This is a genomic window from Streptomyces sp. SAS_270, assembly GCF_052543295.1.
The window spans coordinates 1-55,808 of record NZ_JBMNDS010000018.1; the positions used below are offsets into that span (position 1 = coordinate 1).

Genomic DNA, 55,808 nt, shown 5'->3' on the forward strand with positions numbered 1-55,808 from the left:
CGTGGCCGTCGTCGGACGGCACACGCGCGCGTGCCCTGTGCGTGTTCTAGGTGTTCGGCGTCAGCGTCGGCGCAGCCGGGCCTGTCCGCAGACCACGCTCCAGCGGTTGCCGGAGGAGCTGAGCCGCGGCCGCTCGTCCTCGTCCCGGGCCGACTCCAGGGCGGCACGCGCGCGTGCCAGTGAATCCGCCGCCAGGGACCACTGCTCCTCGAACACGGACAGGGCAGGGGCACCGCCGTACCGCCACGCGCGGACGGCGAGCGCCAGGCCTTGCTGTCGCGCCCCGATCCCTCGGCCAGTCGCCGTGCAATTGCTTCCTGCGGCGGACGCGTCGACCTCCGGCGCGGGTGCCGCCTCGGTGTCCGGGTCGCGCTGTACTGCCGCCACCTGCGGAGCAGCTCGAACCTGGTCGCGCTGCGGCCTCAGGACACCGAGACCGGCCCTGAGTACCGCAGGCCTCAGCGCACGGCCGTTCGCGCGATCGTCGCTTGGCCGCCGACCCGGATTCGGTGCTCCAGGCCGTCGTGGTGAACGGTTGCTGTGATGGTCGACGGGCAGCCGAGGTGGTCGCCCATGTCGACGATGAGGCGGTCCGTACCGGATCCGGCCGCGTGCGCGGCCAGGCAGGCGGTGCTGTTGGCGTTGGCGATGTCCTCGGGGACTCCGATCGACGGCGCGAACATCCGGGCTGCCGCCCGGCCGTGCCGGTCCGGGAGCGAGTAGGCGTAGCAGCCCAGCAGACCGTGGCTGTCGCAGGCTGCGCGCAGCAGGGTGAAGTCCGGGGTGAGTTCGGCCAGCACGGCGCGGGACCGTACGGGCAGCAGAAGCCTCGGCCGCCCGTTCGACGCCACGCAGGCGTCCCCGGCGACTGCGTCCGCGGCCAGTCCGAGGCTGTGTGCGATTGCCTCCAGTTCGGGCCCTTGGGCGTCGTTCAGGCTGACCGGGCCTGGATCGAACGATGCTGTCAGGCTGTCACCGTTTCGGGTGACCCGGCCGTCGAAGCTGCGGTGGGTCGTCCGCAGGACGGCGCGGTAGTCGTCGCCGCCTTCACGTTCGGCGAGCAGCGCGAGGGCGGCGACGGTGCCGTGGCCGCAGGCGGGCAGTTCGCCTGCGGGGGTGAAGAACCGGAGGGTGTACGACGGATGGGTGCGCTCGGTTCCGGTCGCGCGGAGGAAGACGGCGTGCGACGTTCCCAACTCCGTGGGAATACGGCATCGTTCCTCGTCGGTCAACGGCGCGTCGTCCAGAACGGCGGTCGCGCTGCCACCCCTGCGCTGTCTCTGACACGCGTCGACGATCGCTACCTCGGGCATGGCGCCGGGCCTGTGGTCAGCAGCATCGACAGGTCGAGTGCGGGCGCGCTGTGTGTCAACGCTCCGACCGAGATGAGGTCGACGCCCGTTTCGGCGATGGCGCGGACACTGTCCAGGCGGACGGTACCCGAGGCCTCCAGCAGGATCCGGGGAGAGTCGGCTCGTTCGGCCCGGATCTTCACCACCTGCTCGATGTCGGCCAACGGCATGTTGTCGAGCATGATCCAGCGGGCCCCGGCATCGAGCGCCTCAGCAGCTTCTGCCACGGTCTGCACTTCGACATCGACCTCCACCGTCTGCCCGGTACGCGCCATCCCGCGGCGGACCGCCTCCATCGCTGCGGTCACCCCGCCCGCCGCGGCGATGTGGTTCTCCTTGAGCAGGACCATCGCCGCCAGGTCGAGCCGGTGGTTGCGGCCACCGCCGACGGCCACCGCGTACTTGTCGAGGGCACGCAGGCCCGGTGCCGTCTTGCGGGTGTCCAGAATGCGGGTCTCGGTCTCGGCCTGGACGTAGCGGTCGGTCAGTGTCGCGATGCCGCACAGGCGCTGCAGGAAGTTCAGCGCCGTGCGCTCGCCGGTGATCAGGCTGCGCGCCGGACCGGACAGGCGTAACAGGACGTCGCCGTCGGTCAGCCGGGCGCCGTCGGCGACGCTCGCCTCGATCTCGACCTCGGGATCGACCTGCGCGAAGACCTCGGCGACCGCGGGGAGGCCGGCGGCAATGCCGCTCTGCCGGGTGCGGACTTCGGCCGTGGCCGCCAGGTCTTCGGGAACACTCCACGCGGTGGTGATGTCGTTCCCCGAGGCGTCCTCGGCCAAAGCGGCGGCGACGGCGGTTCGTCCCGCAGCCGAGGGAAACTGTGTCGTGGCCATCTGGTCTCCATCTCCGAGTGGGCGTTGAGCCTGGCGGTCATCACCACTGACGCAGCTGCGGCGCAGGTAGTGCTCCCAGGCGGTGATCGTGGGATTCCGCAGCGCACGGTGCGGGGCGACGCGGGTGGGTGGTTGCCACGACGGTCCCCCTTCGTTTCGTTTTCCGAAGCGATCGCCGATGGTAGCGTTTCGGAATCCGAAGCATCAACCTTGGAGGCTGGACTCCACGCCATGCCAACCCCAAAACCCGGCAAGCCAGTTCGTGGTTCGGCCACCGGTCGCCCCCTCATGGCCGCACTCGACCTGTTCGGGCGGCGGTGGAGCCTGCGCATCCTTTGGGAGCTGCGCGAGGGGCCCCTTGGGTTCCGCCCCCTGCAGAAGCAGTGCGACGACATGTCCTCCAGCGTGATGCGACAGCGCCTGACCGAACTGCTGGATGCCCACGTGGTTCACCAACTACCCGACAGCCGGTACGAGCTCACTCCACTGGGGCGGGATGCCTGCCTCGCACTCGGCCCCCTCGTCCAGTGGTCGGAGCGCTGGGCGGCGATGCTCGACCCGCAAGCCGAGTGAGGTGATAGGCGTCGCCGTGCAGAGTGAGTACGCGGGCGCCGGTCAGCTCGCCCAGTCAGGTGCTGGGCACGCTCGATGGCATGTGTTCACAACGGCGCTGCAACTTCCGGAAGCCTGCCGGGGCTTGGCTCGGTTCCCGCAGGGTGCGCAGCGTCCAGCGCCGCCCGAGCAGATCGAGTGCAGCCATGACCCGGCGCCCTGAATCGGACCCTCGTGCCGGTGAGCCCGGCCGAGGCGTTCTGGCTTCCTTGCCCACTCCTTGCGCTTCGGGTTCCGAAGCATCATAGTGATTCGGAAACCGAAGCAGGAGGTGTCCATGCCCCGCGCCCATCGACCAGGCACTGCGCCGATGGATGCCTCCCGGCGTGACACACGAGCCGCTCACGTGAGCCCTTTGCGACTTCACGCTGAGCTGGCCAGATGTAGAGCGAGGACGGCTTGGGCGGGACATGTTCACGACTTCATCCAGACAGGGATGCCTGGTGAACTGAGCGATTGGCACGAGTTGTAGGCAGGGCTCCATCGCCCACTGAAACATCGCCTTATCTCAACAGCACACCACAATCAGCCAGTCCCTTGCGAACCGCCCTCTGAACTGCCCGGTGATCCGTCGCCGGGGCCGATCAATCTGAGTGTCGACTCGAAGGCCGGCACGCTTGTCCGAACACAGGAGGTTTCCATGGCCAAGGGCTACTGGGTCAGCGTCTACCGCACCATTTCCGACCCCGAGAAGCTGGCCGCCTACAACAAGCTGGCCGGTCTGGCCGTCCGGGCCGGGGGCGGGCGGACGCTCGCCCGCGGCGGTCGGGTCGTCGCCCACGACGCCGGAATCGCCGAGCGCACCGTCCTGGTCGAGTTCGACACCTTTGAACAGGCGGTCGCGGCACGCGAGAGCGCGGCATACCAGGAGGCGCTGGTCGTCCTTTCCGACGGCGTCGAGCGCGACTTCCGCATCATCGAAGGCGTCGACTGACCGGCGCACTGACGTTCAGGCCGACCTGGCGGCCCCGCCGGCAGAACTCAGGACATCAGGCTGAGCAGGGAGGCCAGGACTACACCAATGCCTACCAGGGCTGCACCAGTGCGTACATTGACGGCGCGTTGGGGCACTTGTGCGCCCGCGGCGACCACGCGGGCGCCGCGCCATCATGCGGGCTGGGTGGTGATGGTGCACAGGCGCTTGGTGGCCCGGGTCAGCGCCACGTACAGGTCCCTCTCCCCGCCGGGGTGGGCCGTGATGATCTCCTCGGGGTTCAGGACGACGACCCCGTCGAACTCGAGGCCACGTGCTTCGGACGCGGGCACGATGCGTGCGTGGTCGGCGATGCCGTGAGCCGTCAACTGGCTCACCCGGGTGTCCGCGCAGATCACTCCCAGGAGTTCGTCCGGCTGCGCGGTGCTCTGGGCGCGCAGTTCCTCCACGACGGCGGTGACCAACCCGTCCCCATGTGTGGTCACGGTGCGCGGGCTCTCACCGCTGCGCAGTGACCGTGTGGGCCGCTGGTCCGGAGCGATTCGCGCGAGCAGGTCCCGGACGCTATCCAGGATCTCCTGCGTGGTGCGGTAACTGACCGTCAGGTCGTGCAGTCTGAACCGCGTCCCGACATGCGGGCTCAGGGCTTCCTTCCAGTCGCGTGCCGTTGTGGCCGAGCCCGACTGGGCGAAGTCCCCCACGAGCGTCATCGCCCTCGCCGGGCAGCGGCGGACGATCATCCGCCACTGCATAGCGGTCAGTTCCTGCGCCTCGTCGACGACGACGTGCCCGTACGTCCGCTCGGGCGGGCCGTCGACCAGGCTCGCCGCCTCGTCGAGCAACGGCACGTCCGCATCGGTCCACGGGGCGTCCGGGGCGCGCAGGAGAAGGGACCGCTCCTGCGGGGTCAGGGTCGGCAGGTGCTCGGCCAGGGCGTCGGCATCCGTCAGCAGCGCCTTCACGAGGTCGCCGGGTACCAGCCTCGGCCACAGCGCCTCGACCGCCCGGTCGACACCGGCGTCGTCGAGGAGATCGGCCCCGATGGCGTCCAGGTCCAGCTCGTGGGCCGGACCCGGGTCGGCGGCGCCCTCGGCACGGAGCTGGGCGACGCCCGTGAACCGGTCGAGGTTCAGGCCCGTCATCTGCTCGGCATCGGCGTCGATCTGCTCCAGGAGGTCGCCCATGTCCCGTTGCATCGCGTCGGTGACGGCGTCGACCAGGAGTTCCTTGAACGCCTGGCGCGCGGGGTTGTGGCCGGATGCGGCCGCCAGGGCGGCGGCGCGTGCAGTGGCGACCTCCTTCTCGGACAGGTGGACCAGTTCCTGCCCGACCCGGACAGCGAAGTCACCGGCGGGGGCCTGGTGTTCTCGCAGCAGGCCGGCCAAGGCGTCGGCGAGGTCCAGGCCGCCCTTGAGGCGCGCTGCGTCGAACGCGTCCACCGAGTCGGGGGACACTCCGGCCAGTTCCTGACAGGTCGCCAGATCGACGTCGTTCTCCCCGAGCGAGGGAAGGACCTGGGAGATGTAGTCGAGGAAACGGGCGTTGGGGCCGACCACGAGGACGCCTTCCTCCGCGGCGCGCGGAAACGCGTACAGGACGTAGGCCGCCCGGTGCAGGGCCACCACCGTCTTGCCGGTGCCCGGCCCGCCCTGCACCACGGTCACCCCGCGGTGGGCGGAGCGGACGATCTCGTCCTGCTCGGCCTGCAGCGTCGCGACGGCCGCGTGCATCCTGCCCGTACGCCGTGCCGACAGAGCCTCGGTCAACGGGCCGTCCCCCACGACGTCTTCGTCGGTCGGGGCGGTCCCGTCGAGCAGTTCGTCGCTCACCGAGACGACCGTGCGCTCCTCGAGGCGCAGGTGCCGGCGCCGCCGCAGATCCATCGGGTGGACCGGTGTCGCCTCGTAGAAGGGCCGCGCCGCGTTCGCGCGCCAGTCAACGAGCAGCGGCAGTTCGTCCTCCTCCGTGTGCAGTCCGATCCGCCCGATGCGCAGGGCCGTGCCGTCCGTCCAGTCGATGCGCCCGAAGACCAGCCCCCTCTCGGCGCCTTCCAGTCGGCCGATCTCCTTGGTCAGGCGGTCGGCGGCGATCTCTCTTTCGTACGCCTCGCCGGCGCCGTCCGCCGGGGCCTTCAGCACACTCGCCCGGTTCGCTCGCGCCTCGGAAAGCCGCTCGGTGAGCAGCTCATACAATGAGGACACGTAACCTTGCTCCGATTCAACCGCACGCACGGCGGAATCATTTATGTCTGACAACAAGGGACTCCTTCGATTCGAGCCGCACCATACGGCCAAAGTTCCCTAAAGGTAAGTCTTGACTTACTTGTTGCGTCTATGTCCTTACGCCTGACCGCAGTTCGTGCCATGCATTCCGTCGGTGCCCTTGAATTCCGGTTGATACGTTCCGGCACTGGAAATGCAGTGAATCCACGGGAAGGTTCGTTGTCGCGTCGCAGGCCGGGACGGGGCTGGCCTGCATCCAAATTCGGACACCGGCGGCCGCCGTGATCCGGTTGTTTGACGCGGTGAGTCGGGTGATGTTCCGGCCGCCGTTTGCGGCCCGGATGCCGGACCTCAACGACTCAAATGCTGACTTGACTCGTCCGCAGGCAGCACGACGCTGAGTTCGTCCGGGGAACCGGACGCCACGGCGGGAGGCGCCTCGCCGTCGGGCCGCCAGAAGGCGACGCTGCTCGCGCGAGGCGGATCGTCGGGGACGAACGCGGCGCAGTGGTACACCAGTTCGGAGATCTCGGAGAGAGTGGCTGTGGGAATCCTCTGTTCAGGGATGACGCATTCCTCAAACTTGACTAGTCGGCCCGGGAATCGCCGAGGATACAGCACTGCACCCCGTGGACGGCGGCGGGCCGACTGTGAGCCGGCACACGTCGGAAGGGGGTGGGCTCAGCCCCCCGATGGTGCGGGGCAAGCCCCCGCAGGTACACGGGTGGTAGCGCCATGGTCGCCGAAGGTCAACGGTCCGTACGTTGCATCTGGTCGGCCAGTCCGTCAGGCGTCGGCCGGCCCGTTCCTCAAGAGACCGGAGACCCACCATGCCCCAGACCGCCGCAGCCGTCGCGGAACTCCCTCAAGGGGCCCCCGTGGCGCAGCCCCAGGGAAGCGAGTTCACGCCCCTGCTGCGTACCGTCAAGGACCGGGGTCTTCTCGGCCGCCGCCATGGCTGGTACGCGCTCACGATCGCGGTGAACACGCTGGCCCTCGCCGGTCTCGTGACGGGCATCGTCCTCATCGGCAACTCGTGGTGGGCTTTGCTCCTGGCCCCTCTGCTCGCGGTGTTCTCGGCCCGGACGGCTTTCATAGGCCACGACGCGGGTCACTCCCAGATCACCGGCAACAGGTCCGCCGGCCGTCTGATCGGCCTGATCCACGGCAACCTCCTGCTCGGAATGAGCTTCGCGTGGTGGAACGAGAAGCACACACGTCACCACGCGAACCCCAACGACATCGACAAAGATCCCGACGTCCTCGCCGACGTCCTGGTCTTCACCAGCGGGCAGGCCAGGGATCGGGTCGGCTTCCGGCGCTGGCTCACCCGCCACCAGGCCTGGCTCTTCTTCCCGCTCACCCTCCTCGAAGGCATCGCCCTGAAGGTCCACGGCTTCCAGGACCTGCGACGGCAGACGCCGCGGGAGCGGGCGGTGGAGGCTCTGCTCCTGGTGACCCATGTCGTCGCCTACGTCACCCTGCTGCTCACCTCCATGTCCCTGGGCAAGGCCCTCGCCTTCGCCGCCGTCCACCAGGCGCTCTTCGGCCTGCACCTGGGCCTGGCCTTCGCGCCCAACCACAAGGGCATGGAGATGCCCGACCCGAGCGGCGAACGCTGGGGTCACCTGCGCCGCCAGGTGCTCACCTCGCGCAACATCCGTGGCGCCGTCCTGACCGACTGGTTCCTCGGCGGCCTCAACTACCAGATCGAGCACCACCTGTTCCCGAGCATGCCCCGTCCGCATCTGCGGCTGGCGCAGCCCCTGGTGCGCGCCCACTGCGCGGAATTGGGTATCCCTTATGCGGAGACCGGGCTCGTCGACTCCTACCGGCAGGCCCTGGGCCACATGCACGAGGTGGGTGAGCCGCTCAGGACCCGGTAGCGGGGCACACTCTCAGGGATGACTAGGGGGCGTGCCTCAGGGACGTATCAGGGTCGCGATCCGGAACCGTGAAAGGCGCGGACCCGTTCTTCGGACAGAGAGCGGCAGCAGCCGCGAAGGAGGCGACGCATATGTCGATGAACGCGAAGATCGCCGCAGGAGGTGTGGCGGTCGGGCTCATCCTGTTGTTCTGGCTGCCCTGGTGGGCCTCCCTTCTGATCGTGCTGGGAGTCCCGGCGGCCGCGTACCTGACACTGGACCCCTCGCAGCGGCGCAGGCTGCGCCGTGTCACGCGCAAAGAGCTCGGCCGTTGACGCACTACTGACCCGTTGTGCCCGTGCCCACCGTGCACGAGTCGACCACGTCACCGCTCGCGGGCCTGCCGACGGCATGGTCCGCGGGCGGTCGGCTGCCGCGCTCCACCCAGGCGGTGAGCACGTCGAACGCCGACCGGTAGCAGGGCAGGATCGGCCGCAGCCGCTCCGGATATGTGTCGTACAGCCCGTCGACGTGCGTGCCGCCCACGACCGTGTAGGAGCGGTGCAGCCGCCCCCGGCCGCTCGCGTCGATCATCCGCGCGTACACATCGGAGTCAGCCGCCTTGGGCAGCAGCGCGTCCAGGTCGCCGTGCAGGGTGATCAGCGGCCTGCCGATCCGTCCGGTGAGGGCCACGCGGGCCACGGCCCGGTGGACGGACGCGGGGCGTGACGCGTAGTCGTACGCCGCGTCGGAGGCGCACGGAGCCAGGATCTGCTCGGTCGTGGACCCGGCGGACACACCGGGGCAGCCGGGATCGTAGGACGGGTCGAATTCGGCCCGGTAGATCTTCTGTGTGACGCCCCAGTAGGCCCTCTCGTGGTACGGCCACAGGAACTCCGAGCCCCGCGCGAAGCCCACCGCGTACATGTCCTCGTCCCCGGCCCGGCCGAGTGTTCGGGCCACCGTCGTGGGCAGCGAGGTGAGCAGGTTAGGGCCTTCCCGGGTCCACAGCGCGCCCTCCCAGTCCAGACCGCCGTCGTACAGCTCCGGATGGTTCTCCAACTGCCACCGTGTGAGATAGCCCCCGTTGGAGATGCCCGTCATGTATGTCCGCCGTGGTGCGTGTCCGTAGCGCTGTGCGACCGCCCGCCCGGCGGCGCGGGTGAGTTGGGTGGTCCGGCTGTTCCACTCGGCGACCGCGTCCCCGGGCCGGATTCCGTCGCGGTAGAAGTCGGGCCCGCTGTTGCCCTTGTCGGTGGCTGCGTAGGCGTATCCCTGAGCCAGCGCCTGGTCCGAGATCGCCGCGTCGGTGGCGTACTGCTTGCGCGTGCCCGGGGCGCCCGTGACGACCAGGCCACCGTTCCAGCGGTCCGGGAGCCGGATCACGAACTGCGCGTCGTGCCGCCAGCCGTGCGTCGCGTTGAAGTGCGAGCTGTCCGGGAAGTACCCGTCGAACTGCGTTCCGGGCACCCCTGACGGATGACGCGTGCCCTGCGCCGTCAACCCCGCCTGGTCGGCCATGTCCGTGTACGGCGTCCCGGCGAGCGCGGACGTGGTCAAGTCCCCCAGACAGGCGCTCTGCTGGAACGCGGCGCCGGGCACGTGCACCCGCTCCTGCCCCGCGCAGTGCCCGTCCCCGGCCGGCGTGGCCCAGGCCGGAGCCGGTCCTGGAACGGCCAACGCCACCAGGGCGAGAGCGATGAGGGGCATACCTCGGGACACACGCATGACCGGCCTCCATGACAGGGCGTGAAGCGACCAGGGGAGTGAGAGCGGTCTCATGGTCGGATGGCGCCCAGCGGTCGGCCATGTCTTGGGACCACATGGGACGGCGGCAGCGCATGGGGGTTCAAGACAGCCGGGACAGCGATGACGGACATGATGTCCAGTCAGGCCGAGCGCCGCCACGACGATCGCCGACGGTCCAAGACGAGGCGCCTCGGACGCACGGCACTGCCTGTCGCGACACAGAGCATGCGGACCACGAAATCCCTCCGCAGGCCCTCCCGGCCCGCACCACTGGCCGAGGCGCACCACTGGCCGGGGCGCACCACGGGAATCGCACGTGGTGCGGTCCGTCAGCTGGGCCGTACCGCCATCTTGTCGAGAGCCTCCAGGAGGCCGGGCAGCTCCGCCCCACGGCCCACGGGCAGGACCTCGCCCGGTTCCTCGTCGAGGAGCACGAACGCGATGTCGTCCGTCCTGGCCACCATGGACCAGCCGGGACCGTCGGCGCGCAGCGTCCGGGCGTCGCCGGTGGCGAAGGACGAGCGGACGCGGCCCAGGGGCGGTGGCGTGTCCACGTACGAACGGGCCTCGGCGAGCACCCGACGGACGCCGCTGGGGGATCCGCCCCGGCCCTCGCCGTCCTCCGCTTCGCTCCGGTCGCTCTCCTCCTCCTCGGCGGAGGCCTCATCCTGCCCCGATACGGCGAAGTCGCCGTCGTCGATCTGTTCCCGCCAGACCGCCCACTGGAGTGCGATCTCGTCGGCGCCGAGGCGCCGTTGAGCGGGCCCCCACGAGGCGGTGTCGGGCGGACACAGCGGAGGCCGCTCGGTGAGCTCGGGCGCCGGATCGTGCGGGGCGGGCACTCCCGGCGCCGCGACGGCGACCGCCAACGGCCAGCCGGGCAACGCGGCGACGACCGTGCGCTCGTCGGGCGAAAGGTCGTACTCCATGCCGCAGTCCCACGACGCGATGGCGACCGCTACCAGGGAGACGTCGTCGATCACGACCGTCCACCGCGCACCGTCGCTGTCCTGGCCGATCACGAGACCGTACCCGTCGGCCAGGGGTGCCAGATCCAGCGCCGCACACGCCTCGGGGTAGTCGTCCCCCAGCACGCTGGGGAACTTCGCAGGCGTCAGCAGCACAGCTGTCAGCACATACAGCGCATCGTCGTCCACGGTGGCGACGGCGTCATCGTCCGTCCCGGCCATCCCTGCCTCCCCTTCGCTTCATCCGTCGGCGCACCCTAATGCGACCGGAAGCCGGTTGTCACCAGCCGCCCGTACACGCGGAGCTGCAGTTATCCGGCTGGACAGGGGCGAATCGGCCGCCCGAGCCCGCGCCGGTCACGCGGCGGGCAGTCCGAGCAGCGTACGGGCCACCGCGTGAGGCGACTCATCGCGCTCCCGGGCCAGGGCGATCACCGCCCGGCAGGCCAGTTCGTTCACTCCGAACGACAGTGCCTCCGGCGACACCCACGCCGCGGCCTCGTCGATCTGATCCTGGTCGTCCTCCGCGCACGCGGACACATAGGCCGCGGCCGCCTCGAACACGTTGTGCGTACGCTTCTCCGGCCGTCGCTTCACAGGCCGCTGCGCATCCTGACCCTCGGCCGTTTCCGTGCGCCATATCTTGCGGAGTCTGTCGAACATGCCGGACATCGGGCCACCTTCCCCCTGTGCGACGGTCATCGCTGATCGTTCATCTGCTGCTACTCAACGTAGAGTTGAAGCTTCCACCGCAGAAGGGGGACGGCCCGGTGAAGCGCTACGAGCGGCTCGCACAGATCCGGCGACTGGATCCGGAAAAGGACGCTTCGGAGATCTACCGGCTCAGCGCCGCGTACGAATTCCCCTGGGACTTCACCCGGGCTCTGGAACTGGCGCTCTACCGCACCTACGCCGTCCCCAGCATCGGCCGCCTGCTCGCCGAGACGACGGAACTCACCGAGCGGACACAGAAGCGCTACGACGACACGGCCCTGCTCCTGGACACCGTCGTCGAGCACGGCTTCGACGCCGACCAGGGCCGCACCGCGATTTGCCGCATCAATCAGATGCACCGCAGCTACGACATCAGCAATGAAGACATGCGTTACGTGCTCTGCACCTTCGTGGTGATGCCCAAGCGGTGGATCGACGCCTACGGGTGGCGCAGGTTGTCACGGCACGAGACCGTCGCCTCCACCGTGCACTACCGCACCCTGGGGCGGCACATGGGCATCAAGGGCATCCCGGAGACCTACGAGGAGTTCGAGGCCTGTCTCGACGCCTACGAAGAGGCCCATTTCGGATGGGACGAAGCCGCGCGCCGCGTCTCCGACGCCACGCTGGACCTGATGGCCTCCTGGTATCCGCGCCCGCTCGCACCCGTGCTGCGCGCCTCGACCCTCGCCCTGCTCGACGAGCCGCTCCTCAGCGCTTTCCGGTACGAGCCGCCGGGTGCCGCCACGCGCGCGCTGGTCCGGCGGGCGGTACGCGCCCGCGGCCGCCTGGTGCGCCTGCTGCCACCGCGGCGGGCCCCGCACTTCGCCCGGCAGAACCGGGAGATCAAGGGCTACCCGGACGGCTATGGCGTCGCCGAGCTGGGCACCCGTCCGGTGCCCGGAGTACGGGGCTGCCCCGTCTCAACGGCCCGCGTCGAGTGAGTCGATCGTGTCGCGCAGCCAGGCCAGTTCGGCCCGGCTCGTGGCCCGAGCGATGGTGAGGACGCCGCGCCGGAACGGATCGTCCAGCTCCTCCGCGCTCAGCGGTTCGTCGCCGTCGTAGAAGAAGCTCGCGGGCTCCTCCAGGAAGGCGAGCCTGCGCCGCAACACCGCGGCCTGGGCCGCCGGATCGTCCAGGTGCCGCAGGAACGCGAGCACCGTGAACCAGCGGTTCTCGTCGGTGATGTCCCGCTGCACCGGCTGCGCCAGCCGGCGGCGCAGCTCCTGCCGGCCCTCCTCTGTGAGTGTCAGGACGTGCCGCGGAGCGGCCACGGCGCCTGGCTGCGTCGCCCGCGCCAGCAGATCCGCCTTCTCCAGCCGCTTGATCGCGGGATACAGCGTGCTCTCGGCGACGGGCTTCACGTGCCCCGTCAGCGCCGTGATGCGTTTGCGCAGCTCATAGCCGTGCAGTGGGGCGTCGAACAGGAAACCGAGGATGGTCAGCTCCAGCATGCCTCCATTCTGCCGCACTCGCGTTGTACATCCCTCCAGTTATATTCCTGTTCCGTAATACATCGGCGCCGATGTATTGTCTTCGGAGACGACAAGCGACGCGGAGTCACAGGGGAGAGCGCGATGAAGCAGGCCGAGTTCGACGGCAGGGGCAGTCTGATCCGCTGGACGGAGACGGAGGGCGCGGAACCCGCGCGGGTGTACGTGCACGGACTGGGCGCGGCCTCGACGGTCTACAACGCGCACATCGCGGCCCGGCCCGAACTGGCGGGTCGGCGCACCCTGTTCGTCGACCTGCCGGGGCACGGCATCAGCGACCGACCCGCGGACTTCGGCTACACGCTGGAGGATCACGCCGACGCCCTGGCGGCCGCGCTGGACGCGGCCCGCGCCACCCGGGCGGAACTCGTCGCGCACAGCATGGGCGGCGCCGTCGCGATCGTGCTCGCCCACCGGCGCCCCGACCTCGTCTCGCGCCTGGTCCTCGTCGAGGCGAACCTCGACCCGTACCCTCCGGCCACCGCGGGCAGCAGCGGCATCGCCTCGTACGAGGAGGACGACTACGTCGAAAACGGCGGCCACGCGCGCGTGCTGGAAAAGGTCGGCCCCTCTTGGGCGGCCACCATGCGGCTCGCCGACCCGCGCGCCCTGTACCGCACGGCGGCCGGGCTCAGGCGAGGCACCACCCCCACGATGCGCCACATGCTCCAGGAGTCCGCGGCGGACCGCGTCTACCTCCAGGGCGCGTTGACCGGCGAACTCTCCGGCAGGGAGGGCCTGGAGGAGGCCGGTGTACGAGTGGTGACGGTGCCTGCCGCGGGCCACAACATCATGTTCGACAACCCCGACGCCTTCGTGGCAGAGGTGGTCGGCAGGGGCTGAAGTCCCAGCCCCCGCGGTGAGTCGTCAGCTCCGGCGCACGGCGAGCGCGAGGAAGCGGGCGTCCTCGTCGACGTACGACGTCATGTCCCAGCAGGAGCCGGCCAGGAGAGGCCCGAGCCGGTCCTGCGCGCGCAGGTCGTCCGGGGTGATGCGGCGGCCCTGGCGTGCGGCGAGCGCCGCCCGGCCGATCGGATGGAACAGCGCCAGAGTGCCGCCGGGTCGCACGACCCGGGCCAACTCCCGCAGGTTCTCCACGGGATCGGGCAGATGCGAGACGAGGCCGGCGCCGAACACGGCGTCGAGCGACCCGGTGCGCAACGGCAGCCCGGCGACATCGGCGAGCAGCAGCCGCCCGTCGCGATCCCGTCCCGCCCGTACGGCGGCCTCCAGCATGGCCGGGGTCAGATCGGCACCGATGACGACCCCGGAAGGGCCTACGGCGGCACGCAGCGGCGGCAGGGCGCGTCCGGTGCCGCAGCCCGCGTCGAGGACGCGGTCGCCTTTCCGTAGGCCGAGTTCGGCGACCGCGGCCGCGTAGGCCGGTCCGTCGTCGGGGAAACGGGTGTCCCAGTCGGCCGCCCGCGCGGCGAAGAATTCCTGGACGTGTGTGTGGTCGTCGCTCATGTTCCGCATGATCCCTCACCGACACGAAGGACGACGCTGCGCGCATGTTCGAGCGGGACGCGATCGTTCAGGTGCATGTCTGCGTCATATTGCAATACCTTTCGAAATGCGCCCCCTCTGCGCGCCCCTGCCCCCGCTAGCGTCCCTGAGCCATGGGACACCTGGACCACGCAGCCTTCGGCTGGCTGACCCCCGCGCTGTCGTACGTCATGGCCTGCATAGGCGCCGCCCTGGGGCTGCGCTGCACCGTCCGTGCGCTCGGCACCACGGGGCGCTCGCGCCGCAACTGGCTTCTCACCGCCGCCTCCGCGATCGGCACGGGCATCTGGACGATGCACTTCGTGGCGATGCTGGGCTTCAGCGTCACCGGCACGGAAATGCGCTACAACGTGCCGCTGACCATCCTCAGCCTCATCGTCGCCATGGTCGTCGTGGGCGCCGGCGTCTTCGCCGTCGGCTACGGCCGAGACCGGGGCCGCGCGCTGTTCCTCGGCGGACTGACCACCGGGCTCGGTGTCGCGAGCATGCACTACCTGGGAATGGCCGCGCTGCGACTGCACGGCGCCGTGCACTACGACCCGATGCTCGTCGGACTCTCCGTCGTGATCGCCGTGGTGGCTGCCACCGCGGCCCTGTGGGCGGCACTCAACATCAAGTCGCCCGTGGCCGTCGCCGTCGCTTCCCTCGTCATGGGAGGGGCGGTGAGCAGCATGCATTACACCGGGATGATGGCGGTGAGCGTGAGCGTCAGCCCCTCCGGCGGGGCCCTGCCCGGGGCCACGGCGATGCAGTTCATCTTCCCCCTCGCCGTGGGCCTCGGCTCCTATCTCTTCCTGACATCGGCGTTCGTCGCGCTGTCCCCGACGGCCGGAGAACGCGAGGCTTCCGCATCGGCCCAACGGCCGGTCCAGAGCGTCGCCCGCTAGCCACGGGGCCGGAGCCGCGACGGCTCGCAAGGACGCCCGAACCACCCTGAGCGAGGAGGCCATGCGTACACCCCGTAGGACCCCCACAGGCAGCGCCGAGGCGCCGCCCCAGCCACCGGCGCGGGGCCGCCGCGCCCATGCCGGCCCTCCCGCCGACGAGCGCACCGACCCCGACGACTTCCCTGCCGGACCGTCGCCCGAGACGCCCACCCGCGCGGAACGGTGGCGGGTGCGCCCCCGCACCGTGCGCGCCAAGATCGTCTGTCTGCTGATGGTGCCGGTCGTCTCCCTGCTCGCTCTTTGGGCCTACGCCACCGTGACCACCGCTCAGGACGTCGCACGGCTGCGCCAGTTGCAGCGCGTGGACGAGACCGTACGGGCCCCGGTCGACGACGCCGTCGCCGCGCTCCAGAAGGAACGCGAGGCCGCCGTCCGCTACGCCACCGACCCCGCCGCCGAGCAGCAGAGCGACCTCAGGAAGCTGGCAGGACACACCGATCGCTCGGTGGCCAAGCTGCGCCTCGATGACGGCAGCACCGTCGCCGACGGCGCCGACCTGCCGACCGGCGTCGCCGGGCGCCTCGACGCCTTCGTCACCGGCGCCGAAAAGCTGCCCACCCTGCGCGCCGCCGTGCTGGAGCGTCGTGTCGGATGGGACGAGGCCTACGGGCAGTACACCAGGACCATCGCGACGGCGTTCTCCGTGGGGGGCGCGCTCACCGGCATCCAGGACGCCGATCTCGGCTCCGACGCGCGCGTGCTGCTCGAATTCTCCCGGGCGGGGGAGACGCTCGCCCAGGAGGACGCGGTGCTGTCCAGCGCCCGGCTCGCCGGAAGCCTGGACGGGGAACGGCTGCGGCTGTTCACCGGCGCCGTCGACACGCGCCGCACTCTGACCGATGCCGCAGTAACGGATCTGCGCGGTCCCGAACGCACCGCCTGGCACGACCTCGTGGAGGGGAGCGCGTACGCCCATGTGCGCGCCGCCGAGGACAAGGTGCTCGTGTCGCGACCCGGCGGCAAGGCGATCGACGCCGCGCCGGAAGCCGACTGGAACACCGCCCACGCGCGCGTGCAGGACGACATGCGAACGATCGCGGCGGACGCGGGCCGTGGCGTCGCGGACCGGGCCGACCCGTTCTCGCGCGGTCTGCTCACACCCGCCGGTGCCGCCGTTCTCTTCGGCCTGGCCGCCGTCGCCGCGTCGCTGGTGATCTCCGTACGCATCGGACGCGGTCTCGTCGTGGAATTGGTGAGCCTGCGAAACGGCGCCCTGGAGATCGCCCGGCGCAAACTCCCGGAAGCCATGCGCAAGCTGCGTGCGGGAGAGGAGATCGACGTCCGTGCGGAGGCTCCGCCCGGGCCGCCCGCAGAGGACGAGACCGGACAGGTCGCGGAGGCCTTGGGCACCGTGCACCGCGCCGCGCTGCGCGCCGCCGTCGAACGCGCGGAACTCGCCAGCGGAATCTCCGGCGTCTTCGTCAATCTCGCCCGGCGCAGTCAGGTCCTCGTACACCGCCAGCTGAGCCTGCTCGACAGCATGGAGCGCAGGTCCGACGACCCGAACGAGCTGAGCGACCTGTTCCGGCTCGACCACCTCACCACGAGGATGCGGCGCCACGCGGAGAGCCTGATCATCCTCTCCGGAGCCGCCCCCGGCCGGGCCTGGCGCATGCCGGTCTCCCTGACGAACGTGGTCCGTGCCGCCGTGTCCGAAGTCGAGGACTACGCGCGCGTGGAGGTACGACAGCTCTCCGAGGCATCCGTGGCCGGAGCCGCCGTCGCCGACCTCACGCACCTTCTCGCCGAGATCGTCGAGAACGCTGCACAGTTCTCGCCGCCGCACACCCGAGTACGCATCGTCGGAGAACCGGTCGGCAACGGGTATGCCGTCGAAGTCGAGGACCGCGGACTCGGCATGGGGACGGAAACACTCGCCGAGGCCAACCGCCGCATCGAACAGTCCGAGGCGCTCGACCTGTTCGACAGCGACCGGCTCGGTCTCTTCGTGGTCAGCAGGCTCGCCGCACGGCACGGCATCAAGGTGCACCTGAGAACGTCGCCCTACGGCGGAACGACGGCAGTCGTCCTGCTGCCCACGGCACTCCTGCACGGCGGCGCGGTGGAACGTTCCCCCAAGCGGGCCGACACCGAACGGCCCGCGGAACGCGAGTACGCGCGCGTGGCGGCCGCCCAGGAGCAGGACTCGCTCCAGGCGCTGACCGAACGGCCCGCACTGGCGGTACCCCTGCAGTCCGCCGGCAAGGCCTCGGCCAACGGTTCATCCGACACTCCGCCACCCGGAGTCACCACCCTGCGTCTGCACAGGCAGACGGAGGAACCCGAGGAACCTGAGGGATCCGAGGAATCCGACGACCTCCCGCGGCGCGTACGGCAGGCGCATCTCGCCCCTCAGCTGCGCGAACAGCGCCCCGAGAAGCACACGGACACCTCGGCTTCCCGTAACGACGACGAGCGCACCCCGGAAGTCGTACGGGACCGCATGGCGGCCTACCGCGACGGCTGGACGCGCGGCGGCGGCAGGATCCCCGGCCGCAGCGCCACCCCTGACTCCGAACCGGGCAGCGACAGCAGCGAAGGAGACCTCGCATGATCCAGGACCCGAGTATGAGGGCCGCCCAGCGGTCCGGCGAACTCGACTGGCTGCTGGACGACTTGGTACTGCGCGTCGCCGAAGTCCGGCACGCCGTGGTGTTGTCCAACGACGGACTCGCGGTGGGCGCGTCCAGCGACCTGCGGCGCGAGGACGCGGAGCACCTTGCCGCGGTCGCCTCCGGCTTCCACAGTCTCGCCAAGGGCGCCGGCCGCCACTTCGGCGCCGGGGGCGTGCGCCAGACGATGGTGGAGATGGACGACGGCTTCCTCTTCGTGGCGGCCGCGGGCGACGGCTCCTGCCTCGCCCTGCTCACCGCCGTCACGGCCGACATCGGACTGGTGGCGTACGAGATGGCACGGCTGGTCAAGCGCGTCGGAGAACACCTCTACACGCCGCCGCGCGTCGCAGCGCAGCCGCCCGCCGCCGGATGACCGAGGACGGTCGGTGCAGATGACCGAGGACAGGCCCGGCGCCCTGGAGCAGCCGGGCAGCCAGTGGTACGACAACGAGGCCGGACCTCTCGTCCGCCCCTACGCCATGACGGGCGGCCGCACCAAACCCGGCCCCACCGGGGTGCGGTTCGACCTGATAGCCCTTGTCACGCTCGACACGGGCGCGCCAGGCGTCGACGACGACACCTCGTTGGGTCCGGAACACCGGGCCCTGATCGAACTCTGCCGCATCGAGACGCAGTCCGTGGCCGAACTCGCCGCGGGAGCGGACCTGCCGGTGGGGGTCGTACGGGTGCTCCTGGGCGACCTTCTGGAACTGGGCTGCGTGACTGTCAGCCGCCCGGTGCCGCCCGCGCAACTGCCCGACGAACGAATCCTCCGCGAGGTCATCGCGGGATTGAGGGCGCTGTAGATGAACCACGTTGTCGCGGCCTGTGCCGACTTGCGCATACATTCGGGCACCGAACAGGCGAGAGTCGGTCACAACGGCCAAATAGCGGTCCAATCCCCCGTAGAGGAGTCGCAGTTGCCATGATGCAGACTCCGCACAGATGTACCGACGTCGAGCGTTGCCGGCACTCCCGAGAGAAGTGATCGATGGTCTCCGAGAACTCCGACGCCTCGGACGGCGAGATGACCGCCCTGGCGTTGAAGATACTGGTCGCCGGCGGATTCGGCGTGGGCAAGACCACCCTGGTGGGCGCGGTCAGTGAGATCAGGCCACTGCGCACCGAGGAACTGCTGAGCGAGGCGGGCCAGTCGGTCGACGACACCGACGGCGTGGACCAGAAGGTCACGACGACCGTCGCCATGGACTTCGGACGCATCACCATCAGGTCCGGACTCTCGCTCTACCTCTTCGGCACACCCGGCCAGGACCGGTTCTGGTTCCTGTGGGACGAGTTGTCGCAGGGTGCCCTCGGAGCCGTCGTCCTCGCGGACACCCGGCGCCTGGAGGACTGCTTCCCCGCGGTGGACTACTTCGAGCACCGGCACATCCCGTTCGTCGTGGCCGTCAACTGCTTCTCGGGTGCCCGCACTTACGGCGCCCAGGACGTCTCCCGCGCGCTCGACCTGGATCGGGGCACGCCCGTGGTGCTCTGTGACGCCCGTGACCGCGACTCCGGGAAGGAGGTGCTGATCCGGCTCGTCGAGTACGCCGGGCGGGTGCACACCGCCCGGCTGCTCGACTCCGTGGGTTGAGGGCCGACCGAGCCAAATGTCAGTCGGCTACGGCCGCCTGGGCCAGGACCTTCTCTATCCGTATGCGTACGAGGAGTTCACCGGGTACGCCGTTGCGCTTTCCGAACTCCTCGGCACGGTCCTCGCCCATGTACCGCGCGCCGATCCGTGCGGCCCAGTGCCGCAAATCGGCGAGATCCTCGGAGAGTTCGGCCCGCCCCTGCAGCACAACGAAGTCGAACGGCGGCCGGTCGTCGTCCACGCACAGGGCGACGCGGCCGTCGCGGGCGAGATTTCGCCCCTTCACGCTCTCCTGCGCGGTGTTGAAGACCACGTCGTCGCCGTCCAACAGGAACCAGATCGGCGTCACATGGGGACTCCCGTCCGCCCGGACGGTCGACAGCTTTCCGGTGCGGGTGCCGTGCGAGACGAACGCCCGCCATTGCTCATCAGTCATCTTATGTGCCATGCCGCTCATCCTCCTTGCTCGGACGGCAGCTGTGGGGAAGGCTGGCTGGTCGAATCCTCCGGCCAGGGAGGACGAGTGAACGGGGAGAGCGGACCATGGCACAGAACTCTGGACTTGGCTGGCTGCTGGACGACCTGACCGAACGGGTCGAGCACGTACGACACGCGCTGGTGCTGTCCAACGACGGACTGGTGACGGGCGCCAGCACGGGACTTCGACGCGAGGACGCAGAGCATCTCGCAGCCGTTTCGTCCGGCCTGCACAGTCTGGCCAAGGGCTCGGGCCGTCACTTCGGCGCGGGCCAGGTACGCCAGACCATGATCGAGTTCGATGACGCGGTCCTCTTCGTCACCGCGGCCGGCGCGGGAAGCTGTCTGTGCGTCCTCAGCGCCGCGGAGGCCGACATCGGCCAGGTCGCCTACGAGATGACCCTGTTGGTCAACCGCGTCGGCGAGCACTTGGCCGTGGACGCCCGGCAACCCGACCGGACCTCCACCATAGACATCTGACCTGCACAAACGCCGCCCCCTTCGAAGTTATCCACAGGCTCGGCGCGAGGTCGGCGATTCCGGCTACGGTTTTTCCCGAAGCAAGCGCAAGCAGGCGCGAGCAACTCGCTCCACGGGGGAGAACCACCATGTCCGGCAACACCATCACGCAATCAAGCACGTCCACCGCCGTCCCGGTCGCGCCCGGGGCGCAGCGACCGAGCCTCGCCCTCAGCACCGCCGCGCGTGAACTCGATCTGCGGCGGGGCGAGTTCGACCTCGCCGTCCAGCTCGGACGCATCCGGACCGTTCCCGACGACGGGGGAGGAGGACGCCGCGTCACTCGCCCGGAGATCGACCGGGTGCGCTCGGAGGCCGGTTTTCCAACGGCTCTGCGCGAGCGCGTCAAGGTCGTCGGTACGACGGAGGGCGCGACCCTCATGGACGTGACGGCCACCAGGTTCACACGCCTGGCGCGCCTGGGTCTGATCGTGCCGGTGAAGTTTTACCTGAACCGCTACCGGGCGGTGGTCTGGCTGTATCTGGCCGAGGAACTGCGGCAGTTCGCGGCCGACGAGCAGCATGCCCGGCTCCTGAGCGGACGGACACCCGAGGATCTCCGCGACCAGCTGGCAGCGGGCCTGGACCTGCGTCCGCGCAACTGGCGAGGGCGGCACAGGGGATTCCTGCTGCGGCAGACGGAGGACCCCTGGGCTCGCGCCGCCGTTCTGGCATCGCTGCTCGATCCGGTCCAGGTGGCGGAGATCGTCAAGGACCCTTACGAGCGCGCCCATCTGAACCGATTCCGGCCCCCGTCGGCTTCCCACGGGGCGCCGGACTCCGCCGCCGCACACCTCGCCTCGCGGATCATGACGGCGGACGACCCCGACGAGATCGGCTGGCTCAGGGCGGATCTGGGGCACGCCGTTGAGGAGGCCCGGGAGATCCGGCCCGCTCCCCGACCCACGCCCAAGCCCTCACCGCGGGCCGCCGCGCACCGACCGCCTCGGCCCGAGGAAGCAACGTCCCCCGGCGAGCCACCACAACGCTCGCGAGGTCTGCTCGGGTGGCTGCGCCGCAGAAACCACTGACCGGTCAACACCCCGAGCGCGCGAACAGCCCTTCCACGGACGACCGGACACTGATCTACAGAGCTCTGAAGAGGCCCTCCTGGACGACCGAGACGAGGAGGCGTCCTTGCAGGTCGTAGATCCGCCCACGGGCAAGCCCGCGTCCGCCCGTCGCGATCGGTGACTCCTGGTCGTACAGGAACCACTCGTCCGCGCGAAACGGCCGGTGGAACCACATGGCGTGATCGAGCGAGGCCATGTCGAAGCCGCGCGGACCCCACAGCGGTTCGACGGGGATCCGCACCGCGTCCAGGAGGGTCATGTCGCTGGCGTAGGTGAGGGCGCAGGTGTGCACGAGCGGATCGTCGCCCAGCGGGCCGACGGCACGCATCCACACCGCACTGCGCGGCTCGGCGTCCTTGACCTCCTCCGGAGTCCAGCGCAGCCGGTCCACATAGCGGATGTCGAAGGGCTGACGCCGCGCCATGCGCTCCAACGTCTCGGGGAGCGCGCCCAGATGCTTCTTGATCTCCTGCGTCACCGTCGGCAGCGACTCCGGATCCGGGACCTCGCGAGCGGGCGGCAGCTGATGCTCGAAGCTCCCTTCCTCAGGCTTGTGAAAGGAGGCGGTCAGATTGAAGATCGTGCGACCCTGCTGCACGGCGGTGACGCGCCGGGTGGTGAACGACCGCCCGTCCCGCACCCGTTCGACCTGGTACACGATGGGCACGCCCGGCCTTCCCGGACGCAGGAAGTACGCGTGCAGCGAGTGCACAGGACGGTCGCCCTCCGTGGTGCGCCCGGCGGCGACCAGGGCCTGGCCCGCCACCTGGCCGCCGAAGACGCGCTGCAAGGACTCCTGCGAGCTGCGGCCACGGAAGATGTTGACCTCGATCTGCTCCAGGTCGAGCAGATCGACGAGTCTCTCGACTGGGTTCGTCATGGGTGGGATTCTCCTGTGCTCACAGCTGACCGACGTCGGTGACCCTGATGACCGCACGGCCCTCCGTGTCGGAGGCGGAGAGGTCGACCTCCGCGCTGATGCCCCAGTCGTGATCACCATTCGGGTCGGCGAAGGTCTGCCGGACGCGCCAAAGGCTGTGCTGCGGCTCCTCGGTGATCAGCAGCAGCTTGGGGCCGCGTGCGTCGGGACCCGTGCCGAGGTCCTCGTACTCGTCCCAGTACTTGTCCATCGCCTCACCCCAGGCGTCCGCGTCCCACCCGGACTCGGCGTCCATCTCACCCAGCTCGTTGACGTGGTCGAGAGCGGCCAGCTCGACGCGGCGGAACATGGCGTTGCGGACCAGGACGCGGAAGGCGCGGGCGTTGGAGGTGACCGGCTTGACCTGGTCGGCCTTCTCCTGGGCCTCCTCGGCCGTCATCACTTCGGGGTTGGCGAGCTGCTCCCACTCGTCCAGGAGGCTGGAGTCGACCTGGCGCACCATCTCGCCCAGCCAGGCGATGAGGTCCTCCAGGTCCTCGGACTTGAGGTGGTCCGGGACGGTGTGGTCGAGGGTCTTGTAGGCACCGGCGAGGTAGCGCAGCACGATGCCCTCGGTGCGCGCGAGTTCGTAGTAGGAGACGAACTCCGTGAACGACATGGCCCGTTCGTACATGTCACGGATGACGGACTTCGGGGAGAGCGGGTGATCACCCACCCACGGGTGGCTCTTGCGGTAGGTGTTGTACGCGTGGAAGAGCAGCTCTTCCAACGGCTTGGGGTACGACACGTCCTGGAGACGCTCCATGCGCTCCTCGTACTCGACGCCGTCCGCCTTCATCGCCGCCACTGCCTCGCCGCGCGCCTTGTTCTGCTGGGCCGCCAGGATCTGGCGCGGATCGTCCAGCGTGGACTCGACGACGGACACCATGTCCAGCGCGTACGAGGGGGATTCGGGGTCGAGCAGATCGAACGAGGCGAGCGCGAAGGTGGACAGCGGCTGATTGAGCGCGAAGTCCTGCTGCAGGTCGACGGTGAGGCGCACGATGCGTCCGCTCGCGTCCGGCTCGTCGAGCTTCTCGACGATGTCACCGTCGAGGAGCGAGCGGTAGATCGCGATCGCCCGCCGGATGTGCCGCAGTTGCTGCTTGCGCGGCTCGTGATTGTCCTCCAGCAGATGCCGCATCGCGTCGAACGCGTTGCCGGGCCGGGCGATCACGGAGAGCAGCATCGTGTGCGTCACCCGGAAACGCGACGTGAGAGGTTCCGGGTCGGAGGCGATGAGCTTCTCGAAGGTGTTGTCCGTCCAGCCGACGAAACCCTCGGGAGCCTTCTTGCGCACCACCTTGCGACGCTTCTTCGCGTCGTCGCCCGCTTTGGCGAGCGCCTTCTCGTTCTCGATGACGTGCTCGGGTGCCTGCGCCACCACAAAGCCCGCCGTGTCGAAGCCGGCGCGCCCGGCCCGGCCCGCGATCTGGTGGAACTCCCGCGCACGCAGTGTCCGCACCCGGGTGCCGTCGTACTTCGTCAGCGCCGTGAACAGCACGGTGCGGATGGGTACGTTGACGCCGACACCGAGGGTGTCCGTACCGCAGATGACCTTCAGCAGGCCGGCCTGGGCCAACTTCTCCACCAGGCGGCGGTACTTGGGCAGCATGCCCGCGTGGTGCACCCCGATGCCGTGCCGCACGTAACGGGAGAGATTGCGGCCGAACTTGGTGGTGAAGCGGAAGTTGCCGATCAGCTCGGCGATCTGGTCCTTCTCCTCCCGCGTGCACATGTTGATGCTCATCAGCGCCTGCGCCCGCTCCACGGCCTGCGCCTGGGTGAAGTGCACGATGTACACCGGAGCCTGCCTGGTGGCCAGGAGCTCGGTGAGCGTCTCCGTCAGCGGAGTCAGCACGTATTCGTAGGACAGGGGCACAGGACGGGTCGCCGAGCGGACCACCGCGGTCGGGCGGCCGGTGCGCCTGGTGAGGTCCTTCTCGAACATCGCGACGTCGCCGAGCGTCGCCGACATCAGGATGAACTGCGCCTGCGGCAGTTCCAGGATCGGGATCTGCCAGGCCCAGCCGCGGTCGCCCTCCGCGTAGAAGTGGAACTCGTCCATCACGACCTGGCCGACGTCGGCCTGCTTGCCGTCGCGGAGCGCGATGGAGGCCAGTACCTCAGCGGTGCAGCAGATGACGGGCGCGTCGGCGTTCACGGAGGCGTCGCCGGTGAGCATGCCGACGTTCTCGGTGCCGAAGATCTTGCACAGCTCGAAGAACTTCTCGGAAACGAGCGCCTTGATCGGAGCCGTGTAGAAGGTGACCTCGTCGCGCGCGAGTGCCGCGAAGTGCGCAGCCGCGGCGATCATGCTCTTGCCCGAGCCGGTGGGCGTGGACACGATCACGTTTGCGCCCGAAACCACCTCGATCAGCGCCTCCTCCTGGTGTGGATAGAGGGTGAGACCGCGTTCCCCGGCCCACGACTCGAAGGCTTCGTAGAGGGCGTCGGGGTCTGCGGTCTGCGGCAGCTGATCGATAAGGGTCACGCACCCATCTTGCCTGCCATCGCACTCGATGGGGGAATCGGATGCTCGCCCGAAGATCACGAACGCTACGCTGTGGCGCCGACGAAGCGTCAGCGTGCGCGGGCAACTGGACAGCGGGACAAGAGGAATAGGGCGGGGTACGGCGATGATGGGACCAGCACACTCACTGTCGGGGGCCGCGGCCTGGCTCGGTGTCGGCGCGGCGGCTGCGGCCGCCGGCCACACGATGCCCTGGCCGGTACTCCTGGTCGGCGCGCTGATCTGCGCGGGTGCGGCGCTCGCCCCCGATCTGGACCACAAGGCGGCCACCATCTCGCGGGCCTTCGGACCTCTCTCACGGGGCCTGTGCGAGATCGTCGACAAGCTCTCGTACGCCGTCTACAAATCGACGCGCAAGCAGGGCGACCCGCGCCGCTCCGGAGGGCACCGCACACTGACGCACACCTGGCTGTGGGCTGTGCTGCTCGGTGCGGGCTGCTCGGCGGCCGCGATCACGGGCGGCCGCTGGGCTGTCCTGGCCATTCTCTTCGTACACATGGTGCTGGCCATCGAGGGTCTGCTGTGGCGAGCCGCCCGTGGCTCCAGCAGCGACGTCCTGGTCTGGCTGCTGGCCGCGACGAGCGCCTGGATTCTCGCGGGGGTGCTGGACAAGCCGGGCAACGGCTCCGACTGGCTGTTCACGTCGCCCGGCCAGGAGTACCTGTGGCTCGGGCTGCCGATCGTCCTGGGCGCGCTGGTGCACGACATCGGGGACGCGCTGACAGTGTCCGGCTGCCCGATCCTGTGGCCGATCCCGGTCGGCCGCAAGCGCTGGTATCCGATCGGCCCGCCCAAGGGCATGCGGTTCCGGGCAGGCAGCTGGGTCGAGCTCAAGGTGCTGATGCCGGTGTTCATGCTGCTCGGCGGAGTGGGCTGCGCGGCGGCGCTCAACTTCATCTGAGCGGGCTGCCCGGCCGCACACCGGGGGCCCGTGCCTGCCGTAGAGGCTATGTCTCCCGCAACGCCATCGCCGCCGACTCCGGCTCCGGCAATGCCTCCGTCTCACGCACGGCCGGCGCCTCAGGCGCTGTCGTTGTCGGTCTTCTCGCCCGTTCCCCCGTAGCGTCGTTCGAACTGGGCGATCCGTCCCTCCGAGTCCACCGTCCGTGCCTTGCCCGTGTAGAAGGGGTGGCTCTCCGAGGAGATCTCCACGTCCACGACCGGGTAGGTCTCGCCGTCGTCCCAGTCGATGGTCTGCTCGCTGGTCGCGGTGGAGCGGGTGAGGAAGGCGTAGCCGGCGGCGCGGTCACGGAAGACGACCGGGCGGTAGTCGGGAAGCTGGGGCATGAATGCTCCTCGGGTGGGAGTGGCCGGGCGGGGTCGGCGGCGTCAGCCGGACAGGGAGTCCTCGTCGACGATGTGCATCGCGGCCTCCTCGGCCGACGCGGCGGCGCCGTCGATGCCCACGTCGGTGGCGATCAGCCCGCTCTCCTCGTCCTCATGGGCGCCCTCGTTGGGTGCCACGAGCCGACCGGAGCGGGAGGCGCCCACTTCGTTGTCCAGGGGTTCGCCGTCGGTGCCCTCGCAGTCGCCGATGCCGTCTCCGTCGGAGGCCGCGATGTCGGGCAGCTCTTCCGCCAGGCGTTCGTCCAGGGTCTCTCCCCGGTGCCCCTCGGCCGCGGTCACGCCGGAGCGCTCCACCGCCCATGGGCGGTCGGGTGGCGACCAGCCTCGGTCCAGAGGGTCGTCGACACCATCGGCGACCAGGGTGTCCTCGCCGTCGAGCAGCCCCGAGTCGTCCTGCACTTCGGAGCCGTCGGGCTGATAGACGTCGTCTCCCCATCCGTCGGCGCTGTCCACGGGTACCTCCTGGTGGTGGGGCGGGCCGAGTCCCGCCGTGCTCCACGGCGGACGCGGGTACCGCTCGGCGCAGGCGGCGACCTCGCGAACCGGATGGCTGCCAGGTGCTCCCCGAGCCGGTGCCCATACCCAGCCTTCCACCCCCTTTCGGCACCGCGCAACGCCAGAGCACCCATGGGACGCGCCGACCACGTGGAGGGCGGTACCGGATCGGCGCCGAGTCCGGTGTGGGGTCATGCGCGGGGTTCAGTCCGCCAGGTCGGCGCTCGACCACACCTGACCGGCGTCGTTCACCAGCTCCACCCGGTCGATCGTGGCCGCCGCCCCGTAGGTGATCCAGGTGGCCCGTCCCGAGGAGGGGGTCCACCACTGGCCCGCGTCGTGGCGGGTGCCGTCCTTGAGGACCAGGCGGCAGTGGTAGTGGGTGTCGGGAGGACCGTCGGTGATCTGCATGACCACGACCCGATGGTTGTCCACGTAACTCGGCTCGACGGTTCCCACCGTGGATCCGCCGCGGCTGACGAGCAGGGCACCGTGATCACTCGCGGTGACCGGCGACGGCGGGTTCTGGTCGGTGATCGTGGTGGCGACCGCGCCGAGACCCACGCCCATGGCCGCGGCTGCGGCGACCAGCAGGGGCATGCGATACGAACGGCGCGGGGTGGGTCGGCGGACCTCGAGGCGGTCGAGGACCTTGGCGTCGAAACCGGCCGGGGCGGCGACGGTCGGTGCCGCCGGCAGTACCGCGTCGACGGCCCCCGAGATCTCGTCGTACACCGTCCGGCAGGCCGGGCAGGTGTTCAGGTGGCCGAGGAGCGTCGACTGCTCGTCGGGAAGGGCGCCGAGGGCGAGGGCGATCAGTTCGTCCTCATCGGGGTGGTGGTCCGTCACGGCTGTCCTCCTTCAACGAGGCGCGCAGCCTTCGCAGGCCTGTGCGGATGCGCGTCTTGGCGGTGCCGAGAGGGATCTGCTCGTGCCGTCCCACCTCGGCCGCGGTGCAGCCGCCCAGGACGGCGAGGGCGACGGCGCGTGCCTGCTCGATGGGCAGGTCACGCAGGCGGGCGACGGCGTGGCTGCTTTCGATGGCGGTCAGTGCCTGTCGTTCGGGGCCCTCCTCCTGGAGTGTCACGTCGATCAGCCGTTCCAGTGTCTCCGCGAGGACGGGGGTGGCACGGCGGGCCCGGACGGCGTCGATGGCGGCGTTGCGGGTGATGGTCAGCAGCCAGGTCAGAACCGAGGCGCGCCGTGCGTCGTAGTTGCCCGCGGCACGCCAGGCGCGGACGAAGACCTCCTGGCTCACGTCCTCCGCGAGGCCCGCCTCGCGTGTCACCGAAAGCGCGAGACCGTACACCGCGTCCTGGAAGCGGCGGACGAACGCGACCGATGCCGCCTCGTCGCCCAGCGCGAAGCCGGCGACGAGTGAGGCGTCGTCGGTCCGGTCCGCGCGCGAGAACAGCTCCACATCTCATTGGTACGTCCGAAACGGCCGGAGGGATTGCGCAGAGCGGCAGACAGGGGCTCCGCAATCCGTTCGTCCTCCTCGTTCGTACAACCAACCTGGGCAGAGAAGGGACGGAAGATCATGAGCAGAAGCGGGATCGCAGTGGCCGCCTTCGCATGCGCGGCCGTACTGGGACTGGCGGGGTGCGGGGGTGGCGGCGGCAGTGGCAGCGGAAATGGCACAGGCGGTGGTGGCGCGGCCACGGGATCGGCGGCCAGGGACGCGTCCGTGGTCAAGATCGCCGACTCGTCGCTGGGGGACATCCTCGTCGACGGGAGCGGGCACACGCTGTATCTGTTCACCGACGACGGCAAGAACACCAACTCGATGAACTGCGACGCGAGTTGTTTGAAGCTGTGGCCGCCGGTGGAAGGCAAGCCGTCGGCCGGCTCCGGCGCCGACGCGAAACTGATCGGCACCACGAAGGGCGACAAGCCGCAGGCGACCTATGCCGGACATCCGCTGTACTACTACGCCAACGACAAGGCCGCCGGCGACACGAAGGGCCAGGGCATCGACAAGATCTGGTACGTCCTCGACCCCGGTGGCAAGGCGATCACCAAGTCGGCCGACACCGGCAGCGGGGGTGGTAGTGGCTACTGAGCGTGTCTGGGGGCCTGAGTGTGCCCCGGGGGCCGCCGTGTCGCGGCGGCCCCCGGAAGGTCACCCGTGCCAGGACCGCCACAGCGCCGCGTACGCGCCGTCGGCGGCGACCAGCTGGTCGTGGCTGCCGAGCTCGCTGATGCGGCCGGCCTCGACGACGGCGATGACGTCGGCGTCGTGGGCGGTGTGCAGCCGGTGGGCGATGGCGACGACGGTGCGGCCGTCCAGGACCCGGGCCAGCGAGCGTTCCAGGTGCCGGGCAGCGCGCGGGTCGAGCAGCGAGGTCGCCTCGTCCAGGACCAGCGTGTGCGGGTCGGCGAGCACCAGCCGGGCCAGCGCGATCTGCTGGGCCTGGGCCGGGGTGAGCGAGTGCCCGCCCGAGCCGACCTCGGTGTCCAGACCGTCGTCCAGCGCCCGCGCCCAGCCGTCCGCGTCGACGGCACCCAGCGCTGCCCACAGCTCGGCGTCGGCCGCACCGGTCCTCGCGAGCAGCAGGTTGTCGCGCAGCGAGCCCACGAAGACGTGGTGCTCCTGGTTGACCAGGGCCACATGGGAGCGCACCTGCTCCGCGGGCATCCGGGAGAGTTCGGCGCCGCCGAGGGTGATGCGGCCGTCGCGGGGAGCGTAGATCCCGGCGAGAAGACGGCCCAGCGTGGACTTGCCCGCGCCCGACGGGCCGACCAGGGCGAGCCGGGTGCCGGGCGAGACCTGCAGGGAGACCTTGCGCAGCACGTCGACGCCTTCCCGGTAGCCGAAGTGCACCTCGTCGGCGTGCACGTCCCGTCCGTCCGGGACGACCGCCGCGTCACCGGCGGCCGGCTCGATGTCGCGGACACCGACGAGCCGTGCCAGCGACACCTGGGCGACCTGCAGCTCGTCGTACCAGCGCAGGATGAGGCCCACCGGGTCGACGAGCATCTGCGCGATCAGCGCACCCGTCGTCAGCTGCCCGACGCCGATCCAGCCCTGCAGGACGAACACCCCACCGATCATCAGGACCGAGCAGAGGACGGTCACATGCGTGAGGTTGATGACGGGGAAGAGCACCGAACGCAGCCAGAGGGTGTACCGCTCCCAGGCGGTCCATTCCTGGACACGGCGATCCGACAGCTCGATGCGACGTCCGCCCAGGCGGTGGGCCTCGACGGTACGCCCGGCGTCCACGGTCTCGGCGAGGACGGCGGCCACGGCGGCGTATCCGGCGGCCTCCGAGCGGTAGGCGGACGGCGCCCGCTTGAAGTACCAGCGGCAGCCGATCACCAGCAGAGGCACGGCGACCAGCACGGCAGGGGCGAGCGGCGGCGCCGTCACGGCGAGCCCGCCGAGCAGCAGCGCCGCCCACACCACGCCGATGGCCAGCTGCGGCACGGCCTCGCGCATTGCGTTGGCCAGCCGGTCGATGTCCGTGGTGATGCGCGAGAGCAGGTCACCCGTTCCGGCCCGCTCCAGAACGCCCGGCGGCAGCCCCACCGACCGTACGAGGAAGTCCTCGCGCAGGTCGGCCAGCATCCGTTCGCCGAGCATCGCGCCACGCAGCCGCACCTGCCGTACGAACACGGCCTGCACGACCAGCGCGATGGCGAACAGCGCGACGGTGCGCTCCAGATGGAGTGCGCGGGCGTCGTCGGAGACCCGCTCCACGATCGCGCCCAGCAGATAGGGCCCGGCCATGGAGGCCACGACGGCGACCGTGTTGACGGTGACGAGCAACAGGAAGGCTCTGCGGTGCCGTTGGAACAGTTCCGTCACGTAGGCGCGGACGGTTGCGGGCGCGCCGACGGGCAGGGTGTGCGCCGTCGTCGGGGCCGCCGGGTCGTACGCCGGTGGCGCCACGCCGATCATGCGGTCTCCTCGATTTCTTCCAGTGCGTCAAAGGTGGTCATGGCGCCGCTGCGCGCGGCCTCGTCGTCGGTCTCCCGGGTGACGACGGCCCGGTACCGGGGGTCGCTGTGGACCAGCTCGCGGTGCACGCCGACCGCCGCGACCTCGCCCTCGTGGACCAGCACGACCCGGTCCGCGTGGTCCAGCAGCAGCGGTGACGAGGTGAACACCACCGTCGTCCGCCCGGAGCGCAGGGCGCGTACGCCGTCGGCCACCCGGGACTCGGTGTGCGAGTCGACGGCGGACGTCGGTTCGTCCAGGACGAGCACTTCCGGGTCCGTGATCAGCGATCGGGCCAGCGCGAGACGCTGGCGCTGGCCGCCCGACAGGGACCGCCCGCGCTCGGTGATCCTGACGTCCATCGGGTCCTCGGCGTCCAGCGACCCCTGGGCGAGCGCGTCCAGGACGTCAGCGCACTGTGCGGCGGCCAGGGCGTCGGCGGCGCTCACCGCACCCGAGGAGGGCACGTCGAGCAGTTCGCGCAGCGAGCCCGACAGCAGCACGGGGTCCTTGTCCTGGACGAGGACGGCAGTACGGGCGGAGTCGAGCGGCAGCTCGTCCAGCGGGACCCCGCCGAGCAGTGACGAGGTGCCTTCCTCCGAAGGGTGGCCGCCCAGTCGCTCCGCGAGCAGGCCCGCCGCGTCCGGGTCCCCGCACACCACGGCGGTGAGCCGTCCGGCGGGCGCCAGCAGCCCGGTCGCCGGGTCGTACAGATCGCCGGTGGGTACGACGGCCTCGCGCGTCCCGTCGGTGTCCGTCACCCGCTCCAGGGACAGCACGCGCGCGGCGCGCTTGGCTGACGGGCGGGAGAAGGAGTAGGACATGGCGATCTCTTCGAAATGCCGCAGGGGATACGCGAGAAGCATGACCGCGCTGTACACGGTGACCAGTTCGCCCACGGTGATCCGGCCGTCGCGGGCCAGCTGCACGCCGTGCCAGACGACGGCGATCATCAGCAGACCGGGCAGCAGCACCTGGATCGCCGCGATCAGCGCCCACATCCGAGCGCTGCGCACGGCAGCGTGCCGCACCTCCTGCGAGGCCCTTCGGTAGCGGTCGAGGAACAGTTCCTCGCCACCGATGCCGCGCAGCACCCGCAGGCCGGCGACGGTGTCCGAGGCCAGTTCGGTGGCGCGCCCGGCCTTCTCGCGCTGGATGTCTGCGCGCCGGGTGGCGCGGGGCAGCAGTGGCAGTACGGAGAGTGCCAGTACGGGGACGCCCACGGCGACGATCACGCCGAGCGCGGGCTGGTAGACCACCAGACCGACGCAGACCAGCACCACGGTGACCGCGGCCGCCGCGAACCGCGACACGGCCTCCACGAACCAGCCGATCTTCTCGACATCGCCGGTGGAGACGGCGACGACCTCACCGGCGGCGACGCGCCGGGTGAGCGCGGAGCCCAGGTGGGCGGTCTTGCGGGCCAGCAGTTGCTGGACCCGCGCGGCGGCCGTGATCCAGTTGGTGACCGCGGTGCGGTGCAGCATGGTGTCGCCGAGCGCGATCCCGACGCCGCACAGCACCATCAGCCCTCCGGCCAGGGCGAGCCCGGTGCCCGAGCGGTCCACGACCGCCTGGATGGCGAGGCCGACGCCGAACGGCAGTGCGCAGACGGCGACGAAGTGCAGCAGGCCCCAGGCGAGTGCCTTCATCTGCCCGCCGAGCTGGTTGCGGCCGAGCCACCACAGGAATCGGGGACCCGAGCGGGCGTCCGGTACGCCCGGGTCGGGATACGGAAGGTCTTGAATCTGCATGACGTCCCAGTGGCTCGTGTCAGGGGTGATGGATCGGGGCGGGGGGAGTGGGGCCGGGAGAGCAGCGACCGGTCCACCGGCCGACCACGACAGTCGGCAACAAACCGTGAAAGGTTCGCGTCGCAGCGTGGCTGGAGGCAAACGATTTATGGCTCGACGGCGCGAGTTCGGCTCGAAGAGCGCGCATTTTGGTCCTGAACCATCCACATTTGGTGGGGAAGTCGGAAGACGGGCGCAATCGTCCGGTACGCGGTGCGACGATGGACTCCATGCGGATGGGTGCGACCGGTGGTGCGGTGCGGGCGGGCTTCCTGGCGGCGGCCTGCGGTGTTCTTGTGGTGTCTGTCTTCGGCTGCGGCGGTTCGGGCGGTGAGAGGGGCGTCAAGGGGGACGGTGGATCCGGCGACAGGGTCGGCCGTGCTCCGGCGCCCACGGTCGGCCTGAAGCACATCCCCGACGTCGGAGAGCGGTTGCGGGAGCTGATTCCGTCGCAATCCCGCCAGGTCGTCGCGGTCTACGGCGAAGGCCCGGACTCCGCGGCCTCCACGGTCGTGCTGTACAGCAAGTCCGGATCGACCTGGGACCTGACCCGCAGCTGGGAAGGCCACAACGGGAAGAAGGGCTGGACCGCCGACCACCACGAGGGCGACAAGCGCAGCCCTGTAGGTGTGTTCACGCTGACCGACGCGGGCGGCGCCCTCGCGGATCCCGGGGCCAGGCTGCCGTACACCCAGTCCGATTCCTTCCAGGCCCCGCGCTACTGGGCCGAGTCGCACTGGCACGACTTCGACTACGTCATCGCAGTCGACTACAACCGCGTCAAGGGCACCGCGCCGAATGACCCGACGCGCCCCGAGGGGCAGAACAAGGGCGGCAGCATCTGGCTGCACATGGACCACGGCAGCGGTACGTCGGCGTGCGTGAGCCTGTCCAAGTCGGGCATGGAGTACCTGCTGCGCACGCTCGACCCCAATCAGCACCCTGTCGTGGTGATGGGGGACAAGGCGGCCCTGAGGGCGTAGTCGTCCCGGCCGAACGGTGACCACCACAAAATGGGGCCTTCGCGTGCCCGGCTTCCCCGTGCCCGGATGAGGGCCGCGTGAGCGAGGACCCATTGCGGGATGGGGCAACTCCCCCGTAGAACACCGCACATGAGAAGACGGATCATCATGTCCATGCTCGCCGCGGTGACCCTGACGGTGAGCACCTTCCTCGGAGCGGGATCCGCCTCGGCCGCCCAACTCACCGACCCACCCGGGGAGTTCGGCACCGATTGGCACGACCCGCTGACGGCCGCCCCGCCCGTCGGCAGGCCCATCGGCAGGTCCTGCGAAGTGACACTCGCCCAGGCGCAGTTCCGCGACTTCACGCCGTACCGGGGGGCCTATACGCCACCGGACGGGTGTGGGGACCGGTGGAGCAAGGTGGTGCTGCGGCTCGACGGCAAGGTCAAGGGGCGACAGTTCGACCGGCTCGGCTACCTGCACGTCGGGGGTGTCGAGATCCTTCGTACGTCGACCCCGGAGCCCTCGCCCGACGGCATCGAGTGGTCCGTCGAGAAAGACGTGACGCGCTACGGCGACACCTTCCGGTATCGCCGCGACGTCGAGATGCTCATCGGCAACGTCGTCGACGACACGTACACCGGGGTCATCGACGTCAAGGCGACGCTGACGTTCTACCCGGCCGCGAACAGCACCGGCGCGCCCGGGAAGCCGGGGCGGGCCCCCGATCGCGTCCTCACCCTCCAAGGCGGCGCACTCACCACCCCGCGCAACAGTGAGCGCATCGTCGCCGAGGTGTACGCGACCGGCTCGGGCGGCGGCTGCGAGGAGTACTGGTACCTGACGGTGCCCGACACCGCGCCGTACTCCTGCAAGGCCGATCAGGGACCCTACCGCGAGGTGCAGATCAAGGTCGACGGCCAACTGGCGGGAATCGCCGAGCCGTTCCCGACCGTGTGGACCGGCGGCTGGTCCAACCCCTTCCTCTGGTACGTGATTCCGGGCCCCCGCGCCTTCGACATCAAGCCCATCGAGTACGACCTGACACCGTTCGCCGGCCTGCTCAACGACGGCCGCCCGCATCAGATCGACGTCTCCGTCGTCGGTGTTCCCGAGGGGCAGTCCGGCTGGAGCGCACCGGTGAACGTCCTGGTCTGGCAGGACGCGCACCGTGACCATGTCGGCGGCGCACTCACCCGCAACGACGCGGGCGACCTCACCAACTCCTCGACGTACACGCCTGGTTCGCAGCAGCGCCTCGACACCGACGGCGGCCACCGGCTGACCGTCGCCGGGTACGTCGACACCTCGCACGGCCGGGTCAGGACGACCGTCAGCCGCACCCTCGCGAACACATCCGTGCACCGCTGGACCGACGGCGAGAACACCGACGGCCTCAAGGCCACCTGGAGGGACGACGAGAGCGTCACCGTCGACGGGCGCGGACCGGCCCGGACGACGCGCACGCACCGCACCTACACCATGGACGGCACGACGACCCTGGGCGCGGACGACCGGCTGCGCACCGTCCTCACGCTCGGCGACCGGGCCGCGGTCGTCGAGACCAGTGGCGGCCGACGCACCGCGTGGTCCGGGCTCGACGACACCTACACGGGCGACGCGACGTATACGGCGAACGTGCCGCGCGATCAACGGCATGCGGTCGGCGCGACGAGCGAGCGCTATCGGCTGTACGGCTCGGACGGCTGCTACGACCGCAGTCTGACTACCGTTCAGGGAGTGCTCACCCAGGACCGAAAGGACTGCTGACGAGGACCGCGACGACTGGGGCGGAACAAGTCGCACGTTGAATGATTTACATGGGCGTCACACGGAGGTAGCCACCGGAATCATCGCCTCCTCAATAGTGAGCGGCGCGGAAGTGCTTTTCCGCATACAGGAATCCCCCGGAGGAGTGCCCCGTGCCGCCGTCTGTATCGTCCCCGCGTCGCGTCGCACGCATACTGCGTACCTCACTGTTCGCGCAGGTCGCCTGCGCCCTCGTGCTCGGAATCGTCGTCGGGAAGCTGTGGCCCGACGTGGCCACGGATCTCCAGCCGCTCGGCGACGGTTTCACACGACTCATCAAGACGATCATCTCGCCGCTCGTGTTCTGTGTGGTCGTCGTCGGCATCGCCAAGGCCGGTGACCTGAAGGCCTTCGGCCGGATCGGGCTCAAGGCCCTGATCTGGTTCGAGATCGCGTCCACAGTGGCCCTGATCATCGGTCTGATCGCCGCCAATGTCGTCCAGCCCGGCTCGGGGATGCACGTCGACCCGTCCACGCTCGACACCTCGGCGGTCGACGCGAAGACGGGCGGCGGCTCGCTGCCCTCGACCACCGAGTTCATCGTCAACGCGCTGCCCACCAGTTTCATCGGTGCCTTCGCCGAGAACTCGCTGCTCCAGGTGCTCATCCTGGCCTGTCTGGTCGGCGCCGCGCTGCTGCACCTCGGCCACACCAAGGTGCCGCAGGTCCTGCCCGCCGTCGAGCAGGCCCAGGAGATCATCTTCGCGGTCGTCGGCTTCGTCATGCGACTCGCCCCGATCGCCGTGTTCGGCGCGATGGCCGTGCTGATCGGACAGTACGGGCTCGGCGTGATCCAGACGTACGCCAAGCTGATCATCCTGTGCTACGCCGCTGCCGCGCTGTTCATCGCGCTGCTCGCCGTCGCCCTGCGCATCGTCACCGGGCTGAGCCTCTGGAAGTTCCTGCGTTACATCCGTGAGGAGATGCTCCTCGCGCTCGGCACCGCCTCCACCGAGTCCGTCATGCCGCGCGTGATGCAGAAGCTGCGCAAGGCCGGCGCCCGCGACGACGCCGTCGGCCTGGTCCTGCCGACGGGGTACTCCTTCAACCTCGACGGCGCCTCGCTCTATCTGTCCATCGGCACGCTGTTCATCGCCCAGGCCGTGGGCGTGGACCTCAGCCTGAGCCAGCAGATCACCGTGATCCTGGTCCTCATGCTCACCAGCAAGGGCATGGCGGGCATCCCCGGTTCGGCCTTCCTCGCCCTGTCCGCCACCGCCTCCTCGCTGGGCGCCATCCCCGCAGGTGCCGTCGCCCTGCTGCTCGGCGTGGACCGCATCATGGACTCGATGCGCGTCGTCACCAACCTCCTCGGCAACTGCGTCGCCGTCTTCGCCGTCTCCCGCTGGGAAGGCGCGCTGGACATCGAACGCGCGAAGAAGGTGCTGAACGGCGAGACCGTGCCCGCTCCGGAAGGCGCGGTGCTCGACGCCGCGGACGAGACCGCGAAGACCACGGTCCCTGCCCAGTCGACCAAGGAGCCCGCGTCCGAGGTCAGTTGACCGCTTCGTCGACCGGGTGATCCGGACGGGTCGCGCGCTCCAGCTCCAGCAGTACGGAGCCGTAGCCGCGGCCCGTCGCGTGCTCCATGCCCACCTCGCACATACGGTTCGCGGAGAGGTGGGCGTCGAAGTCCCGGGAGCCCACGAACGCGGCCTCCTTGCGAGTGGCCGACTCGGTGAGCTCCCTGTGCAGCATGCCGCGGTCGCCCGCGAAGGCGCAGCACCCGGCATCGTCCGGCACGACCACCTCGTCCGCGCACGCCTCGGCGAGCAACCGCAACTGCGCCTCGTCGCCCAAGTGACGCATGGAGCAGGTCGGATGGAGCACCGCCGAACGGACCGTGCGGTGCACGGTGAGACGAGGCAGCAGCTCCTCGGCAGCCCACACCGGAGAGTCGACGATCGTGAGTTCCCGGTGCAACGCCCGGTTGTCGGCGGTCAGATACGGCACGACCTCGTGCGCGAGGCCGAGGGTGCAGGAAGACGCGTCCACGACGAGGGGCAGCGTGCCGCCCGCGGTCCAGCCCCAGGCGGCCTCGACGATGCGATTGGCCATGACCGCGTTGCCCGCGTCGTACCCCTTGGAGTGCCAGATGGTCGCGCAGCACGTGCCCGCCACATCGTTCGGAATCCACACCGGCCTTCCCGCGCGCGTGGCGAGCGCGACAACGGCGCGGGGGAGCGACACATCACCCGGGCCGGCGAAGATCCGGTTGACGCAGGCCGGGTAGTACACGGCGGCAGCGCCCACGCGCGCGGTGCGCGGCAGCGTGCGCGGCGCCGCTCCGGGGATGCCGCTCAGCCACTCGGGTACGAGGTCCGGCCGGACCACCTTGCGCGCCGCGCGCGTCAGGGCCGTCACCCACCGGTCGTCGAGGCGGCTGGCCACGGCCACGGCGAGCCGGGCCGACGCCTCTACACTCCGGAAGCGGCGCGCGGCCAGCGCCGCCGCCCTCTCCTCGCGCGGTGAATGCCGGGCGTGCCGGAAGTCCTTCATCAGCGCGCCCGTGTCGATGCCCACAGGGCACGCGAGGCGGCACGTCGCGTCGCCCGCGCAGGTGTCCACCGCGTCGTACCCGTACGCGTCCAACAGGCCCTGCTCCACCGGCGATCCGCCCGGCTGGCGCATCATCTCCCGTCGCAGCACGATCCGTTGGCGAGGTGTGGTCGTCAGGTCCTGGCTGGGGCAGGTCGGTTCACAGAAGCCGCACTCGATGCACGGGTCGGCGATCGGCTCGACGCGGGGGATCGTCTTCAGGCCACGCAGATGTGCCTGCGGGTCGCGATCGAGCACGATCCGCGGCGCGAGCACCCCGTCGGGGTCGATCAGCTGCTTGGTACGCCACATCAACTCCGTTGCCCGGGAACCCCATTCGAGCTCCAGAAACGGCGCGATGTTCCGTCCGGTGGCGTGCTCCGCCTTCAGCGAGCCGTCGAATCGCTCGACGGTGAGACGACAGAAGTCGTCCATGAAGGCGGCGTAGCGACCGACATCGGCGGGCTTCGCCGCGTCGAAGGCGAGCAGGAAGTGCAGGTTGCCGTGCGCGGCATGCCCGGCGACCGCCGCGTCGAAGCCGTGTCGCGTCTGCAGACCGAGCAGCGCCTCGCAGGCCTCGGCGAGCCGCGCGGGCGGCACCGCGAAGTCCTCGGTGATCAGCGTGGTCCCGGCGGGACGCGCACCGCCGACCGCCGCGACGAAGGCCTTGCGCGCCTTCCAGTAGCCCGCGATCGTCCTCTGGTCCCGGGTGAACGTGTTGGTCACCGAGGCGGCGGGCGTGAGGAGTTCGAGTCCTTCGAGCACACGGTCGGCCGCCTCCTCGTACGCCTCCTGCCGTGTCGCGTCGGCGGCGCGGAACTCGACCAGGAGCGCCGCCGTCGACCGCGGCAGCCCGGCCCAGTCCGCGGGTACGCCCGCCACGCTGACGGAGGCGCGCAGTGTGTTGCCGTCCATCAACTCCACGGCATGTGCGCCCGCCGCGTTGAAGAGCGGCACGGCGGCCGCGGCCGCGGGCAGGGACGGGAAGAAGAGCAGTCCCGCGGTGACGCACCGGTCCAGCGGCAGAGTGTCGAAGACGACCTCCGCGATGAAGCCGAAGGTGCCTTCGGAGCCGACCATCAGGCCGCGCAGGATCTCCACGGGCGTCGAGCCGTCCAGGAACGCGTCCAGGCGGTAGCCGTTGGTGTTCTTGATCGCGTACTTGGCGCGGATCCGGGAGACCAGCTCCGCGTCCGCCTCGATCTCCGCCTTGAGCCCCAGCAGCCCGGCGCACAGGGCGGGTTCGGCGTCAGCGAGCCGCTCGTCCGCGTCCGTCTCCGCCGTGTCGACGACCGTGCCGGTGGGCAGCACGAAGGTGAGGGAGGCGAGGGTGCGGTAGGAGTTGCGGGTGGTGCCCGCTGTCATGCCGGAGGCGTTGTTGGCGACGACCCCGCCGACCGTGCAGGCGATCGCGCTGGCCGGGTCGGGGCCGAGCACGCGCCCGTGACGGGCGAGCGCGGCGTTGGCGCGCGCGACGGTCGTGCCGGGCCCGATGCGTGCCCGCTCGCCGGCGTCGAGGACCTCGACCCCGGTCCAGTGCCGACGGACGTCGACGAGAATGTCCTCACCCTGCGCCTGGCCGTTGAGCGAGGTCCCGGCGGCGCGGAAGACGACTTCGCGGCCCTTGCCGTGCGCGTACGACAGGATGGCCGACACGTCGTCGAGGTCTTCGGGAACCACCACGACCTGCGGGACGAACCGGTAGGGGCTGGCGTCGGAGGCGTACCGGACGAGGTCCGAGACCTTGGTGAGCACCTTGCCGGCGCCGAGCAGCGCGGTCAGCTCGCTCCGCAGCGGCTCGGGGGTGCCCCCGGCGCGGTCCTCGGGCACCCGGTCGGGCGCGGGCCGGTCGGGGCGGGTGGCAGGGCGCAGCGCGTCCGGGTCCGGCTCCAGCAGGGGCACCGCGCACTCCTCACGCCAGGTGACTCAGCAGCGGCGCTCCACTTCGGGTGTGCCGTCGATCAGGGTGTCCAGCAAACCGCCGAGCACTTCGCGCTGCTCATCCGTCAACGGTGCCAGGATCTCCTCCGCCGCGGACCGGCGCGCGCCGCGCAGCTCCCGCAGCGCCTTGCGGCCCTCGTCCGTGACCTCAATCCGGATGACCCGGCGGTTGGTGGGATCGGGGACGCGGCGGACCTTGCCGCTCGCCTCCAGACCATCGACCAGGGTGGTCACGGCGCGGGGCACCACCTCCAGACGCTCGGCGAGATCCGCCATGCGGGGTGGGGAGCCGTAGTGCGCGAGGGTGCGCAGCAGCCGGGACTGGGCAGGGGTGATGCCGAGCTCGCGGTGTTCCAGATGGCGCTTCTGGATGCGGTGCACGCGGCGGGTCAGCCGCAGCAACTGCTCGGCCAGCAGACCGTCGGCGTCGGGGGTGGTCATACCGGGAACAATATCAGGACCTTATTCATTGTGAGTATAGGTAACAATGAGCTAAGCTCCGTCAGTCCTCTTCATCTCACCTCCGTAGGAGCCCATTGCACCCCGACCAACCCACCTGGACCCCGTCACCTGCCGACACCGAACAGCCGCGGCAGGTGCGTCGCATCCTGAAGCTCTTCCGTCCCTATCGCGGACGGCTCACGATCGTCGGTCTGCTCGTCGGCGCCGCCTCCCTCGTCTCCGTCGCGACGCCGTTCCTGCTCAAGGAGATCCTGGACGTCGCGATCCCCGAGGGCCGCACCGGGCTGCTGAGCCTGCTCGCGCTCGGCATGATCCTCAGTGCCGTCCTCACCAGCGTCTTCGGCGTGCTGCAGACCCTGATCTCCACCACCGTGGGCCAGCGCGTCATGCACGACCTGCGGACTGCCGTCTACGGTCGGCTGCAGCGCATGTCGCTCGCCTTCTTCACCCGGACCCGCACCGGCGAGGTGCAGTCCCGCATAGCCAACGACATCGGCGGCATGCAGGCGACCGTCACCTCCACCGCCACCTCGCTGGTCTCCAACCTCACCAGCGTGGTCGCGACGATCGTCGCGATGGTCGCCCTCGACTGGCGCCTCACCGCCGTCTCGCTGCTTCTGCTGCCGGTCTTCGTGTGGATCAGCCGCCGCGTCGGCAACGAACGCAAGAAGATCACCACCCAGCGCCAGAAGCAGATGGCCGCCATGGCCGCCACGGTCACCGAGTCGCTCTCCGTCAGCGGCATCCTGCTCGGCCGCACCATGGGGCGCGCCGACTCGCTCACCCGCTCCTTCTCGGAGGAGTCCGAGCGCCTGGTGGACCTCGAAGTGCGGTCGAACATGGCGGGGCGCTGGCGCATGTCCGTCATCGGCGTCGTCATGGCCGCCATGCCCGCCGTCATCTACTGGACCGCGGGTCTGGCCCTTCAGGTCGGCGGACCGGACATCTCGCTCGGCACGCTCGTCGCTTTCGTCTCGCTCCAGCAGGGCCTGTTCCGGCCCACCGTCAGCCTGCTCTCCACCGGCGTCCAGATCCAGACCTCGCTCGCGCTCTTCCAGCGCATCTTCGAGTACCTGGACCTCCCCATCGACATCACCGAGGCCGAGCACCCGGTCCACCTCGACCAGGTCAAGGGCGAGATCCGTTTCGAGGACGTCGAGTTCCACTACGACGACAAGAGCGGATCCATCCTGGAGGGCATCGACATCGCCGTGCCCGCCGGCGGCAGCCTCGCCGTGGTCGGTCCCACCGGCTCCGGCAAGTCCACCCTCAGCTATCTCGTGCCGCGGCTGTACGACGTCACGGGCGGCCGGGTCACGCTCGACGGGGTGGACGTGCGCGACCTCGACTTCGACACGCTCGCGCGGGCGGTCGGCGTCGTCTCGCAGGAGACGTACCTCTTCCACGCCTCGGTCGCGGAGAACCTGCGCTTCGCCAAGCCGGACGCCACCGACGAGGAACTGCGCGCGGCGGCCCGGGCGGCCCAGATCCACGACCACATCGCGTCCCTGCCCGACGGGTACGACACGGTCGTCGGCGAGCGCGGCCACCGGTTCTCCGGCGGCGAGAAGCAGCGCCTGGCCATCGCGCGCACCATCCTGCGCGACCCGCCCGTGCTCATCCTCGACGAGGCGACCAGCGCCCTGGACACCGGCACCGAGCATGCCGTGCAGGAGGCCATCGACGCGCTGTCCGCCAACCGCACCACCCTCACGATCGCGCATCGGCTGTCCACCATTCGGGGCGCCGACCAGATCGTGGTCCTCGACTCCGGGCGCGCGGTCGAACGCGGCACGCACGAGGAGCTGTTGGAGCAGGAGGGGCGGTATGCGGCCCTGGTCCACCGGGACGCCCAACTGGAGCCAACAAGATGACGATATGCCGGGTTTGTGAGCATTAGCGGGTTACCGTGCCCGCATGCAGATGAACACTCCGCCACGGAGCACGATTCGACTGACGCGCCGGGGCCGGATCGCCCTCATCGCGACCGGAGCCGTCGTGGCGGCCACCGCCGTGGCGGTGCCGCTGTTGAACGTGGAGAGCGGGGACGCGAAGCCCACGTCCCTCGTGATCCCGGAGGGCTGGCGTTCCGGTCAGGTGTACGACGCCGTCGACAAGGCGCTCACCAGGCCCTCGGGCACCACCAAGAAGGCCCTCGGCAAGGCCCACCTGAAGCTTCCGAACGACGCGGGGGGCAATCCGGAGGGCTATCTCTTCCCGGCGACGTATCCGCTCGGCGAGAAGGCGACTCCCGAGTCCCTGCTGTCGTTCATGGTCGACACCGCGAACAAGAAGTTCAACGGGGCGCCGGTCGCCGCCGGAGCGCAGCGCAACGCGATGAACGTCTACCAGGCGGTCACCGTCGCGAGCATCGTGCAGGCGGAGGCCGCCACCAAGCAGGACATGGGCAAGGTCGCCCGGGTCATCTTCAACCGTCTGGGGCGCGGGATGCCGCTGCAGATGGACTCCACCATCAACTACGCGCTGAACCGTTCGACCCTGAAGACCACCCAGAACGACACCCGGCTCGACAGCCCGTACAACTCGTACCAGCGCATGGGCCTGCCGCCCACGCCGATCGCCAACCCCGGCGAGGAGGCGATGCGTGCCGCGATCAACCCGACCCCGGGGGACTGGCTCTACTTCGTCACCGTCAAGCCGGGCGACACGCGCTTCACGGCGAGCTACGAGGAGCAGCAGAAGAACGTCGCCGAGTTCAACGCGCGCCGCAAGAGCGCTTCACCCGCGAAGTGACCTGGCGGGACGTCAGACGGCGACCGGCTCCCCGGCCAGGAGTCGTCTGATGTCCCGTACGGCCGCACGTCCGGCACGGTTCGCGCCGATCGTGCTGGCCGACGGCCCGTATCCGACCAGATGGACGCGAGGATCGGCGACCGCCCGGGTCCCGTCCACGCGGATGCCGCCGCCCGGCTCGCGCATCCGCAACGGCGCCAGATGGTCGATCGCGGCGCGGAAGCCGGTCGCCCACAGGATGACGTCGGCTTCCACGTGCCGCCCGTCGTCCCACGCGACACCGTCAGGGGTGATCCGGTCGAACATCGGCTGCCGGTCCAGGACACCGTCCGCGATCGCCTGCCGGACGGCGTCGTTCAGCGGGAGCCCGGTCACCGACACGACGCTCTTCGGTGGCAGTCCCTGGCGGACTCGCTCCTCGACGAGCGCGACGGCCGCCCGGCCGACGTCCTCGCTGAAAGGACCCTCGCGGAAGACGGGCGGACGGCGTGTCACCCAGGTGGTCGCAGCCGCGTACGGGGCGATCTCCATCAGGTGCTGGGTGCCGGACGCGCCACCGCCCACGACGACCACGCGCAGACCGGCGAACTCCTTTGGACCGGGGTACTGCGCCGTGTGCAACTGCCGTCCCCGGAAGGTCTCCTGCCCCGGATAGCGCGGCCAGAACGGCCGGTCCCAGGTGCCCGTCGCGTTGATCAGGGCCCGCGCGGACCAGTCGCCCTCGGACGTCTCGACGAGCAGGCGGCCGCCCTCGCCCTCCCGCACGGCCCGCACGTCGACCGGCCGCCGCACCCGCAGGTCGAAGCGGTGCTCGTACGTGTCGAAGTACTCGGCGATGACCTCGGAGGACGGGCGCGCCGGGTCGGCGTCCGTCAGCTCCATGCCCGGCAGGGCGTGCATGCCGTGCACCTTGCCGTACGTCAGTGACGGCCAGCGGAACTGCCATGCGCCGCCGGCCTGCGGCGCGCGGTCCAGCACGACGAAGTCACGCTCCGGCTCGAAGCCGGTGCGCCGCAGGTGATAGGCGCTGGACAGTCCGGCCTGACCCGCGCCCACCACGACGACATCGACTTCCCGCGCCTGCGCCCCAGTTTCGTTCACGCTTCTACCAACCTGGCCGGGGTCCGGGATCTTCCCGCGTCAGCGACCGATCGCCGACAGGTCGGCGTGACCGCGTGCGGTGAGTGTCTCGCAGACTGGAACTCCCATCTCGCAAGGCGGGTGGGTGGTCCGTTGCGGAACTGGTGCATGGGTGAGGATGGAGACATGTCGGATGCCTTCACCACCCGTGTCCTGGACGTCGCCACGGGCTCGACGGAGCAAGTCGTCGATCTCACCCGTGACTGCGAGGCCTTCCTCGCTGAGACCGCGGCCGGCCGCGACGGTCTCCTCAACATCTACGTGCCCCACGCGACCGCCGGCATCGCCATCATCGAAACCGGCTCCGGCAGCGACGACGACCTCCTCGCCGCCCTCCATGCCCTGCTCCCCGCCGACGACCGCTGGCAACACCGCCACGGCAGTCCCGGCCACGGCCGCGACCACGTCCTGCCGGCCATCGTCCCGCCCCACGCGACGCTCCCGGTGCTCGGCGGAAGGCTGGAGCTGGGGACGTGGCAGTCGGTGTGCCTCGTGGATACGAATCGGGACAATCCGAGTCGCAAGGTGCGGCTGAGCTTCCTGGGGTGAGCAAGACCGTGCCGCACTGTCGCGGTGGCGACCGTTGCGGCCGTGGCGGTCTGTCAGGTGCGGATCGGTGTCGGTTCCGGCTCGGAGCGGGACGCCGCCGCCTGGCGGGGGAGCAGCAGCGGGGTCGCCAGCAGGAGCACGCCGGCCAGACCGATGGCCGTACGCAGGCCGAGCAGGCCGCCCAGCACACCCCACAGGGCCGTCAGCAGCGCGGTCGAGGCCTTGGTCGTCACCGCCCAGGCCGACAGCGTGCGGGCGACCCGGTCGGTCGGGGTGCGCTGGAGGCGACAGGTGGCGGAGACGGGGTTGAAGACCCCGCAGCAGAAGATGAGCCCGAGCTCGACGCCCATCACCAGCAGCAGCCCGCCGGTGCCCGGTCCCAGGAAGGCCAGCCCGACGGGCCAGACCGCGCGCAGCGTACCGACCGTGACCAGGACCCGGTGCTGCCCGAACCGGCTGACGAGCGGTCGGGCCAACCGTGAGCCGAGCAGCCCGCCGATCGAGGGCGCGGCGAAGGCGAGGCCGTACTGCCACGGTGTGAACCCGAGCCGGCCGAGCATCAGGACGGCCAGCAGTGGCTGGGCGGCCATCACCAGGCCGTTGAAGAGGGCGGTGTTGAAGAACAGGGGACGCAGCGTCGCATCGGCGAGGATGTACCGCCAGCCGTCGAGCAGATCCCCGGCCCGCATGCGCGCGGCCTCCCGGCGCTCCGGCCGCGGCTCGTGTCCGCCCATCGCGCGGATGCCCAGGGCCGAGAGCAGGTAGCTGACCGCGTCGGCCACCACCGTCGCCACCGGCCCGAGGAGCCCGATCGCCGCGCCCCCCAGCGGCGGTCCGATGATCGTGGTCGTCCAGGCCGTGGACTCGAACCGGGCGTTGGCGACGAGCAGGTCCTCGGCCGGCAACAGCGTCTTCAGGTACGCGCCGGAGGCGGCGCGGAAGGTGATGTCGGCCGCCGCGACGACGATCGAGACCACCAGGAGCTGAAGGAAGGTGAGCACGCCGAGCGCGAACGCGGCGGGGACCGTCAGCAGCGCCGCGAAGCGCACCAGGTCCATCGCGATCAGCACCGGCCGCTTACGGCGGAACTCCACCCACGGGCCGAGCGGCACCGCCACGGCCGCGCCCACCGCGGCCCCCACGGAGGCGAGCGCGGCGACCTCGGCCGGCCCGGCGTGCAGCACCTGGATGGCGATCAGCGGGAAGGCGCCGAAGGCGAGCCACGTGCCGAGTGCGCTGGTCCCGTACGCTCCCCAGAGCCACCCGAACCGCCGCCCCAGCCGGTGGCCGCGCAGAAGCCCCGGCCGATCTCCGAGCAGACGTCCCAGCCGGTGCCCGCTCCTCATGCCCGCCGCCCCTCGCCACTCGCCTGCACAACCGATCCGCGATCGGAAGTATCAAAGCGAGCACCGCACCCGGGGATCAAACAACCGCAGGACCATCTGGCCACAACCAACAGTTGTACCCCTAGGGTGTCGACATGGATCTCGACACCGTCCGGACCTTCGTCGCCGCCGCCGACGCGGGGCAGTTCCAGGAGGCCGCCGCCGAGCTCGCGGTCACCCAGCAGGCCGTCTCCAAACGCATCGCCGCACTGGAGCGCGACCTCGGTGTGCGGCTGTTCACCCGCACACCGCGCGGTGCCGAACTCACCATCGACGGGCAGGCGTTCCTGCCCCACGCGCGCGAGCTGCTGCGCATCGCCGAGCGCGCGGTCGCGTCCGTGCGCACCGGCCACCGTCCGCTGCGCGTCGACGTGATCGCCTCGCGCGGCGCCGCGTCGGGCCTGATGCGGGCCTTCCACGGCACGCACCCCGAGATCGAGCTCGACGTGGTGTGGCTGTTCGACATCGAAAGGGCCGTCGCCGCCATCCGGTCCGGTGCGATCGACGCGTCCTTCCGCGCCGTCGGCGTACCCGGTCGGCCCCTTCCCGAGGACATCGAGTCGGTCCGGGTGCTCGACGAGCCGCTCGAACTGCTCACCGGCCCCGACCACGCGCTGGCGGGCGCCCGTTCGGTGACCCTCGCTCAGCTCGCCGGCCAACGGATCTGGATGCCCGGCATCGTCCCCGGCACCGAATGGGCCGCCTACTACGACGACCTCGTCGCCGAGTTCGGCCTCACCATCGAGGCGACCGGCCCCAACTTCGGCTCCGACGCGCTCCTCGACACCATCGCCGACACCCCGGCCCTGGCAACCTTCATGGGCGGCCGGACCCGCCTCGTATGGCCCGACGGCCACGGCCTGCGCCGCATCCCGGTCACCGACCCGACACCCGTCTACCCGCACTCGCTCCTCTGGCACCGCGACAATCCCCACCCGGCGCTGGCCACCCTCCGCGCCCACCTCGCCGCCACGACGCCCGGCCACGACGCCGCGGGCACCTGGACGCCGGGCTGGGTGATTCCGCGCTGAAGACCGCCGCGTCTGCGATCACCATGGCCTGCCGGCACCCTCCTCGCACACCTGCCAGAAATCCCCAACTCGCGGGCCACACCGCTGCGATGGGCGTCCGGATTGATGGCCGGCTCCCGGATCCGAAGGTCTATCGTGGACGGCATGTCCGCCCCCGAACTGATCCGCATCGTCTCCCGTGACTCGCCCATGGCGCTCGTCCAAGTGGAGCGTGTACGCACCGAACTGGCCGCGCTCCACCCCGGAATCCGCACCGAGGTCGTGCCGGTGAAGACGACCGGTGACAAGTGGATGGGCGCCCTCGCCCAGGTGGAGGGGAAGGGCGCGTTCACCAAGGAGGTCGACCAGGCACTCCTAGCCGGTGAGGCCGACCTGGCGGTGCACTGCGTCAAGGACGTGCCCGCCGACCGGCCGCTCCCGGTCGGCACCGTCTTCGCCGCCTTCCTCAAGCGCGACGACATCCGCGACGCCCTCATCCACCCCGGCGGCCTCACCCTTGAGCAGCTCCCGCCCGGCACGAGGATCGGCACCTCGTCCGTGCGGCGCGTCGCCCAGCTCGCCGCCGCTCACCCGCACCTGCGGTGCGTGCCGATGCGCGGCAACGCCAACCGCCGTCTGGACAAGCTCGCCGCGGGCGACGCCGACGCGCTGCTGCTGGCCGTCGCCGGCCTGCAACGCATCGACCGCACCGACGTGATCACCGAGATCCTGTCGCCGGACACCATGGTCCCGCCGATCGGCGCCGGGATCCTCGCGCTGCAGTGCCGCGGCGGCGACACCGCTCTGATCGACACCGTCAGCGGTCTCGGCGACCCCGACGCCCACCGCGAAGCCACCGCGGAACGCATGTTCCTCCATGTCCTCCAAGGCCACTGCAACTCACCGATCGCCGGCTACGCCAAAGCCGAACGAAACGGCGACCTGTCTCTGCGCGCCTGCGTGTTCACCCCCGACGGCAAGACCGTCCTCAACGCCCACGAGTGGGCCGGCCCCCTCGACCCGACCACCCTCGGCACATCGGTCGCCGTCGCCCTGCTCCGCCAGGGCGCACGCGATCTGATCGACTCCATCACGCACTGAGCGGAAGCCTGCGCGCGAATCTTCCCCTGAACCGAGGCCGCGCCCTGCGACGACGGCGTCGACGAGCCGGAGAACCCCGCGCCGGTCCTGAGGCGGACCGCCTGAACTCTCCTGTGACTGGCGCCACACAAGCCCGCCGGAACTCGGTCCGCACCCACTCCGACTACTCCTTCGGTACGGCGCGATTCCGAACGACGTCGTACGACGTGACCTGGAGACGCGGTTGATGGACGAGTCCCGGCAATCCTCCTCAGGCGCCGTGGGCGCAGTACTGCGGAAGGCGGCACCCCCGCCCGCGCTCTGCGGTTACCTCCTGCTGCTGGCCTTGATCTTCACGGTGTCCTACGCCGTGGGCGTCGGAGCAGGCCCTGTCGCACCCGGAATGCACGGCACCAGCACCAGCGGCGACGGTTCCGGAGGCCCGGACGACACGGGAGACATGGACGACATGCAGGGGGGACACGGCTGATGGGCGCCGAACAGCTGACCGTCCTGCTGACGACCGACCTGACCGTCGGCGGCATGACCTGCGCCGCGTGCGTGACCCGCGTCGAGAAGAAGCTCGGCAAGCTGGACGGGGTCACCGCGACCGTCAATCTCGCCACCGGAACGGCTCGCGTGAGTCATCCGGCGAGCATCGGCCCGGACGAACTCGTGGCCACCGTCGAGAAGGCCGGATACACAGTCGCCCTGCCCGAACCGCCGACGAAGCAGGAGTCCGCCACCGACGAAGGCGACGAGTCCGAAGGCACCCGGCAGGAACGCCACCGCCTGGTCGTCACCGCCCTGCTCGCCTTCCCTGTGCTCGTTCTGTCGATGGCCCCTGGACTGCAGTTCCGGAACTGGCAGTGGCTGTGCTTCGCGCTAGCCGCACCCGTCGCCGTGTGGGGCGCCTGGCCCTTTCACACGCGGGCGGTCCGGGGGCTACGGCACTCGGCGGCCACCATGGACACCTTGGTGTCACTGGGCGTGGTGGCGTCCTTCGCATGGTCGTCGTACGCGCTGTTCCTCGGCGGTGCCGGCGACCCCTGGATGCGGATGCCGTTCACCCTCGTGCCCACCGCCTCGGACGGCGTCGCGCACATCTACCTCGAAGCGGCCGTCGGTGTACCGCTGTTCGTGCTCGCCGGGCGGTTCCTGGAGGCGCGGGCGCGGCACGGAACCGGTGAGGCGCTGCGCTCGCTGGCCCGGCTCGCGGCCAAGGAGGTGTCCGTCCGGGAGGACGGCGGCCTCGAACGGCTCATCCCCATCGAGGAGTTGAGGGCCGGGCAGGTGTTCGTCGCGCGGCCGGGCGAGCGGGTGGCCACCGACGGGCAGGTGACGGAGGGCAGTTCGGCCGTGGACCTGTCGCTGGTCACCGGTGAGAGCGAGCCGGTGGAGGTCGGTCCCGGTTCGGCCGTGGTTGGTGGGGCCGTCAACGTCGGCGGACTGCTGCTCGTACGGGCCACGGCGGTCGGCGCGGACACCCAGCTCGCCCGGATCGCCCGGCTGGTGACCGAGGCGCAGGCCGGCAAGGCGCGGGCGCAGCGGCTGGCCGACTCGGTCGCCGGTGTCTTCGTACCGGTCGTGCTGGCGCTGGCCGTCACCGCGCTCGGGTTCTGGCTGGGCGCGGGAGCCGATCCGCAGGCGGCGATCACCGCGTGTGTCGCGGTGCTCGTCGTGGCCTGTCCGTGCGCGCTCGGGCTCGCGACGCCGACCGCGCTGCTGGCCGCCACCGGCCGGGGCGCCCAGCTCGGCGTCCTCGTCACCGGGCCGCAGGCGCTGGAGGGCCTTCAGCATCTCGACGCCGTCGTCCTCGACAAGACCGGCACCCTGACCACCGGCCACATGACCGTCGCCAAGGTCACCGCTCTGCCGGAAGGGCTCGGGAGCGATGCGGTGCTGCGGTTGGCCGGGGCCGTGGAACAGGGCTCGGAACATCCGCTCGGCCGGGCCGTCTGCGCCCACGCACGGCGGGAGTCGGGCGAGCGGCGGCTGCCGGAGGTGAGCGAGTTCAGCGCGCTGCCGGGCCGCGGAGTGCGGGGGCGCGTCGAGGAACGGCTCGTCGAAGTCCTCTCGCCCGACGACGACTTGCCCGGCGCGCTCGCGGAGGCTCTGGCGGGGGCCGAGTCCGCCGCCCGTACGCCCGTGATGGTCCGGGTGGACGGCATGGTCGAAGCACTGATCGAGATCGGGGACGTCGTACGGCCCGGCAGCTACCGCGCGGTGGAGCGGCTGCGGCGGCTCGGCGTACGGCCCGTGCTGGCCACCGGCGACCGGGAGGCACCGGCCCGTGCCGTCGCCGAGGCGCTCGGCATCGAGGAAGTGCACGCCCGCTGCACACCCGTGGGCAAGGCCGAGCTCGTACGGGAGTTGAAGGAGCAGGGCTACCGGGTCGCGGTCGTCGGCGACGGTGTGAACGACGCCGCCGCGCTGGCGGGTGCCGACCTCGGAATCGCCATGGGCAGCGGCACGGACGTGGCCATCGGCGCCGCCGACGTGACCCTCGTGCGAGGTGACATCGACACCCTCGCGGACGCGGTTGTGCTGGCCCGGCGCACCCTGGGCACGATCCGCGCGAACCTCGTCTGGGCCTTCGGCTACAACGTCGTCACCGTCCCGCTCGCCATGGTCGGCCTGCTCAACCCGATGCTGGCCGCGGCGGCCATGTCGGCCAGCTCGGTGCTGGTCGTCGCCAACAGCCTGCGGCTGCGCGCCTGGCAGCCCTCGCCCTCGACCTCACCCGCCTCCCGGAGAACTGCCCGATGACCGAACAGCGCCCGTGGCGCCCGACCCGCCGCCGGCTCACCGACACCCTGCCGGCCTTGCTCGCACCCCTCGCCGTGTGCGGTCTCGCGCTCGGCGGACTGAGCACATGGACCGCCTACGGCAACGCCGGCAGTCCGGCCCGGATCGAGGTCACCGGCGGCAAGGTGTTCGCGCCCTCGGGCGCCACCCCGGTCACGGCGGCCTTCTTCCGGATCACCAACAGTGGGGGCGCGGGGGACCGCCTGCTGAAAGTGACCTCCACCGAGGCCGGCACGGGCCGGCCCACCCTGAGCCGTCATGCCATGACCAGCTCCAACACGGCCTCCGACCAGACCGTGAACTCCGCCGCAGTCCCGGCCGGCGAGAGCCTCGCCATGTCGCCGGACGGCCTCGACGTGACAGTGCCGGCGAAAAAGGGCTGGCAGCCCGGTGACCTCGTCTCGTTCACACTGCACTTCGAGCGCAGCGGAGCTGTGAAGATCCTGGCGGTGGTGGTCCGTCCGGGCCAGGGCGGCACATGACGGCCCGTCTGCAGTGGTCGGTCGGACTGTCCGTCGGGTTCCTGCAGGCCCTTGTGTTCTGTATCACTCTCTTCTGAGTGAGTGGCGGGCCCGGGTTTCTTGCGTACCCACCCGTGACGAGCGGAGCCCGGATGCGAGGATGAGGCCGTCATGACTGTCGGGTGGGGTGCGCGCACGGTACGAGCCGCGGTGTTCGCGGCCGTCTGTGTGCTGCTCGCTGCCCTTGGACACGTACTCATGTCGGGCTCCACCGTGCCTTGGTGGACGCTGTCAGCCGGCTTCGCCGCCACGAGCGGAGTCGGCTGGACAATGGCGGGCCGTGAGCGCGGACTCCCGCTTGTGGTGTCTGTCGTGGTCGTCGCGCAAGCAGCGCTCCACTCGGCCTTCTCGTGGGGCCAGTCGGCGGCATCGGGATCCGGCACGGGCTCCGTGGCGCGGGACATGAGCGGCATGTCCATGGGTTCGATGTCCATGGACGCGATGGACATGGGCTCCATGGGCAGAGGCCACGCGGCGCACGCCGAGCACCTCGGCCACATGGCCCACGGCGCCGGCGGCTTGTCGTCGCCGGGCATGCTCGCCGCCCACACGCTCGCCGCTCTGCTGACCGGTCTGTGGCTGGCCTACGGCGAGCGGGCCGCGTTCCGTCTCCTGCGGGCCGTCGCCGGGTGGCTGGCCGCTCCGCTGCGACTGCCCCTCGTATCCCTGCCCGTTCCACCGCGTCGGCCCAGTCTGCGGCCGACGCGGTGGCGTGTCGAGCAGCGGATCCCGCGGCTGACGCTCACACACACGATCATCTCTCGGGGGCCTCCGGCCGGGACCGCTGTCATCTGAGACAGCCGGCTCCCCGAGGCCGTCCTGCCGGTTCCGCGTCTGTCGGTTCCGCGGGTCCGCGGCCTCGGGCACGGGGCGTGCACGTCGTACGCCCTCATCCCACTCCCGTCCCGGGACCTCCCGCAGCGGGGAGCACACGCCCGGCGTGCCCAACAGGCGCTCGCAGGCGTGCCTCATCGCGGGATCGGTCCGGACCACCCGAGAAGGACATCAGGTGATCACTCCTGTCCTCCCCCTTCCGTCCAGGAAACGCGACACGGGGCGCATGGCGTCCGATCAGCCCGTCGCCAGGGCGACGCCCGACGATCCGGCCACGGTCTGGGCTCTCGCCGCGCGCACCGGCGACCCCGACGCCGTCGACCGCTTCGTGCGTGCCCTGCACCCGGACGTCGTCCGCTACATCACGTACCTCTCCGCCGACCGCCAACTGGCCGACGACCTCGCACAGGACACCTTCCTGCGGGCGCTCGGCAGCCTTCACCGCTTCGAGGGGCGCTCGTCGGCACGCACCTGGCTGCTGTCCATCGCACGCCGCACGGTCGTCGACAGCCTGCGGTACGCCGCCGCCCGGCCGCGGACGGCCGACGTGGACGACTGGACGACCTGGGCCGAGCGTGCCCAGCCCAGCGGTCTGCCCGGATTCGACGACGGCGTGGCCCTGCTCGACCTGCTGGACGCGCTGCCCGCCGAGCGCCGCGAGGCGTTCGTCCTCACCCAGTTGACCGGTCTGCCTTACGACGAGGCCGCCGTGGCCGGCGGCTGCCCGGTCGGGACGATCCGCTCCCGGGTGGCACGGGCCCGCGCGACTCTCGTCGAGCTTCTTGACGAGGCCGAGGGGTCCGGGGCCCCGGCTGCCGTCGCCGCATGACGGGAGGGGCGTCGGTCCCCCGGAGTTCGGGGGACACCGACGCCCCTCCCGGCGTCCTCGTGAACTGGCCACCGGAGCTCACCTCACGGGCACCGCCTCGACCACGGTCGCCCGGACGGCGACCTTCCCGCTCTGTTTGAACCACAGGAGGTACGGCACCTGCTGCCCTGCTTTGAGGACGGGTGGATCCAGGATCCCGACCATGAGTCCGCCCGGTGTCATGCGCACCGTGCCGCCCGCCGGAACCTCCACGGCCCTTACGGAGTCCGTGAGTTCACTGCCGTTCCGGCTCACCGTCCGGCGAAGGATACTGATGCCCAGTTCCGGCGAGTCCGCGTACAGCAGGGTGTCCTTCGACGGGCCGGTGTTGCGGATCTCGAAGTACGCGCGGGTGGCGCCGGAGCCGGCGGGTGCCGCGATGACGCGCGCGTCGACGACTCTGATCCTGGGCGGTGGCTCGCCTGCCGCGCCGTTCGCGGCGTAGCCCGCCAGCAGGGCCAGCGCACCGACGGAGGCGCCCAACGGCGGTACGACGGCCCACAAGACGTCGGCGAGCCGGGTGTTCCGAGTTCGGCGCGGCACGCGCGTCTGGCCTTTCCGCTCCATGTGTCAGTGGTCGGGGCGCGGTCCCGTCTGGTTCCCCGTGCCTGCCGAGCCGGCCGGTTCCGACACGGTGACGGCGGGAGGGACTCGTGCGGAGCTCGGTCCGCGACGGGGTGCCGGAGCTGCCGCGTTCCTCCGGCATCGCGGCGACCACGCTCGCCTCCTTCGACTCCTGGGAAACGGCCCCCGAGGATGCCACAGGCCCCGACCTGCGCCTGGGACGCGTGTGCGCCGACAACGTGGTGACCGGGCTGCGGGGCAGCGGCATCACCTGCCCGCCCCGGACGGGCAGAGAGGTCATCTGCCAACTCCCACAAAGTAGTTGGGATCATGCGGGAACGAATCGGCTCCGACTCCCGACTACTGCAACAGAGCCCGTCGCCCCACGGGCACCCCGCTGCAAGGAGCACGTATGTCGAAGAAACGGCCCGTCGCCATCGCCCTGGCCGGCGTCCTGTGTCTGGTCACGGTGGGCTGCGCCGATTCCTCGACCGACAAGGACAGCGACGCCGACGGCAAGCCGGCGGCGGCAGCCGCGAAGTCCGGCTACCCGGTGACCCTCGAGAACTGCGGGGACTCGGAGAAGATCACCGAGGAGCCCAGCCGGGTCGTCGTGATGAACGGGGCCTCGGTCGCCGAGGTCTCGACGCTCCTCGCCCTCGGCGTCCAGGACAAGATCGTGGCCAATCAGCAGAGTTACGGCATGTCCGAGGTCGCGGGCCGCGCCGCCGCCATCAAGGCGCTGCCCAACGGCGACGTCAAACTCAACGATGCCTACGACGTCCCGCGCGAGGCGATGATCGGGCTGCGCCCGGACCTGGTGCTGTCGACGACGTCGTACGGCTTCGACGAGAAGAACGGCTTCGCGACCCGCGAGCAGCTGAAGCAGGCCGGCGCGAACAGCTATGTGTCCCCGCAGGGCTGCGACCAGGACACCAGCAAGATGACGATCGCCGACAGCTACACCCTGCTGCGCGACATGGGCAAGATCTTCAACAAGCGCGACGACGCCGAGAAGATCGTCGCCGCCTCGGAAAGGCACATCGCCGAGGTCGCCGCCAAGGTGAAGGGCGAGAAGCGGCCCAAGGTCATGGTCCTGTTCTCCAACATGGCCATGGGCGGGAACGACTTCAGCTCGGTCGTCGCCAAGGGCATCTACAACGACATCCTCGCCAAGGCCGGCGGCTCCAACGCCTTCGAGAACGCCTCCAAGACCTCCTTCGCCGATCTGAGCAAGGAGAAGGTGGCCGCCACCGACGTCGACGCCCTCGTCGTCATCGGCTACAACGACCCGAACCCGGCGGCCTACGCCAGGAAACTGCTGAAGGAGTTCCCCCAGTGGCCGGCCGCGAAGAACAACAAGTACGTGGCACTGTCGGACTCGATGTACCTCGGCCCCAGCAACGACGTGGCGGTCGAGAAGATCGCCGGGATGCTGCACCCCGACAAGGCCTGAATGGCCAACACGGCCCCAACGGTCGTGGCCTGAACGGCCTGCGGCTGTCGCTCGTCGCAGGCGTGCTGCTGGTCGTGCTCGTCGCGGTCATGGTGGTGGCGGTGAGCATCGGAGCGGTCAACATCCCCGTCGGTGACGTGTGGGGGATCCTCCTTCACCACCTCACCGGCCAGGGCGCCACCACGGACCCCGCACTGGACCAGATCGTGTGGACCTTCCGGGCCCCCCGGGTCGCTCTGGCGGCCCTGGTCGGCGCGGGCCTGGCGGTGGCCGGGGCGGTGTTGCAGACCCTGGTCACCAATCCGCTCGCCGACCCCGTCGTCCTCGGCTTCTCCTACGGTGCCTCGCTCGGCGCGGTCCTGGTCATCACCCTCGGCGGTGCGGCCCTGGGAGGCCTGGGCGCACTCGGCGTGTCCGGCGCGGCCTTCGTCGGCGCCCTGGCTGCCGGGGCCCTGGTCTTCGTCCTGGGGCAGCGACAGGGTCGGCTCGCCCCCACCAGGGTGGTGCTGGCCGGGGTCGCGGTCGGCTACGTCCTGCTCTCGATGACCAGCTTCGTCCAGCTCCTGGCGACGCCGACCGAGCTGCGGACGGTGATGTTCTGGATGCTCGGCAGCG

Annotated in this window: 53 protein-coding genes (1 of these 53 running past the window's edge); 30 read left to right on the forward strand and 23 right to left on the reverse strand. The window is 70.4% G+C overall.

The window, feature by feature from the left end; translation table 11 throughout:
* Positions 1 to 60: 60 nt before the first annotated feature.
* The 3 genes from ACN6LB_RS14900 to nadC form a co-directional block, all read right to left on the reverse strand.
* A complete protein-coding gene (locus ACN6LB_RS14900; RefSeq protein ID WP_445026218.1) occupies positions 61 to 387 on the reverse strand; it encodes a hypothetical protein in 327 nt (108 codons plus the stop codon).
* Between the two features lie 71 nt (positions 388 to 458).
* A complete protein-coding gene (locus tag ACN6LB_RS14905; RefSeq protein ID WP_445026219.1) occupies positions 459 to 1,313 on the reverse strand; it encodes a PhzF family phenazine biosynthesis protein in 855 nt (284 codons plus the stop codon).
* Positions 1,301 to 2,188 carry a carboxylating nicotinate-nucleotide diphosphorylase gene (gene nadC / locus ACN6LB_RS14910; protein ID WP_445026220.1) on the reverse strand — a complete coding sequence of 296 codons (888 nt, stop codon included), beginning with the start codon at positions 2,186 to 2,188 and terminating at the stop codon, positions 1,301 to 1,303. The genes ACN6LB_RS14905 and nadC overlap by 13 nt, the downstream gene beginning before the upstream one ends.
* Positions 2,189 to 2,476: 288 nt before the next feature.
* Between nadC and ACN6LB_RS14915 the strand changes: the two genes are divergently transcribed.
* Both ACN6LB_RS14915 and ACN6LB_RS14920 read left to right on the forward strand, forming a co-directional pair.
* On the forward strand, positions 2,477 to 2,761 hold the full coding sequence (locus ACN6LB_RS14915; RefSeq protein WP_356135683.1) for a winged helix-turn-helix transcriptional regulator: 285 nt from the start codon (positions 2,477 to 2,479) through the stop codon (positions 2,759 to 2,761).
* Between the two features lie 679 nt (positions 2,762 to 3,440).
* Positions 3,441 to 3,734: a DUF1330 domain-containing protein gene (locus tag ACN6LB_RS14920; protein ID WP_445026221.1), complete on the forward strand. Its 294-nt coding sequence runs from the start codon at positions 3,441 to 3,443 to the stop codon at positions 3,732 to 3,734.
* A 173-nt stretch (positions 3,735 to 3,907) separates the two neighbouring features.
* Here ACN6LB_RS14920 and ACN6LB_RS14925 read toward each other — a convergent pair whose 3' ends face one another.
* Entirely contained in the window at positions 3,908 to 5,935 is a 2,028-nt protein-coding gene (locus tag ACN6LB_RS14925; protein WP_445026222.1) for a HelD family protein, read from the reverse strand.
* Between the two features lie 851 nt (positions 5,936 to 6,786).
* On the opposite strand from ACN6LB_RS14925, the gene ACN6LB_RS14930 reads away from it, so the two are divergent.
* Both ACN6LB_RS14930 and ACN6LB_RS14935 read left to right on the forward strand, forming a co-directional pair.
* On the forward strand, positions 6,787 to 7,842 hold the full coding sequence (locus ACN6LB_RS14930; RefSeq protein WP_445026223.1) for a fatty acid desaturase family protein: 1,056 nt from the start codon (positions 6,787 to 6,789) through the stop codon (positions 7,840 to 7,842).
* Between the two features lie 131 nt (positions 7,843 to 7,973).
* Positions 7,974 to 8,156, forward strand: a complete 183-nt coding sequence (locus ACN6LB_RS14935; protein WP_356135694.1) for a hypothetical protein — start codon at positions 7,974 to 7,976, stop codon at positions 8,154 to 8,156.
* Positions 8,157 to 8,160: 4 nt separating this feature from the next.
* Here the strand turns inward: ACN6LB_RS14935 and ACN6LB_RS14940 are convergent, their stop codons facing one another.
* The 3 genes from ACN6LB_RS14940 to ACN6LB_RS14950 form a co-directional block, all read right to left on the reverse strand.
* Entirely contained in the window at positions 8,161 to 9,549 is a 1,389-nt protein-coding gene (locus ACN6LB_RS14940; RefSeq protein ID WP_445026224.1) for a tannase/feruloyl esterase family alpha/beta hydrolase, read from the reverse strand.
* A gap of 350 nt (positions 9,550 to 9,899) precedes the next feature.
* Positions 9,900 to 10,760 (reverse strand): hypothetical protein, encoded by an 861-nt coding sequence (locus ACN6LB_RS14945; RefSeq protein ID WP_445026225.1) that lies wholly within the window; start codon positions 10,758 to 10,760, stop codon positions 9,900 to 9,902.
* 135 nt (positions 10,761 to 10,895) lie between these two features.
* Entirely contained in the window at positions 10,896 to 11,201 is a 306-nt protein-coding gene (locus tag ACN6LB_RS14950) for a hypothetical protein (protein WP_445026226.1), read from the reverse strand.
* A gap of 107 nt (positions 11,202 to 11,308) precedes the next feature.
* Between ACN6LB_RS14950 and ACN6LB_RS14955 the strand changes: the two genes are divergently transcribed.
* Positions 11,309 to 12,196, forward strand: coding sequence for an oxygenase MpaB family protein (locus tag ACN6LB_RS14955; protein WP_445026227.1), 888 nt, complete (start codon positions 11,309 to 11,311; stop codon positions 12,194 to 12,196).
* On the opposite strand, the gene ACN6LB_RS14960 is transcribed toward ACN6LB_RS14955, so the two are convergent.
* Positions 12,176 to 12,706, reverse strand: coding sequence for a PadR family transcriptional regulator (locus ACN6LB_RS14960; protein WP_445026228.1), 531 nt, complete (start codon positions 12,704 to 12,706; stop codon positions 12,176 to 12,178). The two genes, ACN6LB_RS14955 and ACN6LB_RS14960, sit on opposite strands and share 21 nt — an antisense overlap.
* Positions 12,707 to 12,829: 123 nt before the next feature.
* Here ACN6LB_RS14960 and ACN6LB_RS14965 point away from each other — a divergent pair, with 123 nt between their 5' ends.
* Positions 12,830 to 13,588, forward strand: coding sequence for an alpha/beta fold hydrolase (locus ACN6LB_RS14965; RefSeq protein WP_445026229.1), 759 nt, complete (start codon positions 12,830 to 12,832; stop codon positions 13,586 to 13,588).
* A gap of 24 nt (positions 13,589 to 13,612) precedes the next feature.
* On the opposite strand, the gene ACN6LB_RS14970 is transcribed toward ACN6LB_RS14965, so the two are convergent.
* Positions 13,613 to 14,212, reverse strand: coding sequence for a class I SAM-dependent methyltransferase (locus tag ACN6LB_RS14970; protein WP_445026230.1), 600 nt, complete (start codon positions 14,210 to 14,212; stop codon positions 13,613 to 13,615).
* 152 nt (positions 14,213 to 14,364) lie between these two features.
* Between ACN6LB_RS14970 and ACN6LB_RS14975 the strand changes: the two genes are divergently transcribed.
* The 5 genes from ACN6LB_RS14975 to ACN6LB_RS14995 all read left to right on the forward strand — a co-directional run bounded on the left by ACN6LB_RS14975 (position 14,365) and on the right by ACN6LB_RS14995 (position 19,410).
* Positions 14,365 to 15,138 (forward strand): MHYT domain-containing protein, encoded by a 774-nt coding sequence (locus tag ACN6LB_RS14975; protein ID WP_356135710.1) that lies wholly within the window; start codon positions 14,365 to 14,367, stop codon positions 15,136 to 15,138.
* Between the two features lie 61 nt (positions 15,139 to 15,199).
* The gene (locus ACN6LB_RS14980; protein ID WP_445026231.1) at positions 15,200 to 17,752 is read left to right on the forward strand and encodes a sensor histidine kinase; all 2,553 of its coding nucleotides are present in this window, start codon (positions 15,200 to 15,202) and stop codon (positions 17,750 to 17,752) included.
* The gene (locus tag ACN6LB_RS14985; RefSeq protein ID WP_356135713.1) at positions 17,749 to 18,186 is read left to right on the forward strand and encodes a roadblock/LC7 domain-containing protein; all 438 of its coding nucleotides are present in this window, start codon (positions 17,749 to 17,751) and stop codon (positions 18,184 to 18,186) included. Before ACN6LB_RS14980 ends, ACN6LB_RS14985 begins: the two co-directional genes overlap by 4 nt.
* Positions 18,187 to 18,205: 19 nt before the next feature.
* Entirely contained in the window at positions 18,206 to 18,619 is a 414-nt protein-coding gene (locus ACN6LB_RS14990) for a DUF742 domain-containing protein (RefSeq protein ID WP_356135714.1), read from the forward strand.
* 185 nt (positions 18,620 to 18,804) lie between these two features.
* On the forward strand, positions 18,805 to 19,410 hold the full coding sequence (locus tag ACN6LB_RS14995; protein WP_356135716.1) for a GTP-binding protein: 606 nt from the start codon (positions 18,805 to 18,807) through the stop codon (positions 19,408 to 19,410).
* A 19-nt stretch (positions 19,411 to 19,429) separates the two neighbouring features.
* On the opposite strand, the gene ACN6LB_RS15000 is transcribed toward ACN6LB_RS14995, so the two are convergent.
* The gene (locus tag ACN6LB_RS15000; protein ID WP_356135718.1) at positions 19,430 to 19,858 is read right to left on the reverse strand and encodes a PPOX class F420-dependent oxidoreductase; all 429 of its coding nucleotides are present in this window, start codon (positions 19,856 to 19,858) and stop codon (positions 19,430 to 19,432) included.
* Positions 19,859 to 19,953: 95 nt separating this feature from the next.
* Here ACN6LB_RS15000 and ACN6LB_RS15005 point away from each other — a divergent pair, with 95 nt between their 5' ends.
* Positions 19,954 to 20,367 (forward strand): roadblock/LC7 domain-containing protein, encoded by a 414-nt coding sequence (locus tag ACN6LB_RS15005; protein ID WP_356135720.1) that lies wholly within the window; start codon positions 19,954 to 19,956, stop codon positions 20,365 to 20,367.
* 128 nt (positions 20,368 to 20,495) lie between these two features.
* Positions 20,496 to 21,437 carry a DUF6397 family protein gene (locus ACN6LB_RS15010; protein ID WP_445026232.1) on the forward strand — a complete coding sequence of 314 codons (942 nt, stop codon included), beginning with the start codon at positions 20,496 to 20,498 and terminating at the stop codon, positions 21,435 to 21,437.
* A gap of 55 nt (positions 21,438 to 21,492) precedes the next feature.
* Here the strand turns inward: ACN6LB_RS15010 and ACN6LB_RS15015 are convergent, their stop codons facing one another.
* Together ACN6LB_RS15015 and ACN6LB_RS15020 are read right to left on the reverse strand one after the other, a co-directional pair.
* A complete protein-coding gene (locus tag ACN6LB_RS15015; RefSeq protein WP_356135724.1) occupies positions 21,493 to 22,359 on the reverse strand; it encodes an acyl-CoA thioesterase in 867 nt (288 codons plus the stop codon).
* 19 nt (positions 22,360 to 22,378) lie between these two features.
* Positions 22,379 to 24,892, reverse strand: coding sequence for a DEAD/DEAH box helicase (locus tag ACN6LB_RS15020; protein WP_445026233.1), 2,514 nt, complete (start codon positions 24,890 to 24,892; stop codon positions 22,379 to 22,381).
* A 145-nt stretch (positions 24,893 to 25,037) separates the two neighbouring features.
* On the opposite strand from ACN6LB_RS15020, the gene ACN6LB_RS15025 reads away from it, so the two are divergent.
* Entirely contained in the window at positions 25,038 to 25,832 is a 795-nt protein-coding gene (locus ACN6LB_RS15025) for a metal-dependent hydrolase (protein ID WP_445026234.1), read from the forward strand.
* 119 nt (positions 25,833 to 25,951) lie between these two features.
* Here ACN6LB_RS15025 and ACN6LB_RS15030 read toward each other — a convergent pair whose 3' ends face one another.
* From ACN6LB_RS15030 to ACN6LB_RS15045, 4 genes are all read right to left on the reverse strand, one after another.
* A complete protein-coding gene (locus ACN6LB_RS15030) occupies positions 25,952 to 26,218 on the reverse strand; it encodes a type B 50S ribosomal protein L31 (protein ID WP_445026235.1) in 267 nt (88 codons plus the stop codon).
* A 42-nt stretch (positions 26,219 to 26,260) separates the two neighbouring features.
* The gene (locus tag ACN6LB_RS15035) at positions 26,261 to 26,731 is read right to left on the reverse strand and encodes a DUF5709 domain-containing protein (protein ID WP_356135732.1); all 471 of its coding nucleotides are present in this window, start codon (positions 26,729 to 26,731) and stop codon (positions 26,261 to 26,263) included.
* A gap of 246 nt (positions 26,732 to 26,977) precedes the next feature.
* Entirely contained in the window at positions 26,978 to 27,622 is a 645-nt protein-coding gene (locus tag ACN6LB_RS15040; protein WP_445026236.1) for an anti-sigma factor family protein, read from the reverse strand.
* Complete coding sequence (locus ACN6LB_RS15045) at positions 27,600 to 28,193, reverse strand: RNA polymerase sigma factor (protein WP_445026237.1); 594 nt, start codon at positions 28,191 to 28,193, stop codon at positions 27,600 to 27,602. The genes ACN6LB_RS15040 and ACN6LB_RS15045 overlap by 23 nt, the downstream gene beginning before the upstream one ends.
* A gap of 120 nt (positions 28,194 to 28,313) precedes the next feature.
* Here ACN6LB_RS15045 and ACN6LB_RS15050 point away from each other — a divergent pair, with 120 nt between their 5' ends.
* Positions 28,314 to 28,835, forward strand: a complete 522-nt coding sequence (locus ACN6LB_RS15050) for a COG4315 family predicted lipoprotein (protein ID WP_445026238.1) — start codon at positions 28,314 to 28,316, stop codon at positions 28,833 to 28,835.
* Positions 28,836 to 28,895: 60 nt separating this feature from the next.
* Here the strand turns inward: ACN6LB_RS15050 and ACN6LB_RS15055 are convergent, their stop codons facing one another.
* Complete coding sequence (locus ACN6LB_RS15055) at positions 28,896 to 30,677, reverse strand: ABC transporter ATP-binding protein (protein WP_445026239.1); 1,782 nt, start codon at positions 30,675 to 30,677, stop codon at positions 28,896 to 28,898.
* Entirely contained in the window at positions 30,674 to 32,470 is a 1,797-nt protein-coding gene (locus tag ACN6LB_RS15060; RefSeq protein WP_445026240.1) for an ABC transporter transmembrane domain-containing protein, read from the reverse strand. Before ACN6LB_RS15060 ends, ACN6LB_RS15055 begins: the two co-directional genes overlap by 4 nt.
* A gap of 269 nt (positions 32,471 to 32,739) precedes the next feature.
* Here ACN6LB_RS15060 and ACN6LB_RS15065 point away from each other — a divergent pair, with 269 nt between their 5' ends.
* The 3 genes from ACN6LB_RS15065 (at position 32,740) to ACN6LB_RS15075 (ending at position 36,785) form a co-directional block, all read left to right on the forward strand.
* Entirely contained in the window at positions 32,740 to 33,492 is a 753-nt protein-coding gene (locus tag ACN6LB_RS15065) for a L,D-transpeptidase family protein (RefSeq protein WP_445026241.1), read from the forward strand.
* A 129-nt stretch (positions 33,493 to 33,621) separates the two neighbouring features.
* A complete protein-coding gene (locus ACN6LB_RS15070; protein ID WP_445026242.1) occupies positions 33,622 to 35,244 on the forward strand; it encodes a peptide-N4-asparagine amidase in 1,623 nt (540 codons plus the stop codon).
* Between the two features lie 152 nt (positions 35,245 to 35,396).
* A complete protein-coding gene (locus ACN6LB_RS15075; protein WP_445026243.1) occupies positions 35,397 to 36,785 on the forward strand; it encodes a cation:dicarboxylate symporter family transporter in 1,389 nt (462 codons plus the stop codon).
* Here the strand turns inward: ACN6LB_RS15075 and ACN6LB_RS15080 are convergent.
* On the reverse strand, positions 36,778 to 39,723 hold the full coding sequence (locus tag ACN6LB_RS15080) for an FAD-binding and (Fe-S)-binding domain-containing protein (protein ID WP_445026244.1): 2,946 nt from the start codon (positions 39,721 to 39,723) through the stop codon (positions 36,778 to 36,780). The two genes, ACN6LB_RS15075 and ACN6LB_RS15080, sit on opposite strands and share 8 nt — an antisense overlap.
* Before the next feature lie 24 nt (positions 39,724 to 39,747).
* Positions 39,748 to 40,203 carry a MarR family winged helix-turn-helix transcriptional regulator gene (locus ACN6LB_RS15085; RefSeq protein WP_356135750.1) on the reverse strand — a complete coding sequence of 152 codons (456 nt, stop codon included), beginning with the start codon at positions 40,201 to 40,203 and terminating at the stop codon, positions 39,748 to 39,750.
* Between the two features lie 95 nt (positions 40,204 to 40,298).
* Between ACN6LB_RS15085 and ACN6LB_RS15090 the strand changes: the two genes are divergently transcribed.
* Together ACN6LB_RS15090 and mltG are read left to right on the forward strand one after the other, a co-directional pair.
* Entirely contained in the window at positions 40,299 to 42,098 is a 1,800-nt protein-coding gene (locus ACN6LB_RS15090; protein WP_445026245.1) for an ABC transporter ATP-binding protein, read from the forward strand.
* A gap of 43 nt (positions 42,099 to 42,141) precedes the next feature.
* Complete coding sequence (gene mltG / locus ACN6LB_RS15095; protein ID WP_445026246.1) at positions 42,142 to 42,978, forward strand: endolytic transglycosylase MltG; 837 nt, start codon at positions 42,142 to 42,144, stop codon at positions 42,976 to 42,978.
* Positions 42,979 to 42,990: 12 nt separating this feature from the next.
* On the opposite strand, the gene ACN6LB_RS15100 is transcribed toward mltG, so the two are convergent.
* Positions 42,991 to 44,079 (reverse strand): NAD(P)-binding domain-containing protein, encoded by a 1,089-nt coding sequence (locus ACN6LB_RS15100; RefSeq protein ID WP_445026247.1) that lies wholly within the window; start codon positions 44,077 to 44,079, stop codon positions 42,991 to 42,993.
* Between the two features lie 165 nt (positions 44,080 to 44,244).
* Here ACN6LB_RS15100 and ACN6LB_RS15105 point away from each other — a divergent pair, with 165 nt between their 5' ends.
* Positions 44,245 to 44,667, forward strand: a complete 423-nt coding sequence (locus tag ACN6LB_RS15105) for a secondary thiamine-phosphate synthase enzyme YjbQ (RefSeq protein ID WP_445026248.1) — start codon at positions 44,245 to 44,247, stop codon at positions 44,665 to 44,667.
* A 53-nt stretch (positions 44,668 to 44,720) separates the two neighbouring features.
* On the opposite strand, the gene ACN6LB_RS15110 is transcribed toward ACN6LB_RS15105, so the two are convergent.
* Positions 44,721 to 46,013 carry an MFS transporter gene (locus ACN6LB_RS15110; protein ID WP_445026249.1) on the reverse strand — a complete coding sequence of 431 codons (1,293 nt, stop codon included), beginning with the start codon at positions 46,011 to 46,013 and terminating at the stop codon, positions 44,721 to 44,723.
* Between the two features lie 134 nt (positions 46,014 to 46,147).
* Between ACN6LB_RS15110 and ACN6LB_RS15115 the strand changes: the two genes are divergently transcribed.
* From ACN6LB_RS15115 to ACN6LB_RS15145, 7 genes are all read left to right on the forward strand, one after another.
* On the forward strand, positions 46,148 to 47,083 hold the full coding sequence (locus ACN6LB_RS15115) for a LysR family transcriptional regulator (protein ID WP_445026250.1): 936 nt from the start codon (positions 46,148 to 46,150) through the stop codon (positions 47,081 to 47,083).
* 144 nt (positions 47,084 to 47,227) lie between these two features.
* Positions 47,228 to 48,163 carry a hydroxymethylbilane synthase gene (gene hemC / locus ACN6LB_RS15120; protein ID WP_445026251.1) on the forward strand — a complete coding sequence of 312 codons (936 nt, stop codon included), beginning with the start codon at positions 47,228 to 47,230 and terminating at the stop codon, positions 48,161 to 48,163.
* 226 nt (positions 48,164 to 48,389) lie between these two features.
* Positions 48,390 to 48,632, forward strand: a complete 243-nt coding sequence (locus tag ACN6LB_RS15125) for a hypothetical protein (RefSeq protein ID WP_445026252.1) — start codon at positions 48,390 to 48,392, stop codon at positions 48,630 to 48,632.
* Positions 48,632 to 50,911 (forward strand): heavy metal translocating P-type ATPase, encoded by a 2,280-nt coding sequence (locus tag ACN6LB_RS15130; RefSeq protein WP_445026253.1) that lies wholly within the window; start codon positions 48,632 to 48,634, stop codon positions 50,909 to 50,911. Before ACN6LB_RS15125 ends, ACN6LB_RS15130 begins: the two co-directional genes overlap by 1 nt.
* Positions 50,908 to 51,432, forward strand: coding sequence for a copper chaperone PCu(A)C (locus ACN6LB_RS15135; protein WP_445026254.1), 525 nt, complete (start codon positions 50,908 to 50,910; stop codon positions 51,430 to 51,432). Before ACN6LB_RS15130 ends, ACN6LB_RS15135 begins: the two co-directional genes overlap by 4 nt.
* 150 nt (positions 51,433 to 51,582) lie before the next feature.
* Entirely contained in the window at positions 51,583 to 52,266 is a 684-nt protein-coding gene (locus tag ACN6LB_RS15140; RefSeq protein WP_445026255.1) for a hypothetical protein, read from the forward strand.
* Between the two features lie 265 nt (positions 52,267 to 52,531).
* Complete coding sequence (locus tag ACN6LB_RS15145) at positions 52,532 to 53,134, forward strand: sigma-70 family RNA polymerase sigma factor (RefSeq protein WP_445026256.1); 603 nt, start codon at positions 52,532 to 52,534, stop codon at positions 53,132 to 53,134.
* A 78-nt stretch (positions 53,135 to 53,212) separates the two neighbouring features.
* Here ACN6LB_RS15145 and ACN6LB_RS15150 read toward each other — a convergent pair whose 3' ends face one another.
* The gene (locus ACN6LB_RS15150) at positions 53,213 to 53,716 is read right to left on the reverse strand and encodes a copper chaperone PCu(A)C (protein WP_445026257.1); all 504 of its coding nucleotides are present in this window, start codon (positions 53,714 to 53,716) and stop codon (positions 53,213 to 53,215) included.
* Between the two features lie 433 nt (positions 53,717 to 54,149).
* Between ACN6LB_RS15150 and ACN6LB_RS15155 the strand changes: the two genes are divergently transcribed.
* Both ACN6LB_RS15155 and ACN6LB_RS15160 read left to right on the forward strand, forming a co-directional pair.
* Positions 54,150 to 55,193, forward strand: a complete 1,044-nt coding sequence (locus ACN6LB_RS15155; protein WP_445026258.1) for an ABC transporter substrate-binding protein — start codon at positions 54,150 to 54,152, stop codon at positions 55,191 to 55,193.
* 89 nt (positions 55,194 to 55,282) lie between these two features.
* Positions 55,283 to 55,808 carry the 5' portion of a FecCD family ABC transporter permease gene (locus ACN6LB_RS15160; RefSeq protein WP_445026317.1) on the forward strand. Its footprint extends 449 nt past the window's final position, so the window shows 526 of its 975 coding nt (coding positions 1–526); it begins with the start codon at positions 55,283 to 55,285; its stop codon lies off the right edge, out of view.

Coding starts and splice junctions, on each gene's coding strand:
- ACN6LB_RS14965 (WP_445026229.1), top strand. CDS start 12,830: ATGAAGCAGGCCGAGTTCGACGGCAGGGGCAGTCTGATCCGCTGGACG.
- ACN6LB_RS15110 (WP_445026249.1), bottom strand. CDS start 46,013: ATGAGGAGCGGGCACCGGCTGGGACGTCTGCTCGGAGATCGGCCGGGG.
- ACN6LB_RS14995 (WP_356135716.1), top strand. CDS start 18,805: ATGGTCTCCGAGAACTCCGACGCCTCGGACGGCGAGATGACCGCCCTG.
- ACN6LB_RS14985 (WP_356135713.1), top strand. CDS start 17,749: ATGATCCAGGACCCGAGTATGAGGGCCGCCCAGCGGTCCGGCGAACTC.
- ACN6LB_RS14970 (WP_445026230.1), bottom strand. CDS start 14,212: ATGAGCGACGACCACACACACGTCCAGGAATTCTTCGCCGCGCGGGCG.
- ACN6LB_RS14915 (WP_356135683.1), top strand. CDS start 2,477: ATGGCCGCACTCGACCTGTTCGGGCGGCGGTGGAGCCTGCGCATCCTT.
- ACN6LB_RS14940 (WP_445026224.1), bottom strand. CDS start 9,549: ATGCGTGTGTCCCGAGGTATGCCCCTCATCGCTCTCGCCCTGGTGGCG.
- ACN6LB_RS15050 (WP_445026238.1), top strand. CDS start 28,314: ATGAGCAGAAGCGGGATCGCAGTGGCCGCCTTCGCATGCGCGGCCGTA.
- ACN6LB_RS14920 (WP_445026221.1), top strand. CDS start 3,441: ATGGCCAAGGGCTACTGGGTCAGCGTCTACCGCACCATTTCCGACCCC.
- ACN6LB_RS14990 (WP_356135714.1), top strand. CDS start 18,206: ATGACCGAGGACAGGCCCGGCGCCCTGGAGCAGCCGGGCAGCCAGTGG.
- ACN6LB_RS15135 (WP_445026254.1), top strand. CDS start 50,908: ATGACCGAACAGCGCCCGTGGCGCCCGACCCGCCGCCGGCTCACCGAC.
- ACN6LB_RS14980 (WP_445026231.1), top strand. CDS start 15,200: ATGCGTACACCCCGTAGGACCCCCACAGGCAGCGCCGAGGCGCCGCCC.
- ACN6LB_RS15055 (WP_445026239.1), bottom strand. CDS start 30,677: ATGATCGGCGTGGCGCCACCGGCGTACGACCCGGCGGCCCCGACGACG.
- nadC (WP_445026220.1), bottom strand. CDS start 2,188: ATGGCCACGACACAGTTTCCCTCGGCTGCGGGACGAACCGCCGTCGCC.
- ACN6LB_RS15155 (WP_445026258.1), top strand. CDS start 54,150: ATGTCGAAGAAACGGCCCGTCGCCATCGCCCTGGCCGGCGTCCTGTGT.
- ACN6LB_RS14930 (WP_445026223.1), top strand. CDS start 6,787: ATGCCCCAGACCGCCGCAGCCGTCGCGGAACTCCCTCAAGGGGCCCCC.
- ACN6LB_RS15025 (WP_445026234.1), top strand. CDS start 25,038: ATGATGGGACCAGCACACTCACTGTCGGGGGCCGCGGCCTGGCTCGGT.
- ACN6LB_RS14975 (WP_356135710.1), top strand. CDS start 14,365: ATGGGACACCTGGACCACGCAGCCTTCGGCTGGCTGACCCCCGCGCTG.
- ACN6LB_RS15015 (WP_356135724.1), bottom strand. CDS start 22,359: ATGACGAACCCAGTCGAGAGACTCGTCGATCTGCTCGACCTGGAGCAG.
- ACN6LB_RS14945 (WP_445026225.1), bottom strand. CDS start 10,760: ATGGCCGGGACGGACGATGACGCCGTCGCCACCGTGGACGACGATGCG.
- ACN6LB_RS14950 (WP_445026226.1), bottom strand. CDS start 11,201: ATGTTCGACAGACTCCGCAAGATATGGCGCACGGAAACGGCCGAGGGT.
- ACN6LB_RS15130 (WP_445026253.1), top strand. CDS start 48,632: ATGGGCGCCGAACAGCTGACCGTCCTGCTGACGACCGACCTGACCGTC.
- ACN6LB_RS14935 (WP_356135694.1), top strand. CDS start 7,974: ATGTCGATGAACGCGAAGATCGCCGCAGGAGGTGTGGCGGTCGGGCTC.
- ACN6LB_RS15125 (WP_445026252.1), top strand. CDS start 48,390: ATGGACGAGTCCCGGCAATCCTCCTCAGGCGCCGTGGGCGCAGTACTG.
- ACN6LB_RS14905 (WP_445026219.1), bottom strand. CDS start 1,313: ATGCCCGAGGTAGCGATCGTCGACGCGTGTCAGAGACAGCGCAGGGGT.
- ACN6LB_RS15115 (WP_445026250.1), top strand. CDS start 46,148: ATGGATCTCGACACCGTCCGGACCTTCGTCGCCGCCGCCGACGCGGGG.
- ACN6LB_RS15060 (WP_445026240.1), bottom strand. CDS start 32,470: ATGCAGATTCAAGACCTTCCGTATCCCGACCCGGGCGTACCGGACGCC.
- ACN6LB_RS15030 (WP_445026235.1), bottom strand. CDS start 26,218: ATGCCCCAGCTTCCCGACTACCGCCCGGTCGTCTTCCGTGACCGCGCC.
- ACN6LB_RS15140 (WP_445026255.1), top strand. CDS start 51,583: ATGACTGTCGGGTGGGGTGCGCGCACGGTACGAGCCGCGGTGTTCGCG.
- ACN6LB_RS15005 (WP_356135720.1), top strand. CDS start 19,954: ATGGCACAGAACTCTGGACTTGGCTGGCTGCTGGACGACCTGACCGAA.
- ACN6LB_RS15105 (WP_445026248.1), top strand. CDS start 44,245: ATGTCGGATGCCTTCACCACCCGTGTCCTGGACGTCGCCACGGGCTCG.
- ACN6LB_RS15065 (WP_445026241.1), top strand. CDS start 32,740: ATGCGGATGGGTGCGACCGGTGGTGCGGTGCGGGCGGGCTTCCTGGCG.
- ACN6LB_RS15145 (WP_445026256.1), top strand. CDS start 52,532: ATGGCGTCCGATCAGCCCGTCGCCAGGGCGACGCCCGACGATCCGGCC.
- ACN6LB_RS15070 (WP_445026242.1), top strand. CDS start 33,622: ATGAGAAGACGGATCATCATGTCCATGCTCGCCGCGGTGACCCTGACG.
- ACN6LB_RS15010 (WP_445026232.1), top strand. CDS start 20,496: ATGTCCGGCAACACCATCACGCAATCAAGCACGTCCACCGCCGTCCCG.
- ACN6LB_RS15085 (WP_356135750.1), bottom strand. CDS start 40,203: ATGACCACCCCCGACGCCGACGGTCTGCTGGCCGAGCAGTTGCTGCGG.
- ACN6LB_RS15000 (WP_356135718.1), bottom strand. CDS start 19,858: ATGGCACATAAGATGACTGATGAGCAATGGCGGGCGTTCGTCTCGCAC.
- mltG (WP_445026246.1), top strand. CDS start 42,142: ATGCAGATGAACACTCCGCCACGGAGCACGATTCGACTGACGCGCCGG.
- ACN6LB_RS14960 (WP_445026228.1), bottom strand. CDS start 12,706: ATGCTGGAGCTGACCATCCTCGGTTTCCTGTTCGACGCCCCACTGCAC.
- hemC (WP_445026251.1), top strand. CDS start 47,228: ATGTCCGCCCCCGAACTGATCCGCATCGTCTCCCGTGACTCGCCCATG.